This window comes from Burkholderia sp. 28_3 (genome assembly GCF_003253915.1).
Lineage (GTDB): Bacteria > Pseudomonadota > Gammaproteobacteria > Burkholderiales > Burkholderiaceae > Burkholderia > Burkholderia cenocepacia.
In genome coordinates, this window is record NZ_QKZF01000030.1 from 1 (window position 1) to 55,836 (window position 55,836).

Consider the following 55,836-nt stretch of genomic DNA (forward strand, 5'->3'; position numbering starts at 1 on the left):
CTGAATTGAGCGCCGATTCGCTTCGTCATCCAGAAAATTTGAAGCCATCTCGCCTGCAACTTCGGAAGTTGGTCCATTGATCAGCGTTTCCCTAAGCATTGGCTTGGGGCACGCGGCGAACGAGGAGCTGAAGTTTGTCTTCGATGAGAAGCTTGTGTCCACGCCAACGTTCGCCATGATCTTGGCGCATCACCTGCCTTGGTTGCGCCAGCCGGAAACTGGTATTGACGTAAGGAAGATGTTGCACGGGGAAAGCAGTCTGGTCGTTCATCACCCGCTACCCAAAGCGGGGCACGTGACAGTCCACGGGCGTATCGCCGGTGTCGTCGATCGCGGTCCCGGAAAGAGCGTGTCGATCTATTTCGAGCAACGGGTGATCGAATCCGCCACGGCGAGCCATCTGGCGACGGTAGGGGGGTGCTTTGTATTCCCGGGAGCAGGGGTCGCCGTTGGCGCTACGGGCGCTCGCCCGGGCACCACGCCGACAAAGGTTCCAGACGGGTGCGCGGATATTGAGTTTGTCGATCATATTCCAAAGAACGCGGCCCAGTTGTATCGACTCAACGGAGATCGCAACACGTTACACGTGGACCCCGAGGTAGCCCGCCGGGCAGGGTTTGACCGACCGATCCTGCACGGTCTTTGCACGTTCGGCTATGCAGGAGCGGCAGCTATTCGGACATTGTGTGACCACGATGCCGGACGTGTTGAAAAGTTGCATGTTCGCTACTCGACCCCGATCTACCCAGGTGAGCAGTTGCGCACCGAGTTTTTTCGCATCGACACGAATGAATACGCCTTCCGCTGCATTGCCGTCGAGCGGAACGTAACGGTGCTAGAGGCCGGCCATCTTGTCTTACGGAACGAGAAATGAGCGAAACCACCAGTCGGCTGTTGCCACGGCCAACACCTGAAACAGCGCACTTCTGGGAAGGGGCTCGTCGCAAGCAGTTGCTGCTGCAGCGCTGCACAGAATGTGAGCATGTGTACTTTCCACCCCGCGCTTTTTGTCCGTCATGTAGTTCGCATAACGTATTGCCTCACGCGTCGAGCGGTTCCGCAATACTGTTGAGTTACGTTATCAGCGCGAGGCCTGCGCCTGGCATCGAAGCTCCATACTCGGTCGCCATCGTCAAGCTCGAGGAGGGGCCCACGATGATGACAAACATCGTCAATTGTCCGCAGACACCCGAGAGTCTGATTCTGGACATGCCATTACGGGTTCTGTTCGTCGCGCAGAACGACGAAATCACCTTACCGTTCTTCGAGCCTGTGGACGTCGTATGAAGCAAGGAATTGCAATCGTTGGCGCGTCGGAGACGGCGCGCTTGGGTCAGATACCCGAACAGTCGCAGATCGGCTTGAGCGCCGATGCTGCCCTGCGGGCATTGGCAGATGCCGGCTTGGCGGCGCGTGATGTGGATGGCATTGCCACCGCCGGTGAATCACCGACGATGCTGGCGCATTATCTCGGCGTGAAACCTGCGTGGCTCGACGGTACCGCCGTTGGAGGGTGCTCGTTCATGCTGCACGTGCGGCATGCGACGGCCGCGATCGCCGCGGGCCTCTGCAAGACTGTGCTGATTGTACATGCCGAGAGCGGAAAGTCACGTATTGCGAACACCCCGCTGCCATGGCCACCTCAGGCCGGATCGCTGCCTGGGCAGTTCGAGGCGCCCTATGGCGCTATTTCGTCTCCCACGATGTTCACAGTTCCGGTCTTACGATATCTCAAACAGCATGGACTGACACCCGATGCACTGGGCGAGGTAGTTGTCGCTCAGCGCAAATGGGCGGCGCTGAATCCGCGTTCGCTGTACAAGGAGCAGATGAGCGTCGCAGACGTGCTTTCCGCAAAGGTCATCGCATATCCATTCACGCTGCCGATGTGTTGTCCCCTCACAGATGGCGGCGGCGCTTTGGTGTTGGTCGCAGCCGAGCGCGCCGTGGAATTCCCTCACAAGCCCGTCTATATTTGCGGGTCCGGCGAGAGCGCTGAATCGCCGATGATCAGTCAGATGAACGATCTGACGAGTTCGCGCGCTTTCCGTGACTCCGGAAACGCTGCGTTCGAGAGCGCCGGTATTGCGCGTAGCGACGTTGATCATGTGATGATTTACGACGCCTTCGCCCATCTGCCGTTGTATGGGCTCGAGGATCTGGGTTTCTGCAAACCTGGTGAGGCGGCCGGTTTTATTGCGGAAGGAAACACTTCCCCCGGAGGGCGTCTTCCAGTGAACACCAATGGTGGAGGACTTTGCTATACGCACTCCGGCATGTATGGCATGTTCGCCCTGCAGGAGAGTGTCAGACAGGTGCGGGGCACGGCGCCGGCGCAGCAAGGCGACGTGAACTTCTCCGTGTGCCACGGAGTGGGTGGAATGTTTGCAACGGCCGGGACCATTGTCCTCGGTAGCCAACTTACGCGAGGTTAATTGTGTACATCGGAACGCGAGCGCAGGAAACGCCGAACAAGCCGGCAATCATCAATGCGAATACTGGCGTCGCTGTCACCTACGGCCAGCTTGACTTGGAGTCCATGCGAGTTGCGCGGTTGCTGCACGCACGCGGGCTTCGTCGAGGCGATCGCATTGCTATTTATATGGAGAACCATCTCTCCTATATGGCTGTAATTTGGGCAGCATTGCGGTCCGGCCTTTGTGCCGTGCCGGTGAATCGCTACTTCAATGCACAGGAAGTAGCGTACGTGGTCAACGACTGCTCTGCCAAGGCCATCTTCACTACGCTGGCGCAAGCGGAAGTCGTCAGCTCATTGAGCGACTCGATCCCGAACTGTCAGATTCGGTTGATTGCCGACGGAGGACTCCGTGGATGGGAGGGCTATGAAGCGACCATCGAGCGATACGATGCATCGCGCTTGGACGTGGAGGCCATGGGTACGATTATGTCGTACACGTCGGGCACTACGGGGAGGCCAAAGGGGGTTTTGCGGCCTTTGCCCGATATGGACGCTACAGAAGCATGGGCTGGCTGGTCCGAGACAGGCGGTCTCTATAACTTCGACGCCGAGACAGTCTATCTGTCGCCGGCGCCCCTATACCACGGCGCGCCCATGCGCTTTTGTCGCGCGGTGCATATGGCAGGGGGAACGGTCGTGATGATGGAGAAGTTCGACGCTGAGACTGCCCTGCAGTTGATCGCCCGCTACCGGGTGACGCACTCGCAGTGGGTGCCGACAATGTTCGCGCGCATGCTGAAGCTCGATGCCTCAGTTCGAAATCTCTATGATCTTTCGTCGCATCATGTAGCTGTTCATGCGGCTGCACCTTGCCCCATCGATGTAAAGCGCCAGATGATTGCGTGGTGGGGACCCATCGTGCACGAATACTACGGAGGCACGGACAGTGCTGGAATCACCGCCATCAGCTGCGAAGAATGGCTTCAGCACCCAGGTTCCGTGGGCCGTGCGGATCCGGCGCGAGTGAAAGTCTGTCTGGAGGACGGCACTGAAGCGGCAATTGGGCAGGCAGGCACGGTGTACTTGGTTGGCAAGTCCGGTTCGTTGCCGGAGTACCTCAACGATCCCGAAAAGACGCGTGCCGCGCGCCATCCGGAGCACGATGATTGGGTGACGGGCGGGGATGTCGGTATCGTCCGTGAGGATGGCTACCTATATCTGACTGACCGAAAGGCGTTCACTATCATCTCAGGGGGCGTGAATATATACCCGCAAGTGATCGAAGATGCCTTGATCGAGCATCCACTCGTGGGAGATGCTGCCGTGTTCGGCGTTCCGAATGAAGAGATGGGCGAGGAAGTGAAGGCCGTGATCGAGCTTGCGGACGGTATTATGCCGTCCGCCGCCGTGGCCGATGAATTGATTGCCTATTGCAAAAGCCGCGTGGCGAGGTACATGGTCCCTCGTTCGGTGGAATTCGTGGAAAAGCTCCCTCGGTCGGCAGCAGGAAAGCTCATGAAAAAGGAGCTGCGGGATCGCTACTGGGTGGGCCGTAGTTTGGTTGCGTGATTAGTTCGGGGCGGGCAACGCCCGCTTGTCAATGTGAGAGAAATAACGGAACAAATATTAAGAAGTGCTAAATAAAAATTAGATAGATATTGAGAAATTAAAATTTCCGAGACTCAAGTGGAGAAAATCGTGGCTACCTGGAACAATGTTCGGCGCGCGCTTGCGCTGGCGACAATCGCATTTTCACCCTTCGCAGGAGCTACGGAAGGTGGAGGCTCAATTTACCCTGCAGGTGTAGAAACTTTCGCGTGTTGTGCTGCTCCTCCTCCTGGCATCTATGGTGTTGTCTATGGCGAACACTATTATGCGAACTCGTTCCGCGGTAATGACGGCAATGAAGTCCCCATTCCCGGGTTCAGTGCACGGGTGTCTGCTATTGTCCCTCGGGTCGTCTGGGTAACTAATCAACAGCTGTTTGGGGCATCGTTGGTGTTCCACGGGTTACTTCCTCTCGTGAACATGGACGTCAAAGCAGCGGGTGCTAGCCAAAGAAAGACTGGCGTCGGTGACGCGACTATTGGAACGGCGCTCGGATGGCACTTGGGTCCCCATCTTCATACACTTCTCGGACTCGATGTATTTGTTCCAACTGGCTCCTTTAGGAAAAACGATCTTGCTAACATCGGGCGCAACTACTGGGCAGTACAACCCGTTTTGGGCGTCTCTTATGTCGACCCGAACGGGTTCAATGGCGACCTCAAGGTCATGTATACGTTCAACTCGATCAATCGAGATACCGATTACACGTCGGGTCACGAATTGATTGTCGACTATGCTGCGGGCTACGGGATCGGCAAAGGATGGGTTCTCGGTGTCGGGGGGTACTTCTATCGGCAGACTACGGACGACAAGCAAGACGGAAACGATGTTCCGAACAACAGAGGGAGGGCTTTAGCCGTGGGGCCGATGGTCAAGTACGACAGCGGCAAGGGGTGGTTTGCAACGGTAAAGTACGAATTTGAAACAGCCGTTAGAAATCGGCCAAGCGGCAGCGCGCTCTGGCTTCGGGCGGTCTTTCCGTTGTAGCATTTGCCGAATTGGGGGGGCGTGGTGTACCCCAAGCGAGTTGCTGAATCCGATGCGCTCGCGACGGCTCGGACGGCGGCCGGCTGCGCACGCTCGAACGCTGGCTCGAAATCGCGTTCGTCGCTGTCGAGCGCCGTTACGAGCGCGGCCTCGGGTGAGCGCTCGCGCATCGCAAGCCGATGCTCGCGGTTACCGTCGCGCTGGCGGCCGCGCTGTTCGTCACCACGCCGAAGGGCTTCTTCCCGCAAAAGGATTCGGGGCTAATCATGGGCGTCGCGCAGGCCGCGCCCGACATCTGGCCGCAGGCGATGGCGCAGAAGATGCAGCAGCTCGACCGCATCGTCGACGTCGATCCAGCCGTCGACAATACCTATTACTGGATCGGCCCGAATCCGACCCTGAGCCAGGGCGCGTGATGATCAACCTGAAGCCGTTCGGCGTGGGCACGGCGAGCGCGGCGCAGGTGCTCGCGCGGTTGCAGCCGAAGCTGGCGAAGGTGACGGGCATCGCCTTGTCGATGCAGGTCAGGCAGGACATCCAGGTCGGCGGATGGATCAGCGCCGCGCAATACCAACACACGGTGTAGGACGCGGACGTGCAGGACCTGAACCGGTGGGCGCAGCGCCTGACGAAGCGCTTTGCCACGCTGCCGCAACTGACCAACGTGACGTCCGACCAACAGGCATCGGCGACGAGCGCGACGATCGTGCTTGACCGCAACACCGCGTCGCGCTTCGGCATCACCACGCAGGCGATCGACGACACGTTGTACGACGCGTTCGGCCAGCGCCAGATCGCGGCGCTCTTCACGTCGCTGAACCAGTACCACATTGTGGAGGAGCTCGATCCGGCCTTTCAGTTGAAGACCGACGCGCTCGCGAACCTGTACGCGCGTTCTGCGCTGACGAACGAACTCGTGCCGATGAACGTGCTAGTGAGCATCGAGAAACCACGTGTCGCCGATCTCGGTCAGCCACCAGGGGCTGTTCCCGGCCGTGACGATCTCGTTCAACCTCGCGCCGAGGCAATTGCTCGGCAACGCGGTTGCGGCCATTCGTGCGGCGGAGGCGGTCGCAGCCGCAGGCAAGCCCGACACGCTCACGGGCACGTTCCATGCGTTCCAGGCATCGCTCGCGAGCGAGCCGTACCTAATTTTCGCCGCGCTGTTCGGCGCGTTGCCGCTCGCGATCGGACATGGTACGGGCGCCAAGTTGCGCGTGCCGCTGGGCATTGCGATCGCTGGCGGCCTGATCCTGTCGCAACCGCTGACGCTGTTTACGACGCCTGTCGTCTACCTGTATTTGGACCGGCTGGCGCGGCTCTTCGAATGCGGTGCAGGGGACGACGATGCGTTGCTCGAGTCAGTGGCCGAGACGAGCAGTCGGCGTGATGGCAACGTGTCACCGCGGGTCCGATTGATCCTCGGATTTTTTCCGCGACGCTGCATGGTTCATTTTCGCGCAGGAGCGTGGGCGATGGGCCAATGTACAGCACTGCTTCGAGGACATCGGGGGACAGACCCGCGCGCGTAGCGCTCTCCCTCTCGAATTGCGTGCTGCCACAGCGGTGATCGAAAATTGGCGTCGCCACTCCCTTGGCGTTCCTGCATCTCTGACGTTGGCGAAGACGCCCCGGTGGGTGGGTTCATGGGCATTGCGCCACATGCGGGCCTGGAGGTTCTTCGACTCGGGCGTGCTGCAGGAGAGGCGGCTCCGGTTGAGCTAGTGCTGAAGGTGCAATGCGAGCACCCGCATCGCGACGGTTGCAGGAGCGGATGCAATCGATGCTGTTGGGCGTCTCCCGGAGCGCTCGCCTTCCTCGATGGTCCGATCGTTGAGATTGCCCGATGCTCAGGAGCCTCGCTCCCGAAGCATCCAACGCGTTAGTTCTCGAATCTGATCGGTCGTGACGCGCTCGTGCAGGATTAGCGTGCGTAGATAAACGGCGCCGAGCAGGCAATGAAGCAGGGGCATCGGATCCGCTCCCTGCGGCCACTCGCCCACTTTTGTGGCGCGGTCGAAAACCTGCTGAACCGCCGAAAAGCGGTTCGTCCACAACCTGCGCAGTTCGCCCGCCACGGCCGCATCGTTGTACGTGGCCAGCACGAACTGAATGGCAGACCTGCCCACGCCCGTTCGCAAGTAGCGCGCGGTTGCCGACAGCAGCGCGACGAGATCCGCGTGAAGCGAGCCCCGATCCGGTATCGCAATGTGTTCGGCGAAAAGCTCGAAGACGGCTTCCATCATCAGCCCTTCCTTGCTCTTCCACCGGCGATAGATCGAACTCTCATGCACGCCCGCGAGTGAAGCGATGGCGCCGATGTTGAGCCCCTCGAAACCCGACGCCTGCAATTGGGCAATCGTTGCGGAGATCACCGCGTCACGGACGCGTGCGCTACGGCCGCCCAAGCGACGACGGGGCGACGGCGATTCTTGTTCGGCTGACTTTGGCATGAGCGGATTTTACACATCGTTGCATCGACTGCCCGCGTCGTCACAGCAGCCCGACCATGAGCACGACCCTGGGCGATGGCCGACAGGCATGCGGTAAACACTAACGCAAGTTTACTTGCGTTAGTGGAGCGAGTCGGGAAACATGGCAACTCGTTCACCAGTGCTACGGAGGCTCAAGTGAAAGCAGTGACGTTTTTCAAGTCAGGTACGGAGGTGGCCGGCGAGGACATCCTCAGAATGGAGGTCAAAAGGGCGCGCTACATGATGGCCTTGCTCATGGAGAAACTGGGGGCAGACGGCATGGTCAGCCTGTTCGCGCAGGAGATCGCGGAGCACGAATCGAACGAGAAGGATTGGTCGCTGCGTGCGAACGGCCGGTTCAGTTCGTCAGTTGCCGAAGCGCACGTGGCAGTGGGCACCAGCGCGGAGTTCGTGGCCTGGTTCTGGGACGGATATGGCGGGCCGAACAGCCCGGCAATGCTTCGTGCTCACCCTGAGCATCTCGGTGCGCTACCGCTCCCGGATGGGCGTGTCGGCATTCTGGAAGTACCCGGCCATACGAAGTCGCCGGCCCTCCTGAAGCTCCGCCATCTGGATGACTGGAGCGGTATCCCGATCGAACTGGCACCCGATATGCCGCATCGAATGATGGGGCGCGTCGAGACGCCCGATGGTGTGACCGTCGGCTACTTGCTGCACCAGTTCAGGGACACGCTTCCGGGGTTCGATGCGCGGCTGGAGATCTTCTGGCCATCGACCGCGCCGGAAGTACTCATTCACGGCCACTCGGACCACCTGATGGTCGAGTGGTGCAACTGGTTCGAGCTGTACGTCCTCTCGCGGACGCAAGCAAGTGACTTGATGCCGTTGGCGCTTTCCGTGAATACGTGACCGCGCGATCGGTTCGCGTACTTCGAGCGGGCCAGTGCGGCGCGGGCCGCTTGGGTGGAGCGGCAAAGCAGCAGCGGAAACACGCTACCGCTTTGCCGCGTCATCGATACCGTGGGCCGATTGCGGCGGATGTGCGATCAACTTTGCGATCCGGTCCCTCGACAACATCGCGAGGGACATCAATCCCTGGCCGGCGGCGGTTCAAGAAAAACCAACGCTCCGGCGTGCGTGCCCGTCAGCACACCGAGGACCGGAGCCGAAGCGGCCCTCTGTCCGGCTTCGTTTGATCGCCATATGTTGGGCGCCGCACGGAGGTGGATTCTTATTCAATTATTTTGCAGTCCTGCATGACTGGAGGAGACATTAAAACGTGAGCAAGATGCAGAAAATCCGTCCGATGCTGCTGATCCCTGTCTCGATCGCGGTATCGGGCTTATCGTCGAACGCGCATGCGCAAAGTAACGTCACGCTGTATGGTGTGGTGGATGCTGGCGTGATGTATACGAGCCGTACCTTCGACGCCGGAACGGGTGCGAGCGGCCCGCATCAGGTATCGGCAACGGATGGCGGAATCTCGGGTTCTCACTTCGGTATCACCGGTGCCGAGGATTTGGGCGCTGGGACGAAGGCGATCTTTACGCTCGAAAGCGGTTTTACGACGAACAACGGGGCGCTGGGCAACTCGAACGGGAATCTCTTCGGGCGGCAAGCCTTCGTCGGGCTCTCCGGACACTTCGGTACCGTCAAGGCCGGCCTACAGTACTCGCCGTTCGGACTTGCGATCGTCGATACGGACGCGCGGCATGCGTCGTTCTTCGGGAGTCAGGCCGGAATCTACATGGGCAATTTTTTTGCGACCGGCATTTTCGTCGCCAATGCCGTGTCCTATACGAGCCCGACGATCGCCGGCTTGCAGGCGAGTGCATTGCTTGCGCTGGGCGGCGATCCAAAGGGATTTCAGGCGGGGCGCCAGTATGCGGCTCGCGTGAGATACGAATGGAAAGACCTGGTCGTGAACGCTGCGCTCTTCAGTGGAAATCCCGGCGGTTCAGCCAGCGTTTCCACGCCATTCCCGTCGACGATCGAATTCAGCGGGCGAACGGTCGGTGCGAGCTACAGGTGGGGAGGTGCAACACTCAAGGGATCGTACACAAGCTACAAGATCGCCGGCTCCTTCAACGAGAAAGTGTATGCCGCGGGCGGCGAATATCTGATCACGCCGGCACTGTCCGCCGACGTAGGCGTTTGGTACATGCGGGACAGTAACGATTCGGCGAACCATTCTTTACTGGCGTCTGCCGGGCTGGACTACTTTCTGTCGAAACGAACGACCTTGTATGGCTCCGCGGCATGCGTGAACAACCACGGGTTGATGCATACGGGATTCACGGTGAATGGCGCGCTGTATGAGCCAACCGGCAGCAGTGTGGGCATCGTCGTTGGTGTTCGTCACTTCTTCTAGCGCACCCGAAAGACACATGCGCTGAAATCGCCGCCAGCCGATGACGCTGGCGGCGATTTCGCGCATGCGTGCTGGCGTTGCGGTGCTGTGTTCAAGCACGGCGAGCGAACACGGCGAGTCCACTGGCGGAGCGTTTCAAGGCGCGAGCACCACGAACGTGGTCCTCGCATTGAATCAATGACCGGTTGCGAAACGACGCGCGGTTAATGATCACCTTCCGCGGCCGGCACCGGCAACACGGTTCCATGGTTGGTGCCGAAACCGATTCGTGCAAAGCCATCGCGTTCGCACCAGCCCCGGAAAATGACGGTATCGCCATCGTCGAGGAATGCGCGGCTTTCACCATTGCCGATATCCACGGGTTGAGTGCCGCCTACGGTCAGTTCGATCAACGCACCGGCTTCGCCCGATGACGGGCCCGAGATGGTGCCGCTTCCCAGCAGGTCACCCGGCTGGAGGTTACAGCCCCCCATCGTGTGGTGCGCGATCATCTGCCCTAACGTCCAGTATTGATGCCGGAAACTGGTGCGTGTCAACGTACGTGGCTGGCGTCCTTGCGCGAGCTGACGCGCGCTCAGGACCGACGCCTCGAGCTGGATGTCGAACGCACCGGCCGCGCGGTTGTCGTCCGAGGACAGGTAGTCGAGCGGCTGCGGGCGTTCGGCGGCACGTGACCACGTGGTGCGATACGGCAGCAATGCTTCGAGGGTGACCAGCCAGGGCGATATCGTCGTCGCGAAATTCTTCGCGAGGAATGGCCCGAGCGGCTGCATTTCCCACGACTGGATGTCGCGCGCGGACCAATCGTTCAGCAGGCAGAGCCCGAAAATATGCCGTTGAGCGTCACGCAGCGGGATGGAATTGCCGCGCGGATTGCCGACCCCGATCACCGCGCCCAGTTCCAGCTCGTAGTCGAGCCACCGACAGGCGTCGTGAACGGGAGGGGCGGACGGGTCCGGGCGGTATTGCCCCATCGGTCGGTAGACCTGCTGACCGCTGACGTCGATCGACGACACGCGGCCGTGATAAGCAATGGGTAACCAGTCGAAATTCGGGCTGATCGCCATGCCGAGCGGGCGGCTGCAGTTCACCGCATGATCGAGCGAGGTGTAGAAGTCGGTGTAGTCGCCGATACGCACGGGGACGGCATACTCGGCTTCCGCTTGTGATACCAGCGTCTTCCGTACGTTCGGCTCATGCGGACTGCCGGCCCGAAGCAGTTCGAAGAGTGCGTGGCGCAGTGCCTGCCACGCAGGCGGCCCCATATCGAGCAGTGCATTCAGTGTGGTTGCCGTGGCCGCTCGCACGGCCTCGAGTGCCAGGCCGTCCATGCAGCCCGCCTGCTGTAACGCAGCGAGGTCGACGATCTGGTCGCCGATCGCGATCCCGCCGCGCCAGGTTTCGCCGACGCCCCTGCGGCGAAACACGCTGAGTGGCAAATTCTGCAACGGAAAGTCGGTCCCCGCCACGTTGGCCGTTTCCAGCCAACTGCGTTGAGTGACGTCGTGTGTGTGATTCAGTTCCATCGAGGCTCCTTGCCTATGCGGTTCGATGCGGGTCGCAAGCTGTTGCATTGAGGGCGTCGTCGAAGATCGCGACTGCGCGAGTCCAGCCGGCGGAGCCGCCCCGGATTTTGTGCGGGAAGCACGAGATGAAGAAGCCGTGAGGTGGCAGCACCTCGAGATTGTGGAGTTTCTCCAGGTGGCAATAGCCGATCTTGCGGCCGGCCTTGTGTCCTTCCCAGATCAGCGATGCATCACGCGTTTCGGCATATTTTTTCGCGGTATGGACGAACGGCGCGTCCCAGCTCCACGCGTCGGTGCCCGTCAGGCGAACCCCTCGCTCGAGCAGGTACATGGTCGCGTCGAAGCCCATGCCGCAACCCGAGGAAACATAGTCGGGTTGTCCGTAGCGCTTGCCTGCACGCGTGTTGACGACGACGATTTCAAGCGGCTTGAGTTCGTGCCCGATGCGCACAAGCTCGGCTTCGACGTCGGTAGCGGTCACGACGTAGCCATCGTCGAAACCGGTGAAATCGAGCTTCACGCCGGGCTGGAAACACCAGTCGAGCGGGACTTCGTCGATGGTTGTCGAACGCTCCCGCTCGCCCTTCGAATCGTTCATCGTGCTGTGGAAGTGATAGGGCGCATCCAGATGCGTCCCGTTGTGTGTGCTCAACTGGATGTGTTCAATGGCCCAGCCTTCGTTGTCCGGCAGGTCGGTTTCCTGCAGTCCGGGAAAGAAGGCCGTCACGGCTTTGGCCGTATTCCGGTGCGTCAGATACTGGATCGTGGGGCCGTAACCCGGTGGATCGGAAATGACGTCGTTTTCCAGATAGATCGAAAGATCGACGAAGCGTCGTGTCATGTGCGGTTGCTCCTGGTTTGGGGGACTTACCACCGACGCCGCATGGCAGCGTTCACGTTATGTGGACTGTACGATCGTACAGTCAGTATCGTGTTGGTGTAAACTGACGTCGCGTAATGAACGGATTGGCATTCGCGGCAATCGAGCCACAGGACAGCGGAGACACCATGCAGGCGAAGGAAGTCACGGGAAAGGCGACCGGTGTACGGGGGGGGAAGGGAGCGCAACAGACGGTCGAGACGAGCAAGCGCGAGCGGGTGCTCGACGTGGCGGAGCGGCTGTTTGCCGAAGGCGGTTTCGATGGCGTTTCGATGCGGGATATTGCGTCGGCGGCAGACGTTGGCCTGCCGTTGATCGTGTATCACTTTGAGACCAAGATGGGCCTGTACCGCGCGCTGTTCGAGCGCCGCAAGACGGTGCTCGACACCCGGTTGGCTTTGCTTCGTGAACCGGTCGCCGCGGGGGAAGACCCCCTCGAGCATATCGTGCGCGCATTCGTGCTCCCGGTGATGCAGATCCAGAATACCGAGTCCGGACTTGCGTATGCCAAACTTGTTGCGCGCGAAGCTTCCGATCCGCGCGAGGCCGAGCGCGGCATCGTTGCTGAATATTTCGATCCTTTCGCGGCGGAATTCATCAGCGCAATCAGGAAGACGCTGCCGGGCCATAGCGCCAACTATGCGCACTGGGCCTACTTGTTCGCAGTGGGCGCGTTGGTGATGAGTGCGTTTGACAGCCGCATCGAGCGTATCTCGGGCGGCAAGGTCAAGGCCGGCGCCCTGAAGCGCAAGGCCGAGCATCTGGTGACTTTCATTTCCGCCGGCATTCGCGCTGGCGCGACCGCTGACGCGCGTGCGTCAGCGGATTAGGCGGCACCTCGTCGTCGAACGCCACTTGCAGTCCAGATTGCTTCCCGGTCCTCAACGCTTCGATGACGCGGCTGGAGTCATTTAGGATTCGGCTGTTGGCGTTCGGCGTTTCCGTGAACCGTGACAGCAGTACCGCTAACGCGCGATTTGTCGGCAGCGCCGCCAGAATTCACCGCGTAAACTACGAGACCATGGCGAGCCTAGGCTACGCTGCGGCAAGCGACAGTAGGGCGAGGTCGAAGGGGTTCTTGCGTGGTGCGGTTCATTGAGCGAAATGCTCGCGAAATCAGAGAGATATTTAACCGGAATTCTTGACATGCAAATAAATCGATCTGATATGGCTGATCTGATCTATTTCCTGGCTATTGCTCGACAAAGGAGCTTTAGTCGTGCGGCGATAGAGCTCGGAGTAAGCGCCTCGACACTGAGTCATGCCCTGAAGGGGCTCGAAGCTAGACTGGGCGTCCGTCTACTAAACCGTACGACGAAGAGCGTCACGCTGACCGCTGCGGGAGATGCGTTGGCGGCGTCGATCGGCATGCCTTTCGAGGCGATCGACACGGCTCTGGAGACCCTGAATCGCTTCCGGGATGCGCCTACAGGCCGCATTCGGGTCAATGCGGCCGTCGAGGCTTCGACGTTGCTGTTGGCACCGGTGCTGCCGACATTTGTCGAGCGCTATCCTGACGTGGAACTGGATATCGTCGCGAGCAACCGTTTGGTCGACGTGACGGAGGGGGGCTTTGACGCGGGTATTCGCTACGGCGGAACGGTTCCGGAGGACATGATCGCGCAGCGCCTTTCGGCCAATATACGTTGGGTCGTTGCAGGGGCACCCGATTATCTTGGCCGCTTCGGTATCCCAAATCACCCCAATGATCTGCTCGAGCATCGTTGCATTAGCAATCGCCTTGGCGACGATCGAATTTACCGATGGGAATTCAAACGCGGCGATGAGAAGCTCGAAGTGGCGGTACCGTCGTCGTTGACGGTCGATCATGCTGAAACCGGACTCGTCGCAGTACTCGGCGGAGCTGGGCTGATGTATTTTCCCGAACCGTTCGTCGCGACGTATGTCAGGGAGGGGCGGCTGCGTCTCGTGCTGAACGACTGGGCGCCTTCGGAACCGGGTTTCTACATTTACTATTCGAGCAGACGTCAGATGCCGACTGGCCTGCGCTTATTGATCGATCTTGTCCGCGAACTTCAACCGCTTGGATTGTAACCGGTGCCGGTGACGAACACATGATTCTTGGCTCTGAGTCGCTGACGCTTGTCCATACCGGCGCGACGGGGCCCATGCCGATATCGAAAACAAGTATCGTGATCTGGTGGGGAGTACGTTTGGCGACGAGATTGCCGAGTCGTTGTCGGACCTGACCATACCTGATCATGAAGCTCGAAGAGGCAGAAAGCATGCGGCAGATAGGGAGCCTGTTCACGCGCATGTGATCTGGCGGCGCCGCAACGACCATTTCACTCCATCCGTACGTGCTACGTCACCGGAAGTCTTTTCGGCATGGACGGTCGCTTCATAGCGGGCGCGTTCACGGAAGCCGCCGCGGCCGTTCTGCGGTCGACCCCGATGGCATATGAGCATCTCGTACCGAGAAGGGACCGCGCGTTCGTCAGGTCTGAGCGGGCTGGGGAGTATCAGCTTCGGCGCAGGCCTCGTCCAGCCAGATCAGGGCCTGGGCCGCTTCGAATGCAACCAGCGACACCCCCATTCCGCACAGCAGCAAACCTTCGAGCTGCACTTTGGTCACGCCGCGCGACAACGCGCGCAATGCATGAACCTTGAAAGGGATCTCGCGGCCCAATACCGCCAATTGCATCGCGAGCATGATTTCGCAGGTTGCTTCGTCGACATTCTCAGGCGGAAACAGTTGGCCGCGCATCTTTCTGTAGTGCGACATGGCGTCGGGATTGGCTTCAACAAGGCGTTGAGACGACGGTTTGCGATCGAATGTGTTCATGGCGGGTTTTAGTTGGATGTCACATATCTCGACACTCGACGGCTTCGCGAATCCGCGACCGGCACGCCAAGCGCTGGAGGGACGTTCGGCGACGCAGATTCCATGCCACGCACGTTTGTGGTGATGTGGTCCGCTCCGGCTGCGTGCAAAGCTATGCACGGTCGAAATCGTTTCGCAGCGAGCGCGCGTCTGAACCATGTGCACGGCAAGATCGCACGACCGGATCGGTATCACATTTCGCCGCAGACGGATACCCTTGAGCCAGCAGTTGGCGGATTCGCAATGCACAAGTAGCGTTTCCGCGCCCCTTCCACTGATCGTCAATCCGCGAAGCCAACGATGCCCGCCGCCGCATGAACTGGCGTGTATTTCGCGCTGTTCGCCATCGCACCCATACCGACGGCGAAACTCCATTTCGCCGCCGCATGTCAGGTGTTCCGAACCATCTGCACGGTAGAACGCGTTTTATTCGATAAAAAAGCTCGCGTGATGCCGTTGTCGACGTCGCGGCTCAACGAGATTTTCAGCGAGCATCGGCGGCGGTGTCTGCCCCGACGACATGTCCATGCGTTTCGTCGACATGCTGACCATGCCAACGACACGCATGCGAGTCGAGGTGTGCGCTTGCTAGCCGCACGGGGCGGTTATCTGGCAAACGTGTTTGGGAAGACGATCAGCGCCCGTATGGCACGGGACTTGCCGTGCGAATGCTGCTGCTACCAATTTCCTGACAAAAAACATGAACGCATTCGACCCATTGCCCACTCTCTGCGAGAAAACCCCTTTGAAACTACTTGACGGGGTGCGCGTGCTGGACCTCACTTCGTCCGTTGCAGGACCGTACGCCACGCTGCTGCTCGCGGATTTCGGGGCGACGGTCGTCAAGATCGAGCCGCCTGGCAAAGGTGACGACGTGCGCGCTTGGGGACCCCCGTTTCTTGATGGCGAGTCGCTCTGGTATCTCAGCGTGAACCGCAACAAGCACAGCCTCACGCTGGATTACAGCAAACCCCAGGGACTCGAGTTGCTCAAACGGATGGTTGCAAGCGCCGATGTCGTGGTTGTCAACAGGACCTCGCCAATTCAACGCAAGCTGGGTATCGACTACGCGAGTCTCCGACAGGTCAACTCGCGGCTTATCCATGCTTCGGTGTCGGGTTTCGGTCTCGATGGCGAACGCAGCGACATGCCGTGCTACGACCTGATCGCCGAAGGCTATAGCGGTGTGATGGATCTGACCGGCGAGGCGGATGAAGGCCCACAAAAAATCGGTACGCCCGCTGCGGACCTGCTGGCCGGCAGCGATGCGGCACTCGCGGTGCTCGCAGCGCTCGTCGATCGCAATCGTACCGGACACGGACATTGTATTGACATCTCGATGATCGAGAGCATGACCCGCTTCATGACGCCGCGAATCGTGCCTTATCTCGGCTCCGGGGAGGTGCCGCGCCGTTCGGGGGGGCGAGACAGCGTCATCGCCGTCTACCAGGTTTTTCAGGCTGCCGACGCGCCGCTCACGATCGGTCTGGGCAATGATGGGATCTGGACGCGATTCTGGCGCGCGGTAGGTGAGCCCGAATTCGGACAGGCTGCCAGCTACACGAGCAACAGCGACCGGCGTCGTTTGCGTGACGAGATCGTCGAAAAGATCCAGTCCATCATCGGCACGAAGCGTCGCGATCACTGGCTCGACATCTTCCGAGATGCCCGTATCCCGGCTGGTCCGATCAATCGGATCGACGAAGTGGCAGCAGATCCCGAACTGCGTCGCCGCGGATTCTTCTATGCGGTTCCCCGCGGTGACGCGCAGATTCCGCAGGTGGGACTGGGCATCCATGTCGACGGGAACTCACATACGTTTCGCAAGCCGCCACCTCGGCTCGGCGAGGACAGCCAGGACGTGCTGCGTGCGTGGCTCGACATTGAAGCTGACACACTTCGACAACTGAAAGAGGATGGCATCGTGTAATCCCTATCGGCAGTCCGTGTCATTGACACGGTGGCGCGCGATTTGCGTGACTGCGATCGAGCCTCGGAACCATTCATATACATCCGATGGAGGAGACATGACATCGACATCTTCATTTCACCGCTCATGCGTCGCGGATACAGCCCGCGCATGCGAACAGTATCCCGGGCGACACGGAGAAGTTCGCCGAATCCGTCACGAGGCAGACAGGGGGGCGGCATGGCGCACGCACGTGGCTTGAACAAGGACGTTTGGGGCGGCTTGCTGATGACGTGTCTCGGGCTATGGGTTGCCGTCCATTCCATTTCCTACAGCGTCGGTACATTGACGCGCATGGGGCCCGGTTATTTTCCGCTGGTGCTCGGTGTGGTTCTCGCGCTGACCGGTATTGCGATCGGTATCAAGGGGATGAAGGGCGGTCCCGATGAACGACGCAGGGGACGCCGGCTGGAGTGGAAAGCATGGGTGCTCATTTGCGCAGGCCTCGTCGCGTTCGTTGTATTCGCCAAATATCTGGGGCTGGTTGCGGCGACTTTCTCGACTGTTTTCATTTCAGCGCTCGGTGACCGGAACAATTCGTGGCGTTCTGCGACCGTGCTTGCACTTGCGATGGTTGTCGTCGGCGTCGTCGTATTCGGATGGGCGCTCAATGTACAACTTCCGCTATTCACGTGGGGTGGCGCATGATCTGGCAAACGCTTCATGATCTCTGGTACGGCTTTTCGGTCGCGATGCTGCCGCAAAACCTGATGTGGTCGTTCTTCGGAGTGCTGGTCGGAAATCTGATCGGCGTGCTCCCCGGCATGGGCGCGCTATCGACGATCGCGATGCTGTTGCCGTTGACCTACACGATGCATGCCGTGCCGGCATTGCTGATGCTGGCCGGCATCTTTTACGGATCCCAGTACGGCGGCGCAATCGGCGCGATTCTGCTGAATCTGCCGTCTCATCCTCCGCACGCGGTGACGTGCATCGACGGCTATCCGCTGACGCAGCAGGGAAAGGGCGGCACTGCGCTCGGCATAACGATGATCTCGTCATTTTTCGCCGCCTCGGTCGGCATCGTCGTGATGATCGTCGCGTCTCCGCTGCTGGTGAAAGTCGCGTTCGAATTCGGGCCGGCCGAGATATTCTCGATCATGCTGCTCGGGTTGATCGCCGGATCGACGATGGCTCGCGGCTCCGCGCTCAAGGGGATCGCGATGACGACGCTCGGCCTCTTGTTCGGCATCGTCGGAACGGATGTCAACACCGGGGTCGAACGATTCACGTTCGGTCTGGTCGACCTGTCCAACCATCTCGAACTCGTTGCACTGGCAATGGGGCTGTTCGGCGTGGCGGATTTTCTCCGTAACGTCAACCGCGTGCATTTCGTCGGCACGAACGCGAAAGTACGTCTGCGCGACATGCGGCCATCGCGGGCGGAACTGAAGCGTTCGTTCATGCCGATGGTGCGCGGCACGCTCGTGGGCACACTGTTCGGTGCGATCCCGGGTACCGGCCCGACAATTACGACGTTCATCGCGTACGCGCTCGAACGCAAGGTGTCAAAAACGCCGGGCCGGTTCGGCCATGGCGCGATCGAGGGCGTGGCGAGCCCCGAAGCGTCGACGCATTCGAAGACCCAGGTCGATTTCATTCCGACGATGAGCCTCGGTATCCCGGGAGATGCGGTGATGGCACTGCTGCTAGGTGCGTTGTTGATCCAGGGATATCAGCCGGGACCGCAATTGATCACGGAGCATGCCGATCTGTTCTGGGGTTTGATCGCGAGTTTCTGGATCGGCAACGTTCTGTTGCTGATTCTGAACGTGCCGATGATTGGCATCTGGGTGAAGGTGCTTCAGGTGCCGTATCGGTACATGTATCCGGCGGCGCTGTTCTTTATCGCCGTGGGCGTCTACAGCACGAACAACAGCCTGTTCGAAGTGGGCGAGGTTTTGGTATTCGGCCTGATAGGCGCCGTGCTGCTGGCACTGGAGTTTCCCGTCTCGACCATTCTGCTTGGATACGTGCTGGGCCCGATGGTGGAAGAGAATTTTCGGCGATCGCTACTGCTGTCCCGCGGTGACGCGCTCGTGTTTTTCGAACGTCCGATCAGCGCGGGGTTCATGGGCATCTGCGTCGTGTTGCTGGTGGCGCAATTGTTCTTCGCGTGGCGCGCGACCAGAAGCCGGAGACAAGCCAAATCATCGGACGATCTTCGCTCGATCGAGGGCGCTGGGGCTGAGTAGGTGGGAACGGTCATGCCGCCGCTGCATCGTGGCTGCATGCCGGCAGTCATACCGGTCGGCCTGCAGTTGTCGCGGCGGGCAACACACTGTCTTTTGTGCGGACACTCGCTGCGCTGCAAGTGTCGATATAGGGAGATTCCGGTGTTGGCGCGATGTTTGCTTATTCATGGTGGACGGGCGAAATGTCGCCTTCCGAATGTAGTCAGGAGAATGGCATGCCGATTCAAACCAGTGTCGAAGGTCCGATTGCGTATATCACGCTGAACCGGCCGGAGGCACTCAACGCACTGAGTTTCGAAGTCCTGCAGGAATTTTCCGATGCGCTCGATCGAGTGTCCGCGTCGGATGCGCGCGCGCTGGTGATCACCGGCCACGGCGACAAGGCATTTTGCGCGGGCGCGGACATTCGCGAATTGATGGGCCGGGATCTTGTCGCGGAGCGGGACGGCGCATTGTTCGGCCAGGCGACGTTCGCGAAGCTCGACCGTTTGCGCATTCCGTCGATCGCCGTCATTCATGGCTATGCGTTCGGCGGTGGTCTGGAGCTTGCAATGGCGTGTACGTTCCGCATTGCCACGGCAAAGGCGAAGGTCGGCTTGCCGGAAATCAAACTCGGCCTGATTCCCGGTTACGGCGGCACGCAACGCCTCCCTCGCCTCGTGGGCCACGCGCGGGCGCTCGACATCGTCATGTCCGGGAGAACCGTCGGTGCAGAGGAGGCGGAGCGTATCGGTCTCGTGAACTGCATCGTCGAGGACGGCGATCCGCGGGCGCTCGGGGCCGAGTATGCGCAGCGCTATATCGGCTTCAGCACGTGTGCGTCGCTGTTGGCGCGCGAAGCCGTGTGCCGTGCCGCTGACGTCGATCTCGGCGAAGGGCTGCGTATCGAAGCGGATTTGTCGACGCTCGCATACCGCACGCAAGACGCGGCCGAAGGCATGCGCGCCTTCATCGAAAAGCGCTCACCGGTATTCAAGGACGCTTGACGCGGATATGAACGAGGGCGCGCCCACGGCTGGTGGACTGCCGTCGCCGATATCGGTGCGTCGATGGTTATCAATCGAATCGGAACATGGAATGAACATACTGGAGAGAATCGATTCTCACATTCGCCTGAGCGACGACGAGCGCATGATCGTGGACAGCGTGCGCGCGCTCGCTCGAGATCGGATTGCGCCTCACGCGGCCGAGTACGACCGTACCGGGACGTTTCCGCAGCAGAACATCGACGCGATCAATGAACTGGGCCTGAATGCCATGTTCATCCCGGAAGCGTACGGCGGTGCGCAGTTGTCGTTCACATGCTATGCGCTCTGCGTGCGCGAGATCGCGAAGGCGTGTGCAGCGACCGGCATTATCTGGGCAACGAATTTCCACGCGATCAAGCCGCTGATCGAGTATGGCAGCGAAGCGCAAAAGCAGCGCTTTCTGCCGGCAGTTGCGGGCGGCGCGCTCGCATCGTTGGCGATTACCGAGCCGGGTGCCGGCTCCGACGCGACCGGCATGCGGACGACGTTCCGCGAGGATGGCGGCGAGATCGTGATCAATGGCGGCAAGACGTTCATTACAAACGGGGATGTTGCGGACCTGTATCTGCTGTTCGGCAAGTGGGACGGCATCGACGATCCGAAGCGCGCGATCTCGGTGCTGATTCTCGAGAAGGGGACGCCTGGCCTCAGCGTGATCGGCCTGGAAGACAAGATGGGCACGCGCGCGTCGGGGACGGCGACGCTGTCGTTCGACAACTGCCGTGTACCCCGGGCGAATCTGATTGGAGAACCCGGAGACGGATTGCGAATTCTGCTGGGTTCGTTGAACCGATCCCGGCCCAGCGTGGCTGCGCACGCGCTCGGTATTGCGCGCGGTGCATTCGAGGATGCCGCCGCGTATATCAACGAGCGCAAGCAATCCGGCCGCAAAGTGATCGAGTTCCAGGGCGTTCAATTCATGCTGGCGGACCTCGCGTCGGAACTCGCGCTGTGTGAATCGTGGCTTTGGCAGGTTGCCGGGATGATCGACGCCGGCGAAACGGATTTCGGGATCGAAGCATCGATGCTGAAGATGCGTGCATCGGATGCAGCGATGCGTATCACGACGGATGCAGTCCAACTGCTCGGCGGCTACGGATATTGCTCGGATTATCGCGTCGAACGGCTGATGCGCGACGCGAAGATCACGCAGATCTGGGAGGGAACCAATCAGGTTCACCGTCAGCTGATCGGCCGCAGCTTCATTCTCAAATAGGAGACGCGCATGGCGCAAATCAAGACAGTCGGAATCGCGGGTGGCGGAACGATGGGCACGGGTATCGCGATCGTCGCGGCCCGGGCGGGCTTCGTGACGCGCGTGTATGACGCGCGGCAGGAGGCGCTGGAGCGCGCACGCGGCCAGACCGAAGGCTTTCTAAGGAAGTCGGCGGAGCGCGGCAAGCTTCCCGCCGACGCGGTGCCGGAGATCATGTCTCGCTGGCACGGGACGACGAAACTCGACGACCTCGCCGATTGCGACGTCGTGATCGAGGCCGTGTTCGAGGATCTGGCCGTCAAGCATCAGCTATTCAGTGCGCTGGACAAGGTGTGCCCGGCACATACGCTGTTCGCATCGAATACATCGACGATCTCGATCACCGAGATCGCGGGCGGATCGGGCCGGCCCGATCGCTTCGTGGGCATGCATTTCTGCTTGCCGGCCCAACTGATGAAACTGATCGAAATGTCGCCCGGGCTGAACACGAGTGACGAGTCGTTCGAGCGCGCATGGGCGTTTGCGGAAGCGCTGGGTCAGCGTCCGGTCCGGACTCAGGACACGCCCGGCTTCATCCTCAACTACTTCCTGATACCGTTCAACAACGACGCGATCCGGCTCGTCGAGCAGGGCGTGGCGGAGCCGGCCGACATCGACAAGGCAATCAAGACCGCGCTCGGCTATCCGATGGGCCCGCTCGAGTTGCTCGACCTGGTCGGCCTGGATACGCAGCGCCTGCTTTGCGAAGCGATGTACGGGCTCACGCACGAAGCGCGCGCCGCATGTCCGCCGCTCGTCAGACGGATGATCGCGGCGGGCCGCCTCGGCAAGAAGACGGGGCAAGGCTTCCACACGTACAACGACACGAAGATGTTCGGAGCATGACGATGAGCTATCGCATTATCCAGAACGGCGAGAGCCGTTCATTTCAGGGCGGCCACGCATTCGTCGAAGCGGCGCGCGATGACGCGGCGGCGCGCGTTTACATCGACTCGAGGGCCGGGACGGCATTCGTGCGCGACATAGGGGGCGGCTGGAACCCCGCAGATGCGCCTTTCGTTCTGGTGGAGCTGGGTCACGAGTGCCTCGCGGTTCATACCGGTGATTCTGCGTCGGCCGATCAGCGCGGCAACGCAGCACCGAACGTGTTCGGCTTCGCGCGCTTTCGACTGGGCGATGCCGAGCCGAGCCGGCTGATCGAGCTCGTCAAGCCGGCTCAAACCGACGAATCGGCGCTCGCGCAGGCGAAGCAGGTGTTCGAGGACGCCGGCTTCGTCGTCGCTGTTTGCGGCGACTTTCCGGGCCGAATCGTCGATCGGCTCGTGCGGCCGTATTACAACGCTGCGCTGCGCCGTCTCGACGAGAAGCTGGCCACCGCGTCCGATCTCGACACGACGCTGCGTCTCGGGCTCGGGTATCCGGAGGGGCCGATCGCGCTGCTCGAGCGTACCGGTCTGAGTCATCACTATCGTGTGACGCAGGCGCTTTATGAAGCACTGGGCGACAGTGCATATGCGCCCGCACGGCGGGCCCAGGTCGCATATCGGCGAATGGAAGGCGGCGAGCGATGAATCAGCCTCTGCAGGGTGTCAAGGTCGTCGATTTGAGCACGCTGTTGCCCGGCCCGCTATGCACGTTGCTGCTGGCCGAAGCGGGGGCGGACGTCGTCAAGGTCGAAAGGCCCGCCGGCGGCGACGAAATGCGTTCGTACGTGCCGAAGGCGGGGACCGACAGCGTCAACTTCGGTATGCTGAACCGCGGCAAGCGGTCGGTGGCGCTCGATCTGAAGAGCCCCGCCGGTCGAGACGCGGTCCTCGCACTGATCGACGATGCGGATGTGCTGGTCGAGCAGTTTCGACCGGGCGTCATGGCGCGTCTCGGTCTCGGTTACCAGGAAGTGGCGGAGCGAAATCCGCGCGTCGTCTACTGCTCGATCACCGGCTACGGCCAAAGCGGACCGAAGGCAGGCGTCGCTGCTCATGACCTCAACTATCTCGCGGAAACCGGGATGCTTGCGCTGTCCTGTGGTCCGGACGGTGCGCCTGTGTTGCCGCCGGCATTGATTGCCGACATCGGCGGCGGTGCGTACCCCGCGGTCATCAATATCCTGCTGGCGCTGAAGCAGCGTGACGCGACCGGAAAGGGCTGCCGGCTGGACATCTCGATGGCCGACAACCTGTTCACGTTCATGTATTGGGCGCTGGGCAACGGCACGACGGGCAACGGTTGGCCCACGCCGGGTGGCGAGCTGGTGACGGGCGGCACCGCACGGTATCAGATTTACAGAACGCTCGACGGCCAGTATCTTGCCGCCGCACCGCTGGAAGAGAAATTCTGGAAAAACTTCACCGAAGTGATTGGCGCGTCGGAACTGGCGACGAAGAATGGTGACGAACCTGGCGTCACACAGCGGGTGGCGGAGCTGATCGCCGGCCAGACTGCCGAGACATGGCTCGAACGTTTCGCGGGGACCGACACATGTACCGTGCGTGTTGTCCCACTCGAGCAGGCGGTCACGGATCCGCATTTCACCGGCCGACGACTGTTCGATCGCAAAGTCCGGATGCCGGGCGGGCAGGTCATCGACGCGCTGCCTGTGCCGATTGCCGACGCGTTTCGCGGCGACGCTTCAATCGGTGACGCCCCGGCGCTCGACGCGGGCGGCGGCGGTGTCGGACGCGACGGCTAAGCAACGACGGCGATGTCCCGTTTCACTTTCGGGGGCCACGAGCCCCCTTTTTTGTCAAAGGCCGCGCGATCCGGGGGGGCGCTCCAAATCTTCGTGTTCGGTCACCCCTCCTTGGCAGGGCTGCTGCGAACGGTCATCACACCTGCTTCAGGCGTCAACCGTGCGAAGACCAGTGCCGACGACGCGGTGATGATGCCGATGCACGCAAACGTCGCGTGAAAGGCCGTCAGCGTCTGGGAATGCGTGTGGCGGCCAAACGTCTCCATGAACTGGTCGAGCAACGTACCGGCAATCGTCACGCCGAGACTCATCGATAGCATCTGCGCGAGAGAGAAGAGACTGTTGCCGCTGCTCGCGCCTGCCGTTCCGAGGTCCCTCAGCGTGATCGCATTCATCGCGGTGAACTGCAACGCATTGACGGCGCCGAACAACGCAAACTGCGTGACCTGGAGCCACGGCGGCTGCGGCGGCGATATCAACGCGAAGCTCGAGATCGTCAAACCGATTGCGAGCGTATTGACCAGTAGAACCGTGCGATAGCCGCAAGCCGTGATCAAACGAACGGCCAGAGGCCTCACCGCCATTCCGGCGGCCGCAACGGGTAGCATCATCATGCCGGCGTGAAAAGGAGAGTAGCCGAGGCTTACCTGGAGCAGCAACGGCAGCAGATACGGCATGGCTCCACCGCCAAGTCTCGTGAGCAGATTGCCCAGCAAACCGATCCTGAACGTGCGGATGTCAAACAATTTCAGCGAAAACAGAGGGTCCGGGACGCGGGTCGCATGGACGCAGTACATGACGATGCCGGCGAATGTCAGCGCGACGAGGCCGATCACTGCGCGACGGGTCAGCCCGAATTCCGCAATTCCGTCGAGCGCAAGCGTGATCGACAGCATCGGGATCGCGAGCATCAGATAACCGAGGAAGTCGAATCGAGCGGACCCAGGCAACGGTTCTCCGGGCATGTAGATCGCCGTCGCCGCGCACCCGAGCGCGCCGATCGGCACGTTGATCAGAAATACCCAGTGCCATGATGCGGATTCGGTGAGCCAGCCTCCGAGCATCGGACCAATCAGCGGTCCGACCAGGCCAGGAATCGCAACGAACGTGAGGGCCGGCAGGTAGCGCTCGGGCGGAAACGATCGAATAACGGCGAGCCGACCGATCGGCAACAGCATCGCCCCACCTATACCCTGCACGACACGGAACAGGACCAGTTGCCCAAGCGCTTGCGCATTCGCGCATAACAGCGATCCGAGCGTGAAGACGACGATGGCGGAAAGAAATACCCGGCGCGTGCCGAGTCGATCAGCCAGAAATCCGGAAACCGGAATCATCAGCGCCATCGTGAGCGAGTAGGCGACGACCACCGATTGCATATGGAGTGGCGCTTCGCCGAGGCTGCGCGCCATCCCCGGTAGTGCCGTATTGACGATCGTGGTATCGAGCGTCTGCATGAAGAACCCGGCCGCGACCAGCCAGAGCGTGATTGTCAGCCTGCGGTCATGCGTGCCGCTTGTCGTGCGGTTGCGTTGTGGCAGATGCGGAGTGCAGCCCATGATGGTTACGGTGCTGATGAAGGGGACGTGAGGGACGGTCGGCGCGGTCTCCGGCGGGACCACGGTATGCATCAGTCGGCGGTGGACCGCGTCGTCGATCGGAAGTGCTGAGGCCACCGCTGCTTTACGACATCGCGATGATCCGCATACGCATAGCAACTGTTCAGGATGGTCGGTTTGCCGTTCGCGTCGACGAACTGGCTCGGCGCGCCGGTCACCCCGCGAACCCCCTGCATCATGGTCGTCGCGAGCGGAATCAGTACTTCCCTCAGATGCGTGCAGCTCGCCGGTCCCCGCAGGTTGTCTTTGACGACGGACGACCACCCCTTGCCGATACGCTGCCCGACGAGCACGTTCAAAGTCGTTTCGGCTTCCTTGCACAACGCGAACGGCGTCGCGTCCGATGCTGCCTCTATGCGATGAATCACGTATTGATCGTCGACGGTGACGCGGACCCGGAGGTCATGCAGCGGCGCGCCAGCCGGCAGCGGATCCGCTCGGCCCGAATGCTGGAAATCGAACGGTTTGGTATCGACGAGATGTGCTTCGACATCGTAGAGACCATCATCGCGCGCATACGTGCGCATATCGATCACGCGGTGATGGAGTTCGCGACGGCCGCTCGGCTCGGATAAAGGCACGGAGAATTCTCCCGGAAGTGAACGATAACGGCCCGCATGGCTGGACCGGGCTTGTCACCCGCAGCTTCAGCAATCGTCGTGCCACAAGCGCTTCTTCACTTCGGACGGCGCGGCGCGCAGCTATCCATTTGCGGGTGGCGTGCCGCGTGTCGGCGACGGCGACACAGTGTTGCCCGTCGCGACATGGTGTGCCGCCGGCCGCGCCGGACCCGCGTGCCCTTTGACGATATCGGGAAGGCACGATGATTGCTTGATTGCCAGCGATACTCATTCACACAAAGGAGATCGGCAATGTCGACCAGGCGAGGGTTGTACTGGGAGGATTTCGAAATAGGCAAGGTCATTCAAACACCGGCTCGCACGATCACGTCGACCGACATCGTGAATTTCGCCTGCCTGACCGGCGATTTCAACGAAGTCCACACGAATTGGGAGTACTGCAAGACGACGCCGTTCGGCGAGCCGATCGCGCATGGTCCGTTGATCTACGGGATCATGGGGGGGCTGCAATATGCGAGCGGCGTCAATGACGGCACGTTGCTCGCGCTGCTTCAGGTCGACCAGTGGCGCATGCTTGCGCCCGTCAAGCATGGCGACACGCTGCATGCGGAAATGACGGTTGTCGAGCGCAAGGAATCCAGCAAACCGGACCGAGGGACCGTCAAGATGAATCGTCGCTTCGTGCGACACGACGGGACGGTCGTACAGCAGATGGAAGTGACGTTGCTTTATCGCCGGCGACCGACCGGAGACAGTGAATCTGCATCGAGCGCGACCTGACGCACTCCTGGAGCACCCGGCTCGGGAGCACTCGGCAACACGGGGTGGCAGCGCACGCCACTGAACAGTGGCAGACCATACGAAGGAAGGTGAGATGTCGGACCTCAGGTCGAACGTGGATCGCACAATGGCTCGTCGAGCATATCCTCGCATCGGGCTGTATATCGACGGTGACTGGATTTATGATCGTGCCGCTTGTCACGCAGTCGAAAATCCCGGCGATGAAAGTGTGCTGGGTCCGGTCCCGCGCGCGACGCGGGAGGATCTCGAACGTGCATCGGGCGCAGCGTACCGCGCGTTCAGGACCTGGCGGGATACGGCACCCGACGAGCGCGCGGCGTTGTTGCTTCGCGTCGCCGGTTTGCTACGTGAACGCGTCGATGCGATCGCGTCGATCATTACGCTGGAGCAGGGCAAACCCGTCGCAGACGCCCGAGCGGAAGTCGAGCGCGCCCGCACGTTCCTCGAGTGGGATGCGGCACAACTGCATCGTTCGTATGGAGTCGTCGCGCCTTCCGAGCCGGGCATGCTGCGGATGGTCATCAAGCAGCCCATTGGTCCGGTGGCGGCATTCACGCCGTGGAACGTGCCGATCAGCTCTCCGTCACGGAAGATCAGCGGGGCGTTGGCGGCGGGCTGCTCCATTGTTATCAAGGCGGCCGAAGAAACGCCAGGCGCCGCATGCGCATTCGTTCAATGCTTCGTCGATGCGGGTTTGCCGTCCGGCGTACTCAACCTCGTGTTCGGCGATCCGGCGGAAATTTCGGCGGACCTGATCGCGTCGCCGGCGATCCGGATGATTACGCTGACCGGTTCAGTGCAGGTCGGCATGCATCTTTCCCAGCTTGCCGGCGCCGCGATGAAGCCGGTGCTGATGGAGCTGGGCGGGCATGCGCCGGTTCTCGTCTGCGACGGCGTCGACGTCGCCAGGATCGCGCGTCTCGCGGTGGCGGCGAAGATGCGCATGGCCGGCCAGATCTGTGCATCGCCGTCACGCTTCATCGTGCATGAGCGCGTGTACGCCGACTTCGTGGACGCATTCGCACATGCGGCCAATGAAATTCGCGTCGGCGATGGATTCGAGCCGGATGTGCAGATGGGACCGGTGATCAATGCGCGCCGGCTGGCAGCGATGGAATCGCTTGTGGCCGACGCCCGGGCCGCGGGGGCGCGCGTAGCGGCCGGCGGACATCGCATTGGCGAACGCGGCTACTTTTACGCGCCGACAGTACTCGCTGACGCGCCTGTGCACACAAAGGCGATGCGTGCCGAACCATTTGGTCCACTCGGGACATGCGTTTCCGTGAAGAACATGTGTGACGGTCTGGCCATCGCGAACAGCCTGTCGGTCGGCTTGGCTGCATACGCGTTCACGAACTCGATCGATGATGCCGAGCGCTTTACACGTGAGCTGGAGTGCGGCGTGTTGTCGATCAACCATTTCGGCGTTCCGGGCGCAGACATGCCGTTCGGGGGCGTCAAGGACAGCGGCGTCGGGCGCGAAGGTGGCGCGGAATCGCTCGACGCGTACATGGTAAGCAAGGCGGTATTGCAGAAGATAGCGCGCGTTTGACTGCGCCGGTTGAGGACGAAACAAGAGGGAGACTGACTATGGAAGCAACCCCACTACCCATTCCGGTTGCGAATGCCGATTCGCAGCCATACTGGGACGCAGCGCGAGAGCGACGCCTGCTGATTCGAAAATGCAAAGCTTGTGGCACGACTCACTTCATGCCTCGGTATCTGTGCCCGAGTTGTTGGTCCGACCAGATCGAATGGGTTGAGAGCAGTGGGGCTGGTCACGTGCATAGCTTCACGATCATTTGGCGTGCGCCGCTTGCCTCGTTCGGTGCGCACGCGCCGTATGTCGTGGCACTGATCGATCTCGACGAGGGCCCCCGAATGCTGACCAATATCGTCGGCGATGAGGCGTTATCCGTACGAATCGGCGATCGGGTCGGCGTCACGTTCGAGGATCGTGGCGGTGGCGCGATGCTTCCGCAATTCCATCGTGTCAACGCTTGAGATCGACGATATGAAGAAAGCTGAATCGCTGAAGAACAAAGTAGCCATCGTCGGTGTGGGTGAATCCGAAATCGGGCGGGTGCCCAGTATGACGGGCTTGGGTCTGAACGCTCAGGCCGCAAAGCGCGCGTTGGATGACGCGGGTCTCAAGGTGTCGGACATTGACGGCGTACTGACTGCCTATTCCTTTACCGAGCCATACTTCATGCTGGGTTCGGTGCTTTGCGAATATCTGGGAGTCAAGCCTCGATTCAATGCGTCGCTCGTGACGGGCGGGGCCAGTCCTGCCGTGATGCTCAAGCATGCGGCCGAAGCGATCGCCTCAGGGCAGGCTGAAACCATCCTGATCTGCGCCGGGGAGAATCGCGCAACAGGTCTCACGCGCGACGCGGCAGTCGCATCGTTGATGGCGGTGGGGCATCCGTATTTCGAGCAACCGTACGGCGCGTCCATTCCCGGCTTCTACGCGATGATCGCGCAGCGGTACATGCATGAGTTGGGCACCACCCGCGAGCAATTGGCACACGTTGCGGTCAACACCCGCGAGCATGCGCTGCTGCATCCGAACGCACATATGAAGACGCCGTTGACGATCGAGCAGGTTCTGACAGCCAAGCCGATTGCGGACCCGCTTGGCATGCTCGATTGCTGTCTGATATCGGATGCCGGCGGAGCGTTCATCGTCACGTCGGCGGAGCGCGCGGCCGATTTGAAAGCCACGCCAATCTATCTGCAAGGGATCGGTGAATATCACACTCACGAGCACCTGATGTGCGCGCCGAGTCTGACCGAGTTCGGTGCCACGGAATCGGGGCGCCTCGCATACGAAATGGCGGCCCTGGGTCCCGGTGATATCGATGTGGCTCAATTGTACGACTGCTTCACGATCGTCCCGATCATCGAAATGGAAGAACTCGGCCTGTGCAAGCGTGGTGAGGGCGGTGCCTTCTTTGCCGACGGACATGCGCGCATCGGTGGCAAGCTGCCGATCAACACTCACGGTGGCATGCTCTCCCACGCCCACGCAGGCGCGGCGGGCGGTCTTTTCGGGATCGTCGAGGCGGTGCGCCAATTGAGGGGAGGTCTCGGGCCGCGCCAGGTGGAGGGTGCGGAAGTCGCGCTGGTGCATAACGAAGGGGGGATACTGTCGTCCCATTGCACCGTCATCCTCGCGAACGCGATGGGCTGACGCGCTCCACGGCTCGCGCACCATCCGGTCGATACCGTAACCGTGTGCCCGAGAGCGAGCATGGCGATACCCTCGGGCACACGGTCAGTCGCCGTTATAGCGGTTGCGTTGCGGTCAGGTCGAGCGCCTGCTGCTGGGCGTTCGGGTCGTGGGACGATCCGGCAGCGGTCAGTGTGTAACGTCCCGGGTTGACCTGCCATGCATGCGCGTCGGCATTCCACGTCGCGAACCGTCGAGCGGGAATGGTGACGCTGATCTGCCGAGATTGGCCAGGCTGCAGCATCACCTTGTTCCATCCGACGAGGCGTTGTGGCGGTTCGTTGAGGCCGGCCGGCAGCGACGCATAGATTTGCGCGACTTCAGCGCCTACGCGCGCACCGGTGTTCGTGATGGTCAGCGTGACGGTCACGTTGTCCGAACCGTCGCGCTGAGCAGTCATCCCGGAGTAGGCGAACGTCGTGTACGACAATCCGAACCCGAATGGGAACAACGGCTGGATATTTTTTGCGTCGTACCAGTGGTAGCCAACGAGAAGGCCTTCGCCATAATTGACGTTCAGGTTGCTCGGATCGATCGACGGCTGCGGGAGATCCGAATCTTGCTGCGCAAACGTGATCGGCAGCTTGCCTGACGGATTTGCATCGCCAAACAGCACGTCGGCAATAGCCTGGCCACCTTCCACGCCCGGGTACCAGGTCTCGAGTACGCCATGTACGCTCGCCAGCCATGGCATCAGGACGGGACTGCCGTTTTCGAGCACGACTATGACGCGCTTCGCTTTCGACGCGACTGCAGTGATCAGCGCGTTCTGATCGTAGTGCTGATTGAATGGATCGGCATTCGCATCGGGCAGTGCGAGAGTCGGGAGGTCGCGTCCCTCCGTTTCGAACTGCGTCGCGAAAACGATTGCCACGTCGGCCTGCGCAGCCGCGTTGGCGGCAGCGGTCGCGTCCGCGCCATCGAGATAGGTCATGGTGGCATTTGGTGCTTTTGCCTTGATTGCGGCGAGCGGTGACGATTCGTACCAGATCGCGCAATCGGGTGGGAAGAAGCTGGTCGATTGACAGCTGGTTATCGCATTGCCGTTCACTGCGGGCACCGCGCCCGAGCCGCCACCCGAAATGACCCCAATGTTCGCGTGTCCTCCGATCACGACGATCGAGGAAAGTGCGGATCCGAGGAGTGGAAGGACTGGTTGATTGCCACCGGGCGGCGTGCCGTTTTTCAGCAACACGAATGACTGACGCGCAATCGACAGCGCATCGGCATTGCCGGCCGCTTGATCGATCGTACCGCCGGGGCTGGGTGGATTGTCCATCACGCCAGTCGCGATAAGCGTTCGAACCTTGCGCAAGACCATATCGTTCAGCCGCGACATCGGAACGGTGCCCGCCGCGATCGCGGCCTTCAGCTTCGTGCTGAAGTACGAAATGATCGTGAACCCTGGGACCTTGTTCCAATCGGCGCCCGCATCACCGGGTTGCTCTTCGTCGAGGCCGGCCATTGCCGCTGCGACCGTGCTGTGCGTGCCGGTCCAATCGGACTGCACCATACCCTGGAAGCCCCACTCATTCTTCAGGACGGTGGTCAACAAGTACGGGTTCTCGCACGCATAGATTCCATTGACGAGGTTGTACGAGCACATCACGTTGCCCGGTTTGCCTTCCTTGACGCCGATCTCGAACGCCAGCAGTTCGGTTTCGCGCATTGTGCGCTCGTCAACGACGGAATTGCTCGTCATCCGATTCGTTTCCTGGCCGTTCATTGCGAAGTGCTTGATCGTCGCGATCACGTTCTTTGACTGCGTGCCGGAAGTGCGCGCGGCGCTCATCGTTCCCGCGAGCACCGGGTCTTCCCCCATGTACTCGAATGTTCGGCCATTACGCGGTTCGCGCGCGAGGTTGACGCCACCGCCCAGACCTTCGGCGTAACCGAGCGCACGAAGCTCGGTCGCGATGCGCGCGCCGTACGCGGTCGCGAGCTGAGGATCCCAGGTTGCCGCGAGTGCGATGGGGGCGGGCAACGCCGTCGCGCCGGAATTGGCCACGTTCACTCCGCCCGCAGAGTCGGCGCTCGCGATCGGAGGAATACCGAGCCTGGGGATTCCCGGTATATAGCCCGCGCCTTTCGCCCATGACGGGAACGGGCCGCCGAGACCGGCGCCAGGCATCCCGTTTCCATGTACAAGCTGGATCTTCTCCTCCGTAGTCATTTGAGCGACGTATGCAGCGGCTCGGGAATCGACATTCGTATTGCCGGTCGACGAGTCGGAGGTGGTGTCGGAGCCGCACGACGCAAGCGCGACGACGAGCGGCGACACACTGGCGACGGCCAGATACCGTATCGAGTTCTTCAAGGAAATGTCTCCCAATGGATTTTTTTAAATCGATATTTATGTTGCGGTTGTAACGTTTGCGACGTTATATAGGGGTGACGATGTAGTCAAGAAAAAAATGGAATGTAGTTTTTATTTCAAAAACATTTATTTGTTATTCGATGATGAAGGCTTGTGGATGGAATTTATTTGTGTCGTCGATGAGTACACGAAAAATTGAGATTGATTTCGGTAAGGACATTTTTGGGAGTTTGGTGCCATAGAGAGAGAAAGCGCTGCTTGCGGGGGATTCGGACGTCGGAACGCTTCGGAGGAGGGTCGCTGGCAGTCGTGCAAAGCTGAACGGGTAGCGGCAGTCGGCCAGTCTCGAATGGAAAATAATCTTCCGTTGACGGAAGCGACGACAAGCGGGAATATTCGAAAAATCACACGCGGCCGCCTCGTCTCGAGGCGGCCGCGTGTAATCCGGCGCGTAATTAGAATCGATGCCGCAGCGATACGCGGATCAGGAACTGGTGATTGTTTGAAGAATCGCCAAGGTTGTCGATGTCGGCAACGGCGGGCGTGCCCACCGACGAGGTCCCGGACGCGCGCTGCCAGCCCACCGTTCCGTAAATATCGGTTCGTTTGGAAAACAGGTAGTCCGCCAGAATGGCGACTTGATTGTAGTGTTGGCCACCCACTGTCGTGCCGGTCGCCGTATGCACGGCTCGGCCGTTCAGATAGTCGTAGGCGATGCCGGCGAAAAAGGTCGGCGCGAATTGATACTGCGCGCCCACGTCGAAGTTGTTGAAACGCGCGGAGCCGCTCGCAAACCCGGCGCCCAATTGCCCGTATTGAACGTTCGAGTAGGATGCCGCGAGCGTCAATGCGCCGATTCTGTAGTTGGCGGCGACCAGGGCCGTTTGATACGCTTGCGCGCTCTTGTACCCCTTGTTGAGGGAAAGAGCCAGTGGGGAGGCGCCGCTCACGTTATCGGTGAAGAATCCGGATCCGGCGGTCGCAGCGGTCGGATTCTTGAAGTATTCGAAACCGGCGCCGATCTGCAGCGGGCCATATTGATAGGACGTTCCCAATGAATACCCGCTGTTGGCGGTGAGATTCCCCGCAACGCCGCCCACACTATATTCACCGCCGAACTTCAGGCCGTTGAAATTCGGACTCATGTAGCGAATGGCATTGTTGACGCGCACCGTATTCGCGCCGTTGTCGATATCCCCCGGGTGCACCGCGGCAGGGCCGCCGATTAAGCTGGCTGCGGTCAGCGGCAGAGGATAGTAGTAGATCATGTCGTACTGGCGGCCGAGGGTGATGGTACCGAGACGGTCGCTGCTCAGACCGACGAAAGCCTGACGGCCAAACGCGGTGCCCCCTTGGCCGAACGCGCCGTTGTTCAGGTTGACGCCGGATTCGATCGTGAAGATCGCTTTCATCCCGCCGCCAAGGTCCTCGCTGCCGATCATCCCCCACCGGCTGCCAAAGATGCCGCTCAGTGAATCAAGAAAGACTCTCCGACCACCTTCGTTGTTGTTCTGGAACATGATGCCTTCGTCGATGACCCCGTAGAGGGTGATGTTGCTTTGAGCATGTGCTGCTGCTGCGAATGCGCCGGCGAGGGAAGCGCAAAGAATTTTCCGTGTGAAAGTCTTGTTCATGATTAGGTATACGAAGTATTGTATGAATATTGGCACCGCTGAGCCGATATTTATCCGACATGGCCGTCGCGCCTACTCGGCCGCAGGGGCTCGAAAGTCCGCTGAATGCGGACGATATATCGGTAGGCGCAGGCTGAATGCGGGTGTGCAGCGCGATGTCTGAATGGCGAGAAATTGAATTGACGTGCTTCTGCGAACATCTCCTTCGGGTCGAGGACAACGCGTGGCAGGTCACGCACGCCTTGTCGGTTACGGTGCGTTCGGATGAGAATGATCGAGTGCGGGCAGCGGATGCTCGCCAGGCGTCGATGCGGGTCGACGTGCGATTACGAAGGAGGGCTGATCGTCACGGAAGTCTCCAATTGATGCGTTCTTTTATTTGCTGGCGTCACCGAACGATTCGGTCATACGTGGCAGCTGTTATCGATAACGCAACGTCCGTGCCAGTGAGACAGCGCTGTGTCAGGCTGATGTCATGTGTCGCGCGCCAGCCGTGACGGCGCGCGGCGCGCTATTGCGTTGTGCGTCCGTGTCATCGTGTTCGAGCGTGTTTTTGATTTCGACAGTGATGTACTTGGGGACAACAGATCACGATCCTGGGTGTCTCGCATGGCGAGAAGGGTCGTGCGTCAGCGGGACACGTGTACCGCTCGGCAAGGCCGCGCCACCGCGACCTTGCGCGACTGCTGAACCGTCAGTGTGCGATTCCTTGCCCGCCGTCAACGTAAATCGTTTCCCCGGTCAGGAACGTCGTTCCATGCGCAAACAGCGTCGCCACAAGCGTGCCGATTTCCTCAGCACTACCGGGACGACCCCGCGGAATCCGCTTTTCGAGATACGCAGACAGGGAACCTGACGCGATCATGTCGGCGTTCAGGTCAGTGTGAATGTAACCGGGCGCGATGTTGATGACGCGAATTCCCTTGCTGGCCCACTCGACGGCCAGACAGCGGGTGATGGCTCCGACGGCTGCCTTGCTCGCACAGTACGCGAGGTTGCGTTTGACGCCGAGCTTGTCGAAGAAGGAGCCGATATTGACGATCAGCGCATTACCTGCCGATACGAGATGGGGGTAGGCGGCCTGACATGCAGCGATGACAGACGTCGCGTTCATGTCCATCACCTGATGCCACTCATCGAGAGAAAGCTCCGCTGACGGGGCGTCGATGTGCAATCCCGCGTTATTGACGAGGCCGACGATACGCCATCCTTCTTGGGCGAGCGCTCCCAGTACTGTCTTGAGGTCGTCCGGACGCATGACGTCCGCGGTGCGCGGCAGCCAGCGCGCGGACACGTCGGGACTGACGTCGGAAAATGGCGGCAGCGCGCCCGAACGTGACAGACACGCCACATGGAGGCCCTGCTGGGCCAGCGCTAGCGCGATGCCGGCGCCAATGCCACGGCTCGCGCCGGTTACGACTATGCAATCACGGGTCATGAAGACTACTCCAGGGAAACGATTGCGGTGTTGGAGAGCGAGTCGACAGTCGTACGCGGCCATCGACGCGCGGTTCGACTTTCAGCCCTCGCAACACATGCAGAATTGCGGATCGGAAATATGTCAGGCGGCGCGAAACCGTACAGGAGCGGGCGCGATACGGCCGTCTCGTACCCACTGGACCAACTCGCGCTTCAGGATCTTGCCGCTGGCGGTCAGCGGAAACGCTGGCAGCACGACGAAGTACTCGGGCATGTCGAACTTCGATAGCCCTTCTCGGGCCAGATGCGCAAGCAACTCTTCGGCGGCGGGTGGCGCGCCGTCGCCGATAATCGCAAGGCACACCTTTTCCCCGAGGCGCTCGTCTGGTACACCGAATGCCGCCGCTTTCTTGACGGCAGGATGACGATGAGCGAACTCCTCGATGTGCGACGGATGAATGTTGTGGCCGCCGCGTATGATCAGATCCTTTTTGCGCCCGACGATTTCGAGGTTGCCGTCGCCATCGAAGCGCCCCAGGTCGCCGCTCATGAACCAGCCGCTGCTGTTGAAGGACGATTCGGTGGCAGACTGATTGTCGAAGTAGCCAAGCATCAGCACGCCGCCGCGGCCGCCGATTTCGCCGACTTCGCCGGGAACGGCCTCCAGATCGGGGTTGTCGGGTTGCCAGAGGCGCACCTCGTATCCGTTACATGCCTTTCCGCATGTCGCGGTAATGACGTCCATCAAATCGGTGGGGCTGGTGTATTGATGCGAGCCGTTTTCCGTCATCCCGTACACGTTCTGCGGCGTTGCGCCAAGCGCGAGGAGCTTGCGGGCGGTTTCGCTCGGAATCAAGCTTCCGGCCATGTAGAAAACCTTGACGGAGCCGAGCTGGGTGACGCCGCGTCGCTCGATTTCCTGCAGCAGGTCGATTGCGTGCGTGGGGACACCCATCACGTAGGTGGCCTCGGTGGATACGATCCAATCGAGCGGCGCGATGGCGGCGGTGGGATCGTAAATGACCAGCTCGCAGCCTGCGACGAGCGCTTGTTCGAAGGCCACTGTGCCGACATGATGACTCAGAGGACTCAAAGTGAGCAGTACGGTGTCGCTGGTTTGTTTCCAGTCGGATACCAATGCGCGCCCGTTTGCGAGCAGCGTGTTGTCGCTGTGCATCACGCCTTTCGGCGCGCCGGTCGTGCCGCTCGTGAATGCCAGGTAGACGACTTGATCGGGATTCTGGCTCGGCGGCGGAAGAGGAATTTGCGACATGTGTCCCGGAATCGGGAACGGGTGGGTTCCGGGCGGCGTGTCGGGATCGGCTGCACGCAATGAAGGCAGCGCATAGACGCGCTTGACGTGACTCAAAGCGCTGGCGGCCGAGAATACATCGGCCCGATCGGCATCCGCGCCCCAGCCGGGCTGGGCAAACAACGCCCGGCATTCGATGCGGCCGAGCATCGACAGAATCTCGGCAACCGTATAGTTCTGATGCAACGACGGGTTGCAGACGTATCCATTGCGCGAGCACGCCAGTTGAATGACCGTCATTTCGACGCGGTTTGGGAGCCATACGGACACGCGATCGCCGCTGCACAGTCCGCTGTCATGGAGATCGGCGGCGACGGCGTCCGCCCATGCGACGAGCGCGCTCCAGGTCAGGCGCCTGGTGCTGTCTCTCACGGCGAAAGCGGTGCCTCGCTCGGTTGCATGGCGTCTCGCGAGCGAGTAAAGCGTGTCGGTTTGCCAGATTCCGGTCAGATAGTGTTTTCGGGCCGTTGCCGGATCATGCAAGGTAAGGAGATGCGACATGGTCGGGAGCTCCAGGAGTCGTGCGCGTTAATGGCCGAATCGCGTTGCATCCGGCGCCCTGCGGTCGGCGAATGCATCGGCCAGTTCCGCGTGCTCGCCGGAGTCGAGGTATGCGCGCAGCAGCAGATCGTGCGCCATGCGTGACAGGCCGGACACACCGCCGTGGCGCGCGTTGAATGCGGCCTTGATCGATGCGAGTGCGAATGCGCCGCGGTCGGCGATTTCGAGCGCCAACTTGCGCGTCGCCTCCTGGAGTTCCGCGTCGGGAACCACGTGATTGACGAGGCCCCAGTCGAGCGCTTCTCGTGCAGTCAACTTGGGGTTGCGATACCACATCTCTTTCGCGCGCTTTTTGCCGACGAGATCTTCGAGATACCAGGTGCCGTAGCCGCCATCGAAACTGCCGACCATCGGTCCGACTTGTCGGAACACCGCGCTTTCCTTCGCGATGGTGATATCGCACACGACCTGCAGCACGTTGCCGCCACCTACGGCGTAGCCGTTGACCGATGCGATCACCGGTTTTTGCAGCCGGTCGATGCTCTCGTACATTTCCAGGGTTGGCAGGACGCCTGCATACAGCAGCGAGTCCTCCATGCCCTCCTTGCGGCCTCCCGTACAAAAGAACTTGTCGCCGGCTCCGGTAATCACGACGACGCGCGTGCGCGTCTCGCGACGGATTTCGTTGATGCAATCGCGAATCTCGTGGCACATGCGCGGCGTGAACATGTTGCCGTCTTGCGGGCGATTGAGCGTGATGGTGCCGATCGGGCCGTCTTCCTGATAAATGATTTCTTCGAATTGCATGGACTGTCCTTTCAGAGCGATGCGCAGTGCGCGAAGTTGACGAATTCCGGACGATCGCGATGGACCGCGACAGCGCAATTGGGGCCTTGTGCTCAAACCGATGGCAGCTGGCGCGAGCGCCGCGAATGTCGTCACGGCGTCTGATCTGCAAGCTTCGTGCCAAACGGGGGTGTGGCGGGCGATCTCGATTGCGTCCGGAAAACGCGGTACCCGGATCTGGTCGAACCGCCGGCAAGTGTCCGCGGCGACGACAGTGGTTGGCCGTGCTCAGGTGATTTCCGTGCAGACACCACCGGTCACATTGCAGTGCACAGTGCCGACCGCCGATGTACTGGCATACCGGGATGAGACTGCGCGATGCTGGCGTCGCGCTGCGACCCCGGATAAAAAAGATGCCCGCCTAGAGGGCGGGCGATATTCGCGGTAACGCCGTCGACGGCAAGCGTGAGGCCAAGCGGCCGCCTCATGGTCGCGTCGGGAGCGAGTACTTGCCGCGGCTTATTGGTCCGATGCGGCTCGGCTGAAGTCCGCAGGGCGGCCGTCCAGGGCGGCGCCGAGTCCTTCCTGAAACTCGGGACTGGACATGGCCAGAATCTGCCCGAATCCTTCGAACGCGAGCATGTCCTGAAGGCTTGTTTCGAAACTGCGCGCCATCAGGTTCTTGGCAAGCCCCATGACCTCGGCGGGACCATTCGCGAGACGCGTGGCTTCCGCGAGTCCGGCTTCATCGACCTTCTCGTCGGGCACCACCTGTGCAACGAGCCCCAGCTCGAGCGCGTCCTGCGCGGACAGCGTCGCGCCGCTGTACAGCAGCCGCTTCGCAGCCGCCATACCGATGAGCCGCGGAAGGTGGTACATCGTTCCAATGTCGGGGACCACGCCGATACGGAAGAATCCGGGGATGAACTTCGCCCCCTCGCCGGCGATCAGCAGGTCGCCTGTCAGCGCGAGGCCGAATCCTCCTCCCACTGCCTGGCCTCGTACGCCCACGACGACCGGCTTGTCGAGCGTGATGAGCGGGGTCAGCCATGTGCTGAGACCGCGAAAGCGCCGATGGACGGCCCAGGGTGCGGACGCATTTTTCAACATGTTCAGATTTCCCCCGGAGCAGAACGTCGGACCTTCGCCCGTGAGATAAACCGCGCGCACCGCGCGACTGTTCTGCGCGCGTTCGATCGCATCGCCGAGCTGTTCCCGCAGTTCCGTCGTCAACGCATTGCGGTCGGCAGGGCTACAGAGCCGGATGACGAGTACGGAACCTTCGACCGAGGTGTTCACCAACTGTTGGGTCATGCGATGTCTCCTGGACGCTGCTTTGACGAGTGATTGCGGATGCATGCAATCGCCATGCCAATCCGCCTGGTTCGCGTGGTGGGCACTCAGCGCCCGGGGAATGCGTTTTTGCAGAACACGGATGTGCCCGGGCGGCAGACACGCGATACACGTACGAACGTCGACGTATCGAGCAACGAGCGCCGGCATGGAGGTCGCGCAATCGAGCTCTTACGCGCTCGTCGCGCATCGGACACGCCAGAGAACACGGCCCGATTCAACTCCGCGTTCAGTCCATCGTCAGTACGACGCGCCCCGTCGCGCGACGCGTGGCGATCAGCCGGAGGGCTTCGGAAAAGTGGCTCAGCGCAATCGTTTGCATGATATTGGCGCTCAGCGTCCCCTTGGCCCACATGGATGCCATGACCGTGTGCGCTTGTGCGACCTTCCATGGCTGCCGATCGCGATAGTCTGTCCATTGCAATCCGCTGACCGTAGCGTTCTTTACGAGCAGGTGGCCGGCCTTGACTTCGGGAATTCGTCCGGCGGCGAAACCGACAGTGACGATTCGGCCATCCCATGCAAGCGCACGCAGCGACGCATCGAAGATTTCGCCACCGAGCATATCGATCACGATGTCCGCGCCTCGGCTCTCAGTCGCAGTGTGGACCTGGGTGCGAAGGCTGTTGCGCAGATCGGGTGCACTCAGGTCGATGATGCTGCAAGGTACGTCGCTCAGCAGGGTTCTCGCACGCTCCGGTGAATTCACGCCTGCGAGGACTGTCGCGCCCATCGCTCGTGCAATCTGCACGGCGGCATACCCGACTGCGCCTGTGGCGCCATTGACGAGGACGGTGTCGCCGGGCCAGCGGCCGCGTTCCATCAGTGCGAACCATGCCGTTTGCGCCGGAAGGCCGAGGACGGCCGCCTCCGTGAACGCCATACCGTCGGGCAGCGGCAGGCATTGATCTTCGTGCGCGAGCGCCTGCGTTGCGAAAGCGCCCCATTCCACATGGATCAGCACGTGATCTCCAGGTTTGACCCGCGTGACGCCCGCTCCGACGATGCGTACGACACCCGCCGCTTCCTTCCCCGCGGTGAACGGCAATGGCGTGCGCGTTTGATATTGACCGGAAATCACGAGCAGATCCGGATAATTGATCGCAGCGCTCTTGACGTCGATGACGACCTCGTGATGCCCCGGTTCGAGATCGGGAAGCTCCTCAAGCGTATGAGTTTCAGCCAGGCCGAGCGTCTTGATCCGAACCGCGCGCATTGATGTTCCTCCGCTTTTTTTCGATATGGCCGAGTGCTTCCAGCTATGCCGGGTGAGTTCGCTGGGCCGCGTGTATCGCTTGCAATGCGCGTGCCATCTTCGCCGCAGGCTGGATCGGCCACCAGCCCGCGCGGCATGTCTCTGGATCGCGCGCGGCATTTCACTCGTGTCCGCGTCGCGGACACTTTGCAATGCGCCCGTCCGCCTGATGTACATGATCGAGAACGTGTGTGTGCGGTCGCCGCCGGCAGCGCGGGCTCCGACGGCCGATAGCGGTTGCAAAACGACTCATGGTGATCGATGGCATGCATGTTGCTGAGATGACGTGTCGAAAAGCACGCGAGGTGGGCTGACGAGGATACCGTTCGGCGCGCCCCAACCGAAGCCTCGACCGAAAGACCCGTGAAGGAGGAGGCGAGTGGATCAGGCGACATCAGAGGAAATCGATGCGATACACGACGTGCTGAAGCATTTAGAACAAGCGGAGTAGTGAGGATGACGATATGGTGGATCAACTGAAATTCGAAATCGATCGTGGCATTGCGACGATTACGCTCAATCGTCCGGACAAGCTGAACGCCTTTACCGAGGCGATGCAGGACGTATGGCTCGAGGCGCTTGAGGAGTGCCGTGCGAATCCGGAGATTCGCGTCGTCGTGATGACTGGTACCGGGCGCGCATTCACGACGGGTGGTGACATCGAGACCTTTTCCGAGTCGGCAGCGCAGACGCCGGCGAATATCAAGGCGCGAGTAGCCGATGGCGTACAGCGTCTGCCACGCAAGATCACCGAGCTCGACAAGCCGGTAATCGCAGCGTTGAACGGTCTGGCGACAGGCGGTGGTCTGGATATCGCCCTCGCATGCGACATCCGTTTCGCAGCGCAGAGTGCGCGCTTTGCCGAGACCTACGTGCGCATGGGACTGATTCCCGGCGTCGGCGGGGCGTATCTGCTGCCGCGCATCGTCGGGATGTCGAAGGCGCTCGAGATGTTCTGGACAGCGGACTGGGTGGAGGCGTGCGATGCGGAACGAATCGGTCTGGTGAACAGGGTATTTCCCGACGCGGAGTTGATGGACGAGACGTATGCGTTCGCACGCCGGATCGCGGACGGGCCGCCGCTTGCCGTGCAGTTGATCAAGCGAGTGATGCGGTTTGGTCTGGACAAAGACCTTCAGACGGCTCACGAACTGGTGGCTGCGAATCTGCCGATCGTACGCGCGAGCGAGGACCATCAGGAAGCGGTGAATGCGTTCAAGGAGAAGCGCACACCTAAATTCATTGGGCGCTGACAGCGCTGTCGACTCGAGAAGAAACGGAATATGGACAGACAGGCATTCGAGAAGTTTATTGAACCGCGCAGCGTCGCGATCGTCGGCGCATCACCGCAGCCGGGTAGTCCGCGCAATTCGCTGGTGCGTGTGCTGTTGAAGCATGGATTTGACGGCACCGTGTATCCGGTGAGCCCGAACCACGCCGAGGTAGAAGGGCTGAAGGCGTATCCGTCGGTGGCGGAATTGCCGGAAGTGCCGGACGTTGCGCTGGTGATCACGCCGGCTCACACAGTGCCGGGCGTCATTGCGGAGTGCGGTGAGAAGGGGATACGCAGCGCGATTGTCTTCAGTTCCGGATTCGAAGAGACGGAAGCCGGAAAGGAACATGCGCAGCGCCTGGCCGAAGCGGCGCGGGAGCACGGTGTGGCGGTAATCGGCGCCAACTGTCAGGGCGTGTGGTCGGTTCGTCGGCGCGTCATGATGACGTTCGGATCGGCAGCAATGAGTCTTCCGGCGCTCAAGCACGCGCCGATCGCGGTCGTCAGCCAGAGTGGCGCGCTTGCCGGGGCAATCGGCAATTTCCTGCAGAGCAACGGGATCGGATGCTCGTACATCGTCAGCGTCGGCAATGAGACATGCGCCGATGCGCTCGACGTACTCGAACACATCGTCGAGCAGGACGATGTGCGCGTGGTCGCGCTCTACATCGAAGGACTCGATGAAGCGAGCCGGATCGTGAGGATCGCCGAGCGTGCGCGAGAACGCGGTGTGCAAATCGTCGCATTGAAGGCTGGCCGATCGACGATCGGCCAGCAGGCGACGGCGTCGCACACCGGGAAAATTGCTTCGGCGCACGCGGTCTATGCGGATGTGCTGGAGCAGGCAGGGGTGATCACGGTCGACAGCCTGATCGATGCAATGTCGGCGGTCGAGGTGCTGGCGTATCTGCCGTCACCGCGCTTGAGCGGCGATAGGCAGGGGGGGCTGGCCGTGTTGAGTTCGTCGGGCGGGGCAGGCGCGCTGCTCGCCGACCACAGCAGTGAATATGGGATCTCGATGGCGGAATTCGGCCTGCAAACCGCAGCAGAACTGGAGCGGGTTCTGCCGGCGTTCGCACGGACAGCCAATCCGGTGGATTTAACGGGGCAGATTCAGAGCGTGCCGACGCTGTTCCGTGACACGTGTTTCGCTATCGAGGCGGAGCCGAGGGCGGAGGCACTGATCGTGCAGTTTGCCAGTAGCGGTCGTCGGTACCTCGAGCCGAACGCCGAAGTGTTCAAGAAAGTGGCGCAGTCCATGCCGGTGGTGCTGAGTTTCATCGGGGAGTTGCCGGATCACGAGGCGCGCCGGTCGTTCAGGGAGGCGGGCGTGCTGCTGGTCGCGGATCCGTCCCATGCGATGAAAGCGCTGTCGTTGCTGTACAAGCGTACTCGGATGCTGTCATTGCCAAGATCAGAGATTCGGACGCCATTGGCGAGCCGGGCGGCGCCGCAGGATTGGACGCAGACGATGCGGTTTTGCGCTGAGAGCGGGATGACGCCCGCGAAGTGGGCGGTGCTTGGGCCGGAGGACCGCGCGTCGGACGCATGTGCCGGAATGGCCTACCCGCTGGTCGTGAAAGTACTGCCATCGGAATGCGAGCACAAGACCGAGCTTGGCCTGGTGAAGTTGCGCGTTCAAACCGCGGAGGAGGTCGATGCGTGTGCGCGCGAGTTTCGCGAGCGGGTAGGCAGACCTGATATGGGTGTGCTGGTTCAGGAAATGATCAGTGATGGCGTAGAGATCGTCGTGTCGTGCATGAGGCAGACGGACTTCGGACCGATCATCTCGATCGGCTCCGGTGGCGTCGCGGTGGAACTGTACCGCGACATGTCGCACCTGGCGCTGCCGGTGACTGCCGATCAGGTTCGTCAGGCGCTTCGGAAGCTGAAGCTATGGACGCTTCTGGAAGGTTTCCGTGGAAAGCCTGCGGCGGACCTGGACGCGCTGGTGGCGGCTGCAGTGCGGTTTGGCGACATGTTCCTCGCGAGCCCGGCGATCCAGGAGTTCGAGATCAACCCGGTGATCGTGAAGTCTCGTGGCCGGGGACTGGGTGCCGTCGATGCGCTGGTGACGGTGCAGTGAAAGAATGCCGGACGCGCTGGGGACAGCGCGTTCGGCTGCTTCGGTTCTTGATGTTCGGGTTAAAGAATGAAAATCCTGGTGCCAGTGAAAAGAGTGGTCGATTACAACGTGAAGGTCCGCGTGAAGCCGGGCAACACGGGTGTCGACATTACGAATGTGAAGATGTCGATGAACCCGTTCGACGAAATCGCGGTGGAAGAAGCCGTGCGCCTGAAGGAAGCGGGCGTGGCGACTGAAGTGATCGCCGTGTCGGTGGGCGTTGCGCAAGCGCAGGAAACGCTGCGTACGGCGCTGGCGATCGGCGCGGATCGCGCGATCCTCGTCGAGTCGAACGACAGTGTCGAGCCGCTGGGCGTCGCGAAGATCCTGAAGGCGCTGGTCGACAAGGAACAGCCGCAACTGGTGATCCTCGGCAAGCAGGCGATCGACGACGATTCGAACCAGACGGGCCAGATGCTGGCTGCGCTGGCTGGCCTGCCGCAAGCGACGTTTGCATCGAAGGTGACGGTCGCCGACGGTAAGGCAACGGTTGCACGCGAAGTCGACGGCGGCGCGGAAACGCTGTCGCTGACGCTGCCGGCCGTGGTCACGACCGACCTGCGCCTGAACGAGCCGCGCTACGTGACGCTGCCGAACATCATGAAGGCGAAGAAGAAGCCGCTCGAAACCGTGAAGCCGGAAGACCTGGGCGTCGACGTTACGCCGCGTCTGAAGACGCTGAAGGTGGTCGAGCCGCCGAAGCGCGCAGCCGGCGTGAAGGTGCCGGACGTGAAGACGCTGGTCGAGAAGCTGAAGACCGAAGCCAAGGTGATGTAAGAGGGAGCGGAAAGAAATGACGGTTCTGGTGATGGCAGAGCACGAGACGATTCTGGTGATTGCAGAACACGACAATGCGTCGCTCAAGGCCGCGACGTTGAACACGGTGGCAGCGGCGGCGAAGATTGGCGGTGACATTCACGTGCTGGTGGCAGGCCACAACGCACAGGGCGCAGCCGATGCGGCAGCGAAGATTGCAGGCGTGTCGAAGGTGCTGCTGGCCGACGCACCGCAACTGGCCGCAGGCCTGGCGGAAAACGTCGAAGCGACGGCGCTGAACATCGCGAAGGACTACTCGCACATCCTCGCGCCGGCAACGGCCTACGGCAAGAACATCGCGCCGCGTATCGCCGCGAAGCTGGACGTCGCGCAGATCTCGGACATCACGGCAGTGGACTCGGCCGATACGTTCGAGCGTCCGATCTACGCAGGCAATGCGATCGCGACGGTGCAGTCGGGCGACCCGATCAAGGTCATCACGGTGCGTGCGACGGGCTTCGATCCGGTCGCAGCGGCAGGCGGCAGCGCGTCGGTCGAGAAGATCGAAGCCGCGGCCGATACAGGCAAGTCGCAATTCGTGAGCCGTGAAGTGACGAAGCTGGACCGTCCGGAACTCACCAGCGCGAAGATCATCGTGTCGGGCGGCCGCGGTCTGGGTAGCGGCGAGAACTACACGAAGGTGCTGGAGCCGCTGGCGGACAAGCTGTCGGCAGCGCTGGGCGCATCGCGCGCGGCAGTCGATGCGGGCTACGTACCGAACGACTATCAGGTTGGCCAGACCGGCAAGATCGTCGCCGCGCAGCTGTACATCGCGGTCGGCATCTCGGGTGCGATCCAGCATCTGGCCGGCATGAAGGATTCGAAGGTGATCGTCGCGATCAACAAGGATCCGGAAGCGCCGATCTTCAGCGTGGCCGATTACGGCCTCGTCGGCGATTTGTTCACGGTCGTGCCGGAACTCGTCGGCGAACTGGGCTGACGCGCGCGATATCGTGACGACGATTTTAGGTGACGCAACGCGGCCTTGCTTCATGAACAGGCGGCGACGCCACCGGGGATCGTTCAGGCCGACGCCCCGATCACGAGCCCACGCAATGCCGCGAGATGCGGTCGCGTGACTCACCGGGCGGAGGAGCTGAGATGACTGCACCGAAACGTTCTCTGCGAGCGGCAATCGGGAAATGGTTGGGCAGCGGTGTTGCCGGGTGTTTTCGTCTCTCGCGTATCGGTCGATCGGATGAAAGCCGGTGGCGTTGTGTGCGAATCGACGTCGATTGCCCGTCCGGAACCTTATCGCTCGTGTTCTTTCGTCACGACGACGGGGCGTGGCACGTTTTTCCCCCCGGCAGAAGGCGGGCGGCGATCGGCGGATCGCGCTATGCCGGCCAGTTTCTCTTCGACGTACACGAACCGAGAAAAAATCTTGCACGTGTTTAGCGCGTCGGCGGTGCGCGCACGACTGCCGGTGACTGACGTTTGTCGATTGAATGAAGCGCAAATTGAATGGGAGATCGAGATTGGGACAATCTCTGAATAGCGTCGGCGTGGTAGGCGCGGGCGCGATGGGGCGCGGTATCGCACAAGTTTGCGCGATGGCCGGTTGCGACGTGACATTGTTCGATGTGAATGACGGCGCAGTGACACGGGCCATTTCAGCGATACGCAACGATCTGATGCGGTCGGTTGAAAATGGGCGGATCGAGCAGTGCGACGCGGACGCTGCGCTGCACCGGATCACCGCGGCGACCAGTCTGACAGAAATGGCCGGGTGCGATCTGGTCGTGGAAGCGATCGTCGAGAACCTCGAGTTCAAGCAGCGGCTGTTGCGGGATCTGGAGTCGATCGTGTCGCCGTCGTGCATTCTGGTGACCAACACGTCGTCGTTGAGCGTGACGTCGATCGCATCCGGTTGTGTACAGCCATCTCGCGTGGCCGGGTGGCACTTCTTCAATCCCGTCACGCGGATGAGACTGGTCGAGATCGTGCAGGCGCCCCGAACGGCAACGGAAGCGATCGATGCGCTGGCCGAGCTGTCGCGGCGCATCGGACATCGGCCGATCGTTGTGCCGGATTCGCCGGGTTTCGTGGTCAACCATGCGGGCCGTGCCTTTGTCACCGAAGGGTTGAAGCTGCTCGCGGAAAAAAACGCTGAGCACTCGGTGCTGGATGCGATCCTGCGCCAGTGCGCAGGGTTCCGCATGGGTCCGTTCGAGCTGCTGGATCTGACTGGGCTCGACGTGTCTGTTCCCGTGATGGAATCGATTCATGCGCAGTACTACGGCGACGATCGCTACCGACCGGTGATGCTCGCACGCACGCGCCTCCACGCCGGCCTGTTGGGTCGCAAGGCGGGACAAGGTTTTTACAGCTACGACGGCAAGCCGGCGGCGGCACATGCGCCGGCGCAGCAGGCGGTACCGGTGGTCGACTTCGCGGTGTGGTGGCCGACGGAGGGGGCGGCGGCGTTGCCCGAAACGGTTGTGCCGTTGCTGTCGCAGGTGACGCGTGCGGCCGACTTGCATGCCGCCGATGTGGTCCTGATCGCGCCACTGGACACGGACCTTTCAACTGCGATTGCGAATTTCCGGCTCGATCCGAGCAAGGTCGTCGGGATCGATCCCGTGTTCTGCGGGACTTCGGGCGTGACGTTGATGACCTGCCCGGGAACAGTGAAGTCGACGGTAGATCGCGCGCAGGCGATATTCGCAGCGCAATCGATTCCCGCGTTTGTCATTTCGGATTCCCCTGGATTCGTTGCGCCCCGAGTGGTGGCGTGCATTGTCAATCTCGCTTGCGAAATGGCCCAGCAGGGCATCGCGTCACCGGAGGATATCGATGTATCGGTGCGTCTCGGCCTCGGTTATCCGACGGGGCCATTCGAGTGGGGCGATGCGCTCGGCGCGCATCGGGTGCTCGACATCCTCAGGGGACTTTACGAGACCTTCGGGGATCAGCGATACCGACCGTCGCCGTGGCTCGTTCGGCGTGCACGTCTCGGTCTGCCGTTGACGTCACCGGAGCGGGCCGCTGCCTGACGAACATCGATCGACGGACGACGGACTGCTCCGGCCGTTCCGCGTACTGTGCGTCGCGCAGCCGGAAATTAAACGGGAGGAGACTGATGATGAAACTGCGATTTGCGCTTACATGGACGCTCGCCGTCGCCGTGGCGATGCCGGGCGCCTTTGCGGCTTCGTCGGGAGAGCCGCTGAAGGTCGGCGTGATTGTCGATATGTCCGGCGTCTACTCGGGCATCGGCGGAACGGGCGGGGTGGCGGCGGTCAAGATGGCCGTGCGCGATTTCGGTGGCAAGGTGCTCGGCAGACCGATCGAAGTGCTGTCTGCAGACTACCAGAACAAGGTCGATATTACGGCGACGCGCGCGCGGCAATGGTACGACAGGGATAACGTGTCGATGGTGATCGAATCGACCGATTCGGCCTCGGCACTCGCGCTGCAGAAGCTAGGCATGGAAAAGCGCAAGGTGACGATCTTTGCTGGCTCGGCAACGACGGATCTGACCGGCAAGCAGTGTTCCCCGTACGGCGTGCACTATGTGTACGACACCTATGCGCTCGCGAACGGGACGGCCCGGGCGGTGGTATCGGAAGGTGGGAAACGCTGGTTCTTCATCACGGCCGACTACGCATTCGGTCATTCGTTGCAGTCGCAGGCCACGCAGGTTGTCACGTCGATGGGCGGACAGGTCGTGGGAAGTATCGACCATCCTCTGGCGACATCGGACTTCGCGTCCTTCCTGATGCAGGCCCAGTCGTCGAAGGCCCAGGTCATCGGGCTCGCGAACGCGGGGCGCGACACGCAAAATGCGATTCGTCAGGCTGCCGAGTTCGGCATGATGACCGGCAAGCAGATCGTTGCACCGCTGCTGATCTTCGATGGCGATCTGAAGGGCATCGGCCTGAAGACGGCTCAGGGTGTTCAGTTCACCACCGCGTTCTACTGGGACTACAACGATCGGACGCGCGCGTTCGCGAAGGCATTCAACGCCGAGACCGGCAAGATGCCTACGATGGTCCAGGCGGGCATGTACTCCGCCGTAACTCACTATCTCCAGGCCGTTCAGGCAGCGGGAACGGTGGACAGCAATGCGGTCATAGCGAAAATGAAGGCGATGCCGATCAATGATTTCTTTGCCCGGGACGGCCGTATTCTGGCAAACGGCCTGATGGTGCACGACATGTATCTGGCCGAGGCGAAGAAACCGTCGGAATCGAAGGGCGAGTGGGACCTGCTGAAGATTCGATCGGTGATCCCGAAGGAAACGGCGTTCCAGACGCTCCAGCAGAGTGGGTGCCAATTTACCGCACACTGAGCGAGCGTACGTTGCAGGCGCGTGCGCGGTATGCCGTTCAGGAAGCAGCACTGCACATCATGTCGGACTCGACTCGGCACATGTCCGTCGAAACGACATCTGATGTAGAGACCGCAGACAACGATGCATCGCTGTCGCGTGAACGTGATCATGTCGTGGCGCGAAGAGCGGGCGTCGCACGTCGGTGAAAGCCCGTTGCGCATGTCCATGCCGACCGCATTGGAGCCCGAAAGCCGAATCCGGGCGTGACTGGCATGTTCATTGCATTAAGAGTGTGATTTCAACTTCTCGATGCGACGCCACGTCATGAGTACACAAGCCTTTATCTGCGATGCAATCCGTACGCCGTTCGGCCGCTATGGCGGCTCGCTTTCTTCCGTGCGCGCCGACGATTTGGCCGCGATTCCGATCAGGGCGCTGATGGCGCGCAATCCTGGCGTCGACTGGGAGGCGGTCGGCGACGTGCTGCTCGGCTGCGCGAATCAGGCCGGTGAGGACAACCGCAACGTCGCGCGCATGGCGAGCTTGCTCGCCGGCCTGCCGCTCGGCGTACCGGGCGCCACGATCAATCGACTGTGCGGCTCGGGCCTCGATGCGGTGGGCAGCGCAGCGCGCGCGATCAAGTCCGGCGAAACAGCGTTGATGGTTGCGGGCGGCGTGGAAAGCATGAGTCGCGCGCCCTTTGTCATGCCGAAGGCGGAGTCGGCTTTCAGCCGTGCGAACGCGGTCTACGACACGACGATCGGCTGGCGATTCGTCAACAAGCTGATGAAGGAGCAGTACGGCGCCGATGCGATGCCGGAAACGGCGGAGAACGTTGCGGTCGACTACAAGATCGGGCGTGACGCTCAGGATCGGATGGCGCTGGCTTCGCAGACGAAGGCGCTGGCCGCGCAAAAGCGCGGGTTCTTCGATAGCGAGATCACGCCTGTCTACATCCCGCAGAAAAAAGGCGAGCCGCTGGTCGTGAAGCAGGACGAGCATCCTCGCGAGACGTCGTTCGAAGCCCTTGCGAAGCTCAAGGGTGTCGTGCGGCCTGACGGCAGCGTGACGGCCGGAAACGCGAGCGGCGTCAACGACGGAGCCTGTGCGTTGCTGCTGTCCGACGAGCGCGCGATCGCCCAACACAGTCTCACGCCCCGTGCTCGGGTGGTCGCGATGGCAACCGCGGGTGTGCCGCCGCGCGTGATGGGTATCGGTCCGGCGCCGGCGACGGAGAAGGTTCTGGCACTGGCCGGATTGCGGCTCGACGAGATCGACGTGATCGAACTCAACGAGGCGTTCGCCGCACAGGGGCTGGCCGTGTTGCGCCTGCTGGGCCTGAAGGACGATGATCCCCGGGTCAACCCCAACGGCGGGGCGATTGCACTCGGTCATCCGCTCGGCGCGTCGGGCGCGCGTCTCGTGACGACGGCAATCAATCAGTTGCACGCCACGAGCGGTCGCTACGCATTGTGCACGATGTGCATCGGAGTGGGCCAGGGCATCGCATTGATCCTGGAGCGCGTCTGAGTGCGATCGGATACGCGTAACGAATTCGGCTGAAACCGGCGAGTTCATTTCGCGCGCCGGCCGCGTGGCGTTCATGTAACACACGTGCCGCTCATCGTTGGTTCATCGCCGGCGCGACATCGAGCGTTGGTCCGCGTATCCGCTGCGCGGCAACGAACGATCATTTTTCTCAAGGAGCAGAAGTCATGCTGATAGGTGTGCCCGTCGAAACAACGCCGGGCGAAGCCCGCGTCGCCGTTACCCCGGAGACGGCCAGGAAACTGCAGGATCAGGGACACACGGTGCGCGTGGCTTCCGGTGCGGGGCAGGGGGCCAGCTATACCGACGACGTTTATCGGGCCGCCGGCGCCGAGATCGTGGATCAAGCGGCTGCGCTCGGCTGCGAGGTCGTGCTGAAAGTCAGGTCGCCTCTCGACAGCGAACTCGCCGCTTTCCGCGTGGGGGCCGTGCTGGTCGGGATGCTCAATCCGTTCGATGCAACTGGTCTCCAACGGCTCGCCAAAGCTGGCATCACGGCGTTCGCGCTCGAGGCCGCGCCGCGAACGACGCGCGCGCAAAGCCTGGATGTGCTGTCGAGCCAGGCGAATATCGCAGGCTACAAGGCTGTCATGATCGCCGCCGATCGATATCGGCGCATCTTCCCGATGTTGATGACGGCGGCGGGGACCGTGAAGGCGGCGCGCGTCGTGATTCTCGGTGTCGGGGTTGCCGGGTTGCAGGCCATCGCGACGGCAAAACGCCTGGGCGCTGTCATCGAAGCGAGCGACGTGCGTCCGAGCGTCAAGGAGCAGGTGGAGTCTCTGGGGGCGAAGTTCATCGACGTGCCCTACGAAACGGCGGAAGAAAAAGAGGCCGCGGAGGGTGTCGGCGGATACGCGAGGCCGATGCCGGCCTCGTGGCTGCAGCGTCAGCAGGTTGAAGTGGCCAGGCGTGTCGCGGCCGCCGATATCGTCATCACCACGGCGCTGATTCCCGGGCGGCCCGCGCCGGTGCTGGTGACCGAGGCGATGGTGGAATCGATGAAGCCGGGTTCCGTCATCGTGGATCTCGCGGCGGCCCAGGGTGGCAATTGCCCGCTGACCGAGCCGGGCAGCACTGCGATTCGGCACGGGGTGACGATCGTCGGCGAAACGAACCTGCCTGCGCTGGTTGCCACCGACGCCAGCAACCTGTATGCGCGCAACGTACTCGATTTCCTGAAACTGATTCTGCCGAAGGGCGGCGGCGTGACGATCGATCTCGAGGATGACATCGTTGCCGCCTGCCTGGTTGCCCGGGACGGAATGGTCATGCGCGATCAACCTGCTCCCGTCCGGTCAACGGCGGAAGCTTCGACCACGAACTGAGAATCGCCATGGAAGCTGTCAGCCACATCATCACCAACCTGATCATCTTTGCCCTGGCCATCTATGTCGGCTATCACGTCGTCTGGAATGTGACGCCCGCACTGCATACGCCCTTGATGGCCGTGACCAACGCGATCTCGGCGATCGTCATCGTCGGCGCGATGCTCGCGGCGGGACTGACATCGAGCGGTCTCGGCAGAACCGCTGGCGTGCTCGCGGTTGCGCTCGCCGCGGTCAACGTGTTCGGGGGCTTCCTCGTCACGCGACGGATGCTGGAAATGTTCAGGAAGAAAGAAAGAAAGACGACTGAAAAGGCGGGGGCGTAACGATCATGAGCATGAACCTCGTTACCTTGTTGTATTTGCTGGCCAGCATCTGTTTCATTCAGGCGCTGAAGGGGCTGTCTCACCCGACGACGGCCATTCGCGGAAACGCATTCGGCATGACGGGCATGGCAATCGCAGTACTGACCACCGCGGCTCTGATCGTGAAGCTCGCCGCCACGCCGACCGGGATCGGGCTCGTGCTGCTCGGTCTGCTCCTGGGGGGAACCGTCGGCGCCGTGATGGCGTATCGCGTGGAAATGACCAAGATGCCGGAGCTGGTGGCGTTCATGCACAGCATGATCGGCTTGGCAGCCGTCTTCATCGCGGTGGCCGCGGTGACGGAGCCTTGGGCGTTCGGCATTACGCCTGCACCGTTGGCTGCGGGCGCGGGCCTGGACGGTCTCGCGCACCCGTCGATCCCGACCGGCAACCGGCTCGAGCTTTTCCTCGGAGCGGCGATTGGCGCGATCACGTTCAGCGGATCAGTGATCGCGTTCGGCAAGCTCAGCGGTAAGTACACGCTGCGCGTATTTCAGGGCGCGCCGGTCCAGTTCAAGGGGCAGCATTTTCTGAACCTCGTGCTGGGACTGACCACGATCGGGCTCGGCCTGACGTTCATGGCGACCGAAAGCTGGTCCGTGTTTCTGTTGATGCTGGCATTCGCGTTCGTGATGGGCGTGTTGATCATCATCCCGATCGGCGGCGCAGACATGCCGGTGGTGGTGTCGATGCTGAACAGCTACTCCGGCTGGGCGGCTGCGGGCATCGGCTTTTCGCTCGGCAATCCGATGCTGATCATTGCCGGCTCGTTGGTGGGCAGCTCCGGTGCGATTCTGTCCTACATCATGTGCAAGGCGATGAACCGATCGTTCTTCAACGTGATTCTGGGCGGGTTCGGCGGCGAGGCCAATGCCGCTGCCGGCGGGGCCAAGGAACAGCGTCCGGTCAAGAGCGGCAGCGCGGACGACGCCGCGTACATGCTGTCGAACGCGGAATCCGTGATCATCGTTCCGGGATATGGCCTGGCGGTCGCGCGTGCGCAACACGCGATCAACGAGCTGTCTCAGAAACTCACGGAAAAGGGTGTGACGGTGAAGTATGCAATTCATCCGGTCGCGGGGCGCATGCCCGGTCACATGAACGTGCTGCTCGCGGAAGCCGAGGTGCCGTATGACCAGGTGTTCGAGATGGAGGAGATCAACGGCGAATTCTCGCAGGCCGATGTCGCGATCGTGCTCGGTGCCAACGACGTGGTGAACCCGGTCGCGCTGGAAAAGGGCAGTCCGATCTACGGTATGCCGATCCTCGACGCATACAAGGCGCGGACGGTCATCGTCAATAAACGTTCGATGGCTGCCGGATATGCGGGGCTCGACAACGAGTTGTTCTATATGGACAAGACGATGATGGTTTTCGGCGATGCGAAGAAGGTTGTCGAGGACATGGTGAAGGCCATCGACTAAACGGGCCGACTGACACGGACTCGCTCCGGTCCGCATCCGTGTCCGAGTGATCAGGAGGGGAAAATGTTTGGTTCGACGCTGGTACAAAGGCATGTCGGCAACACGTCGCTGACGGCCGAATTTCACGAAGGCTCGGGACGACTTCGCATATCGTCGAACGGCGTGCTGTCGCACGAATTCTTTCCGCCCCAGTCATGGATGATCGTGGCCACGAGCGCCGGTGTAAGCAATTGGGGCACGCGCCCGAGCAAGACAGACCTTCTGCATGTCCTCGAGCAGTTCGACGGATGACGCGAGACGGCGGTCTGCGATTCCGGGTTACGCGTTGCATGGGGCGCCGTCTCGCCATCGCGCAGTTCGTCCGTTTATTCAGAGAGATCGATGACAAATTCAGCTGTCGTGCATAGTGACGCAGCGCAACAGCGCGAATCCATGGAATACGACGTCGTGATCGTCGGCGGCGGCCCCGCCGGGCTGTCGGCGGCGATCCGGCTCAAGCAGCTGGCCGCCGAGAAAGGCACCGAGATCGGCGTGTGCGTGCTCGAGAAGGGTTCCGAGATCGGCGCGCACATCCTGTCGGGCGCGGTGATGGACCCGCGCGCGATCAACGAACTGTTCCCCGACTGGAAGGAACAAGGCGCGCCGCTCACCGTCGAGGTGACGGAAGACCGCTTCCTGTTCCTGTCCGAGAAGAGCGCGGTCACCACGCCGAACTGGGCGCTGCCCGCGAACTTCAAGAACCACGGCAACTACGTGATTTCGCTGGGCAACGTCACGCGCTGGCTCGGCGCGCAGGCCGAAGCGCTCGGCGTCGAGATCTTCCCGGGCTTCCCGGCCGCGGAGATTCTCTATAACGACGACGGCTCGGTGAAGGGCGTCGCGACCGGCAACATGGGCGTGGGCAAGGACGGCGAGCCGACCGAGAACTTCCAGCTCGGCATGGAGCTGCACGCGAAGTACACGCTGTTCGCCGAAGGCTGCCGTGGCCACCTCGGCCGCCAGCTGATCTCCAAGTTCAAGCTCGACGCGAACGCCGATCCGCAGGCCTACGGGATCGGCATCAAGGAACTGTGGGAAATCGACCCGGCCAAGCACAAGCCGGGCCTCGTGATCCACACGGCCGGCTGGCCGCTGAAGTCCGACACGTACGGCGGCTCGTTCCTGTATCACATGGACAACAACCAGGTGGTGGTCGGCTTCGTGGTGGGCCTGGGCTACACGAACCCGTACCTGTCGCCGTTCGAGGAATTCCAGCGCTACAAGACGCATCCGTCGATCCGCGCGTTCCTCGAAGGCGGCAAGCGCGTGTCGTACGGCGCGCGCGCGATCACGGCCGGCGGCCTGCTGTCGCTGCCGAAGACGGTGTTCCCGGGCGGCGCGCTGATCGGTGACGACGCGGGTTTCCTGAACGCATCGCGGATCAAGGGCAGCCACGCGGCGATCAAGACCGGCATGCTGGCCGCCGACGCCGCGTTCGACGCGGTGCAGGCAGGCCGCCAGTCGGACGAGCTCAATGCGTACCCGGACGCGTTCAAGCAATCGTGGCTGTACACGGAGCTGTACCGCGCGCGCAACTTCAAGCAGTGGATGGCGAAGGGCCTGTACCTCGGCACGCTGATGGTCGGGCTCGAGCAGAAGGTGATGGGCGGCAACGTGCCGTGGACGCTGCATCACCAGCATGCGGACCACGAGATGCTGAAGCC

At 61.5% G+C, this 55,836-nt stretch carries 49 protein-coding genes and 1 pseudogene; 37 read left to right on the forward strand and 13 right to left on the reverse strand.

What is annotated here, in order from left to right; translation table 11 throughout:
• Nucleotides 1-76 precede the first annotated feature (76 nt).
• The 9 genes and pseudogenes from DFS13_RS35450 to DFS13_RS40655 all read left to right on the forward strand — a co-directional run bounded on the left by DFS13_RS35450 (nt 77) and on the right by DFS13_RS40655 (nt 6,546).
• Nucleotides 77-874 carry a MaoC/PaaZ C-terminal domain-containing protein gene (locus DFS13_RS35450; RefSeq protein ID WP_111442752.1) on the forward strand — a complete coding sequence of 266 codons (798 nt, stop codon included), beginning with the start codon at nt 77-79 and terminating at the stop codon, nt 872-874.
• Complete coding sequence (locus DFS13_RS35455) at nt 871-1,287, forward strand: Zn-ribbon domain-containing OB-fold protein (protein WP_059623665.1); 417 nt, start codon at nt 871-873, stop codon at nt 1,285-1,287. The genes DFS13_RS35450 and DFS13_RS35455 overlap by 4 nt, the downstream gene beginning before the upstream one ends.
• Nucleotides 1,284-2,435, forward strand: a complete 1,152-nt coding sequence (locus DFS13_RS35460) for a thiolase (RefSeq protein ID WP_059623667.1) — start codon at nt 1,284-1,286, stop codon at nt 2,433-2,435. The genes DFS13_RS35455 and DFS13_RS35460 overlap by 4 nt, the downstream gene beginning before the upstream one ends.
• Nucleotides 2,436-2,437: 2 nt before the next feature.
• The gene (locus tag DFS13_RS35465; RefSeq protein ID WP_111442753.1) at nt 2,438-3,988 is read left to right on the forward strand and encodes an AMP-binding protein; all 1,551 of its coding nucleotides are present in this window, start codon (nt 2,438-2,440) and stop codon (nt 3,986-3,988) included.
• A gap of 129 nt (nt 3,989-4,117) precedes the next feature.
• Nucleotides 4,118-5,014 carry a transporter gene (locus DFS13_RS35470; protein WP_059623759.1) on the forward strand — a complete coding sequence of 299 codons (897 nt, stop codon included), beginning with the start codon at nt 4,118-4,120 and terminating at the stop codon, nt 5,012-5,014.
• Nucleotides 5,015-5,193: 179 nt separating this feature from the next.
• A complete protein-coding gene (locus DFS13_RS35475; RefSeq protein WP_111442754.1) occupies nt 5,194-5,430 on the forward strand; it encodes an efflux RND transporter permease subunit in 237 nt (78 codons plus the stop codon).
• A complete protein-coding gene (locus DFS13_RS40470; RefSeq protein ID WP_166677946.1) occupies nt 5,427-5,600 on the forward strand; it encodes a hypothetical protein in 174 nt (57 codons plus the stop codon). Before DFS13_RS35475 ends, DFS13_RS40470 begins: the two co-directional genes overlap by 4 nt.
• Nucleotides 5,601-5,609: 9 nt before the next feature.
• Nucleotides 5,610-5,903, forward strand: a pseudogene (locus tag DFS13_RS40650) (efflux RND transporter permease subunit); the annotation flags it as partial.
• A gap of 64 nt (nt 5,904-5,967) precedes the next feature.
• Nucleotides 5,968-6,546: an efflux RND transporter permease subunit gene (locus DFS13_RS40655; protein ID WP_166677947.1), complete on the forward strand. Its 579-nt coding sequence runs from the start codon at nt 5,968-5,970 to the stop codon at nt 6,544-6,546.
• 318 nt (nt 6,547-6,864) lie between these two features.
• Here DFS13_RS40655 and DFS13_RS35485 read toward each other — a convergent pair whose 3' ends face one another.
• On the reverse strand, nt 6,865-7,389 hold the full coding sequence (locus DFS13_RS35485) for a TetR/AcrR family transcriptional regulator (RefSeq protein WP_230948490.1): 525 nt from the start codon (nt 7,387-7,389) through the stop codon (nt 6,865-6,867).
• 255 nt (nt 7,390-7,644) lie between these two features.
• Between DFS13_RS35485 and DFS13_RS35490 the strand changes: the two genes are divergently transcribed.
• Together DFS13_RS35490 and DFS13_RS35495 are read left to right on the forward strand one after the other, a co-directional pair.
• Nucleotides 7,645-8,358, forward strand: a complete 714-nt coding sequence (locus DFS13_RS35490) for a hypothetical protein (protein WP_230948492.1) — start codon at nt 7,645-7,647, stop codon at nt 8,356-8,358.
• A gap of 379 nt (nt 8,359-8,737) precedes the next feature.
• Entirely contained in the window at nt 8,738-9,820 is a 1,083-nt protein-coding gene (locus tag DFS13_RS35495; RefSeq protein ID WP_059623761.1) for a porin, read from the forward strand.
• 203 nt (nt 9,821-10,023) lie between these two features.
• Here the strand turns inward: DFS13_RS35495 and fahA are convergent, their stop codons facing one another.
• Both fahA and DFS13_RS35505 read right to left on the reverse strand, forming a co-directional pair.
• Nucleotides 10,024-11,346, reverse strand: coding sequence for a fumarylacetoacetase (fahA, locus tag DFS13_RS35500; RefSeq protein ID WP_111442756.1), 1,323 nt, complete (start codon nt 11,344-11,346; stop codon nt 10,024-10,026).
• Between the two features lie 13 nt (nt 11,347-11,359).
• Nucleotides 11,360-12,187, reverse strand: coding sequence for a cyclase family protein (locus tag DFS13_RS35505; protein WP_111442757.1), 828 nt, complete (start codon nt 12,185-12,187; stop codon nt 11,360-11,362).
• Between the two features lie 167 nt (nt 12,188-12,354).
• Between DFS13_RS35505 and DFS13_RS35510 the strand changes: the two genes are divergently transcribed.
• Entirely contained in the window at nt 12,355-13,056 is a 702-nt protein-coding gene (locus tag DFS13_RS35510; RefSeq protein ID WP_059623764.1) for a TetR/AcrR family transcriptional regulator, read from the forward strand.
• 337 nt (nt 13,057-13,393) lie between these two features.
• A complete protein-coding gene (locus DFS13_RS35515; RefSeq protein WP_230948493.1) occupies nt 13,394-14,281 on the forward strand; it encodes a LysR family transcriptional regulator in 888 nt (295 codons plus the stop codon).
• 403 nt (nt 14,282-14,684) lie between these two features.
• On the opposite strand, the gene DFS13_RS35520 is transcribed toward DFS13_RS35515, so the two are convergent.
• Nucleotides 14,685-15,032 (reverse strand): carboxymuconolactone decarboxylase family protein, encoded by a 348-nt coding sequence (locus DFS13_RS35520; RefSeq protein ID WP_124455155.1) that lies wholly within the window; start codon nt 15,030-15,032, stop codon nt 14,685-14,687.
• Nucleotides 15,033-15,771: 739 nt separating this feature from the next.
• Between DFS13_RS35520 and DFS13_RS35525 the strand changes: the two genes are divergently transcribed.
• From DFS13_RS35525 to DFS13_RS35560, 8 genes are all read left to right on the forward strand, one after another.
• A complete protein-coding gene (locus DFS13_RS35525) occupies nt 15,772-17,001 on the forward strand; it encodes a CaiB/BaiF CoA-transferase family protein (protein WP_059623686.1) in 1,230 nt (409 codons plus the stop codon).
• Between the two features lie 237 nt (nt 17,002-17,238).
• The gene (locus tag DFS13_RS35530) at nt 17,239-17,688 is read left to right on the forward strand and encodes a tripartite tricarboxylate transporter TctB family protein (protein WP_230948495.1); all 450 of its coding nucleotides are present in this window, start codon (nt 17,239-17,241) and stop codon (nt 17,686-17,688) included.
• Nucleotides 17,685-19,235 (forward strand): tripartite tricarboxylate transporter permease, encoded by a 1,551-nt coding sequence (locus tag DFS13_RS35535; RefSeq protein ID WP_111442767.1) that lies wholly within the window; start codon nt 17,685-17,687, stop codon nt 19,233-19,235. Before DFS13_RS35530 ends, DFS13_RS35535 begins: the two co-directional genes overlap by 4 nt.
• Before the next feature lie 215 nt (nt 19,236-19,450).
• Nucleotides 19,451-20,221, forward strand: coding sequence for an enoyl-CoA hydratase/isomerase family protein (locus tag DFS13_RS35540; RefSeq protein WP_111442758.1), 771 nt, complete (start codon nt 19,451-19,453; stop codon nt 20,219-20,221).
• Between the two features lie 91 nt (nt 20,222-20,312).
• Nucleotides 20,313-21,479, forward strand: coding sequence for an acyl-CoA dehydrogenase family protein (locus DFS13_RS35545; RefSeq protein WP_059623694.1), 1,167 nt, complete (start codon nt 20,313-20,315; stop codon nt 21,477-21,479).
• Nucleotides 21,480-21,488: 9 nt separating this feature from the next.
• Nucleotides 21,489-22,364, forward strand: coding sequence for a 3-hydroxyacyl-CoA dehydrogenase family protein (locus DFS13_RS35550; RefSeq protein WP_059623696.1), 876 nt, complete (start codon nt 21,489-21,491; stop codon nt 22,362-22,364).
• Nucleotides 22,361-23,050, forward strand: a complete 690-nt coding sequence (locus DFS13_RS35555; RefSeq protein WP_241308694.1) for a 3-hydroxyacyl-CoA dehydrogenase family protein — start codon at nt 22,361-22,363, stop codon at nt 23,048-23,050. Before DFS13_RS35550 ends, DFS13_RS35555 begins: the two co-directional genes overlap by 4 nt.
• Nucleotides 23,047-24,168, forward strand: a complete 1,122-nt coding sequence (locus tag DFS13_RS35560) for a CaiB/BaiF CoA-transferase family protein (protein ID WP_059623698.1) — start codon at nt 23,047-23,049, stop codon at nt 24,166-24,168. Before DFS13_RS35555 ends, DFS13_RS35560 begins: the two co-directional genes overlap by 4 nt.
• Nucleotides 24,169-24,269: 101 nt before the next feature.
• Here DFS13_RS35560 and mdtD read toward each other — a convergent pair whose 3' ends face one another.
• Entirely contained in the window at nt 24,270-25,727 is a 1,458-nt protein-coding gene (gene mdtD, locus DFS13_RS35565; RefSeq protein WP_111442768.1) for a multidrug transporter subunit MdtD, read from the reverse strand.
• A gap of 71 nt (nt 25,728-25,798) precedes the next feature.
• A complete protein-coding gene (locus tag DFS13_RS35570; RefSeq protein WP_124455153.1) occupies nt 25,799-26,368 on the reverse strand; it encodes a DUF2889 domain-containing protein in 570 nt (189 codons plus the stop codon).
• Nucleotides 26,369-26,659: 291 nt separating this feature from the next.
• Between DFS13_RS35570 and DFS13_RS35575 the strand changes: the two genes are divergently transcribed.
• From DFS13_RS35575 to DFS13_RS35590, 4 genes are all read left to right on the forward strand, one after another.
• Nucleotides 26,660-27,148, forward strand: coding sequence for a MaoC/PaaZ C-terminal domain-containing protein (locus tag DFS13_RS35575; RefSeq protein WP_059623701.1), 489 nt, complete (start codon nt 26,660-26,662; stop codon nt 27,146-27,148).
• A gap of 94 nt (nt 27,149-27,242) precedes the next feature.
• On the forward strand, nt 27,243-28,721 hold the full coding sequence (locus DFS13_RS35580) for an NAD-dependent succinate-semialdehyde dehydrogenase (RefSeq protein WP_059623703.1): 1,479 nt from the start codon (nt 27,243-27,245) through the stop codon (nt 28,719-28,721).
• A gap of 38 nt (nt 28,722-28,759) precedes the next feature.
• On the forward strand, nt 28,760-29,173 hold the full coding sequence (locus DFS13_RS35585) for a Zn-ribbon domain-containing OB-fold protein (RefSeq protein ID WP_111442760.1): 414 nt from the start codon (nt 28,760-28,762) through the stop codon (nt 29,171-29,173).
• 10 nt (nt 29,174-29,183) lie between these two features.
• The gene (locus tag DFS13_RS35590; RefSeq protein WP_059623707.1) at nt 29,184-30,362 is read left to right on the forward strand and encodes a hypothetical protein; all 1,179 of its coding nucleotides are present in this window, start codon (nt 29,184-29,186) and stop codon (nt 30,360-30,362) included.
• 94 nt (nt 30,363-30,456) lie between these two features.
• Here the strand turns inward: DFS13_RS35590 and DFS13_RS35595 are convergent, their stop codons facing one another.
• From DFS13_RS35595 to DFS13_RS35625, 7 genes are all read right to left on the reverse strand, one after another.
• Complete coding sequence (locus DFS13_RS35595; RefSeq protein WP_059623709.1) at nt 30,457-32,718, reverse strand: glycoside hydrolase family 3 protein; 2,262 nt, start codon at nt 32,716-32,718, stop codon at nt 30,457-30,459.
• Nucleotides 32,719-33,173: 455 nt separating this feature from the next.
• Complete coding sequence (locus DFS13_RS35600; RefSeq protein ID WP_059623711.1) at nt 33,174-34,352, reverse strand: porin; 1,179 nt, start codon at nt 34,350-34,352, stop codon at nt 33,174-33,176.
• Nucleotides 34,353-35,046: 694 nt separating this feature from the next.
• Nucleotides 35,047-35,790: an SDR family NAD(P)-dependent oxidoreductase gene (locus DFS13_RS35605; RefSeq protein ID WP_059623713.1), complete on the reverse strand. Its 744-nt coding sequence runs from the start codon at nt 35,788-35,790 to the stop codon at nt 35,047-35,049.
• Nucleotides 35,791-35,913: 123 nt separating this feature from the next.
• The gene (locus DFS13_RS35610) at nt 35,914-37,584 is read right to left on the reverse strand and encodes a class I adenylate-forming enzyme family protein (protein ID WP_059623714.1); all 1,671 of its coding nucleotides are present in this window, start codon (nt 37,582-37,584) and stop codon (nt 35,914-35,916) included.
• 27 nt (nt 37,585-37,611) lie between these two features.
• Entirely contained in the window at nt 37,612-38,391 is a 780-nt protein-coding gene (locus DFS13_RS35615; protein ID WP_059623715.1) for an enoyl-CoA hydratase-related protein, read from the reverse strand.
• Nucleotides 38,392-38,889: 498 nt separating this feature from the next.
• A complete protein-coding gene (locus DFS13_RS35620) occupies nt 38,890-39,684 on the reverse strand; it encodes an enoyl-CoA hydratase/isomerase family protein (RefSeq protein WP_059623717.1) in 795 nt (264 codons plus the stop codon).
• Between the two features lie 268 nt (nt 39,685-39,952).
• Complete coding sequence (locus DFS13_RS35625; RefSeq protein ID WP_111442761.1) at nt 39,953-40,939, reverse strand: NADPH:quinone oxidoreductase family protein; 987 nt, start codon at nt 40,937-40,939, stop codon at nt 39,953-39,955.
• 503 nt (nt 40,940-41,442) lie between these two features.
• Here DFS13_RS35625 and DFS13_RS35630 point away from each other — a divergent pair.
• The 12 genes from DFS13_RS35630 to DFS13_RS35690 all read left to right on the forward strand — a co-directional run.
• Nucleotides 41,443-42,231 carry an enoyl-CoA hydratase/isomerase family protein gene (locus tag DFS13_RS35630; protein WP_059623724.1) on the forward strand — a complete coding sequence of 263 codons (789 nt, stop codon included), beginning with the start codon at nt 41,443-41,445 and terminating at the stop codon, nt 42,229-42,231.
• Nucleotides 42,232-42,261: 30 nt separating this feature from the next.
• The gene (locus tag DFS13_RS35635; protein WP_111442762.1) at nt 42,262-44,337 is read left to right on the forward strand and encodes an acetate--CoA ligase family protein; all 2,076 of its coding nucleotides are present in this window, start codon (nt 42,262-42,264) and stop codon (nt 44,335-44,337) included.
• A gap of 66 nt (nt 44,338-44,403) precedes the next feature.
• Complete coding sequence (locus DFS13_RS35640) at nt 44,404-45,153, forward strand: electron transfer flavoprotein subunit beta/FixA family protein (RefSeq protein ID WP_059623727.1); 750 nt, start codon at nt 44,404-44,406, stop codon at nt 45,151-45,153.
• Nucleotides 45,154-45,184: 31 nt separating this feature from the next.
• Nucleotides 45,185-46,132, forward strand: coding sequence for an electron transfer flavoprotein subunit alpha/FixB family protein (locus DFS13_RS35645; RefSeq protein WP_111442769.1), 948 nt, complete (start codon nt 45,185-45,187; stop codon nt 46,130-46,132).
• A 538-nt stretch (nt 46,133-46,670) separates the two neighbouring features.
• Nucleotides 46,671-48,188, forward strand: a complete 1,518-nt coding sequence (locus tag DFS13_RS35655; protein WP_258399111.1) for a 3-hydroxyacyl-CoA dehydrogenase — start codon at nt 46,671-46,673, stop codon at nt 48,186-48,188.
• Nucleotides 48,189-48,277: 89 nt separating this feature from the next.
• Nucleotides 48,278-49,486 carry an ABC transporter substrate-binding protein gene (locus tag DFS13_RS35660; RefSeq protein ID WP_208328491.1) on the forward strand — a complete coding sequence of 403 codons (1,209 nt, stop codon included), beginning with the start codon at nt 48,278-48,280 and terminating at the stop codon, nt 49,484-49,486.
• Between the two features lie 306 nt (nt 49,487-49,792).
• Nucleotides 49,793-50,998, forward strand: a complete 1,206-nt coding sequence (pcaF, locus tag DFS13_RS35665) for a 3-oxoadipyl-CoA thiolase (RefSeq protein ID WP_059623729.1) — start codon at nt 49,793-49,795, stop codon at nt 50,996-50,998.
• A 185-nt stretch (nt 50,999-51,183) separates the two neighbouring features.
• Nucleotides 51,184-52,344, forward strand: coding sequence for a Re/Si-specific NAD(P)(+) transhydrogenase subunit alpha (locus DFS13_RS35670; protein WP_059623731.1), 1,161 nt, complete (start codon nt 51,184-51,186; stop codon nt 52,342-52,344).
• An 8-nt stretch (nt 52,345-52,352) separates the two neighbouring features.
• Nucleotides 52,353-52,670, forward strand: coding sequence for an NAD(P) transhydrogenase subunit alpha (locus tag DFS13_RS35675; RefSeq protein WP_059623733.1), 318 nt, complete (start codon nt 52,353-52,355; stop codon nt 52,668-52,670).
• Between the two features lie 5 nt (nt 52,671-52,675).
• Complete coding sequence (locus tag DFS13_RS35680; RefSeq protein ID WP_059623735.1) at nt 52,676-54,133, forward strand: NAD(P)(+) transhydrogenase (Re/Si-specific) subunit beta; 1,458 nt, start codon at nt 52,676-52,678, stop codon at nt 54,131-54,133.
• 63 nt (nt 54,134-54,196) lie between these two features.
• On the forward strand, nt 54,197-54,424 hold the full coding sequence (locus tag DFS13_RS35685) for a hypothetical protein (protein WP_111442765.1): 228 nt from the start codon (nt 54,197-54,199) through the stop codon (nt 54,422-54,424).
• Between the two features lie 90 nt (nt 54,425-54,514).
• The coding region (locus tag DFS13_RS35690) for an NAD(P)/FAD-dependent oxidoreductase (protein ID WP_111442770.1) at nt 54,515-55,836 on the forward strand (1,322 nt) is incomplete at its 3' end.

What these genes read in the sequence shown, in the direction of transcription:
- DFS13_RS35520 (WP_124455155.1), bottom strand. Translation starts at nt 15,032, where the DNA reads ATGAACACATTCGATCGCAAACCGTCGTCTCAACGCCTTGTTGAAGCC.
- DFS13_RS35680 (WP_059623735.1), top strand. Translation starts at nt 52,676, where the DNA reads ATGAGCATGAACCTCGTTACCTTGTTGTATTTGCTGGCCAGCATCTGT.
- fahA (WP_111442756.1), bottom strand. Translation starts at nt 11,346, where the DNA reads ATGGAACTGAATCACACACACGACGTCACTCAACGCAGTTGGCTGGAA.
- DFS13_RS35515 (WP_230948493.1), top strand. Translation starts at nt 13,394, where the DNA reads ATGGCTGATCTGATCTATTTCCTGGCTATTGCTCGACAAAGGAGCTTT.
- DFS13_RS35540 (WP_111442758.1), top strand. Translation starts at nt 19,451, where the DNA reads ATGCCGATTCAAACCAGTGTCGAAGGTCCGATTGCGTATATCACGCTG.
- DFS13_RS35630 (WP_059623724.1), top strand. Translation starts at nt 41,443, where the DNA reads ATGGTGGATCAACTGAAATTCGAAATCGATCGTGGCATTGCGACGATT.
- DFS13_RS35590 (WP_059623707.1), top strand. Translation starts at nt 29,184, where the DNA reads ATGAAGAAAGCTGAATCGCTGAAGAACAAAGTAGCCATCGTCGGTGTG.
- DFS13_RS35460 (WP_059623667.1), top strand. Translation starts at nt 1,284, where the DNA reads ATGAAGCAAGGAATTGCAATCGTTGGCGCGTCGGAGACGGCGCGCTTG.
- DFS13_RS35675 (WP_059623733.1), top strand. Translation starts at nt 52,353, where the DNA reads ATGGAAGCTGTCAGCCACATCATCACCAACCTGATCATCTTTGCCCTG.
- DFS13_RS35605 (WP_059623713.1), bottom strand. Translation starts at nt 35,790, where the DNA reads ATGACCCGTGATTGCATAGTCGTAACCGGCGCGAGCCGTGGCATTGGC.
- DFS13_RS35505 (WP_111442757.1), bottom strand. Translation starts at nt 12,187, where the DNA reads ATGACACGACGCTTCGTCGATCTTTCGATCTATCTGGAAAACGACGTC.
- DFS13_RS35475 (WP_111442754.1), top strand. Translation starts at nt 5,194, where the DNA reads ATGCTCGCGGTTACCGTCGCGCTGGCGGCCGCGCTGTTCGTCACCACG.
- DFS13_RS35535 (WP_111442767.1), top strand. Translation starts at nt 17,685, where the DNA reads ATGATCTGGCAAACGCTTCATGATCTCTGGTACGGCTTTTCGGTCGCG.
- mdtD (WP_111442768.1), bottom strand. Translation starts at nt 25,727, where the DNA reads ATGGGCTGCACTCCGCATCTGCCACAACGCAACCGCACGACAAGCGGC.
- DFS13_RS35585 (WP_111442760.1), top strand. Translation starts at nt 28,760, where the DNA reads ATGGAAGCAACCCCACTACCCATTCCGGTTGCGAATGCCGATTCGCAG.
- DFS13_RS35510 (WP_059623764.1), top strand. Translation starts at nt 12,355, where the DNA reads ATGCAGGCGAAGGAAGTCACGGGAAAGGCGACCGGTGTACGGGGGGGG.
- DFS13_RS35615 (WP_059623715.1), bottom strand. Translation starts at nt 38,391, where the DNA reads ATGCAATTCGAAGAAATCATTTATCAGGAAGACGGCCCGATCGGCACC.
- DFS13_RS35625 (WP_111442761.1), bottom strand. Translation starts at nt 40,939, where the DNA reads ATGCGCGCGGTTCGGATCAAGACGCTCGGCCTGGCTGAAACTCATACG.
- pcaF (WP_059623729.1), top strand. Translation starts at nt 49,793, where the DNA reads ATGAGTACACAAGCCTTTATCTGCGATGCAATCCGTACGCCGTTCGGC.
- DFS13_RS35575 (WP_059623701.1), top strand. Translation starts at nt 26,660, where the DNA reads ATGTCGACCAGGCGAGGGTTGTACTGGGAGGATTTCGAAATAGGCAAG.
- DFS13_RS35640 (WP_059623727.1), top strand. Translation starts at nt 44,404, where the DNA reads ATGAAAATCCTGGTGCCAGTGAAAAGAGTGGTCGATTACAACGTGAAG.
- DFS13_RS35685 (WP_111442765.1), top strand. Translation starts at nt 54,197, where the DNA reads ATGTTTGGTTCGACGCTGGTACAAAGGCATGTCGGCAACACGTCGCTG.
- DFS13_RS35495 (WP_059623761.1), top strand. Translation starts at nt 8,738, where the DNA reads ATGCAGAAAATCCGTCCGATGCTGCTGATCCCTGTCTCGATCGCGGTA.
- DFS13_RS35545 (WP_059623694.1), top strand. Translation starts at nt 20,313, where the DNA reads ATGAACATACTGGAGAGAATCGATTCTCACATTCGCCTGAGCGACGAC.
- DFS13_RS35600 (WP_059623711.1), bottom strand. Translation starts at nt 34,352, where the DNA reads ATGAACAAGACTTTCACACGGAAAATTCTTTGCGCTTCCCTCGCCGGC.
- DFS13_RS35620 (WP_059623717.1), bottom strand. Translation starts at nt 39,684, where the DNA reads ATGACCCAACAGTTGGTGAACACCTCGGTCGAAGGTTCCGTACTCGTC.
- DFS13_RS35555 (WP_241308694.1), top strand. Translation starts at nt 22,361, where the DNA reads ATGACGATGAGCTATCGCATTATCCAGAACGGCGAGAGCCGTTCATTT.
- DFS13_RS35560 (WP_059623698.1), top strand. Translation starts at nt 23,047, where the DNA reads ATGAATCAGCCTCTGCAGGGTGTCAAGGTCGTCGATTTGAGCACGCTG.
- DFS13_RS35670 (WP_059623731.1), top strand. Translation starts at nt 51,184, where the DNA reads ATGCTGATAGGTGTGCCCGTCGAAACAACGCCGGGCGAAGCCCGCGTC.
- DFS13_RS35635 (WP_111442762.1), top strand. Translation starts at nt 42,262, where the DNA reads ATGGACAGACAGGCATTCGAGAAGTTTATTGAACCGCGCAGCGTCGCG.
- DFS13_RS35525 (WP_059623686.1), top strand. Translation starts at nt 15,772, where the DNA reads ATGAACGCATTCGACCCATTGCCCACTCTCTGCGAGAAAACCCCTTTG.
- DFS13_RS35660 (WP_208328491.1), top strand. Translation starts at nt 48,278, where the DNA reads ATGAAACTGCGATTTGCGCTTACATGGACGCTCGCCGTCGCCGTGGCG.
- DFS13_RS35455 (WP_059623665.1), top strand. Translation starts at nt 871, where the DNA reads ATGAGCGAAACCACCAGTCGGCTGTTGCCACGGCCAACACCTGAAACA.
- DFS13_RS35610 (WP_059623714.1), bottom strand. Translation starts at nt 37,584, where the DNA reads ATGTCGCATCTCCTTACCTTGCATGATCCGGCAACGGCCCGAAAACAC.
- DFS13_RS35580 (WP_059623703.1), top strand. Translation starts at nt 27,243, where the DNA reads ATGTCGGACCTCAGGTCGAACGTGGATCGCACAATGGCTCGTCGAGCA.
- DFS13_RS35645 (WP_111442769.1), top strand. Translation starts at nt 45,185, where the DNA reads ATGGCAGAGCACGAGACGATTCTGGTGATTGCAGAACACGACAATGCG.
- DFS13_RS35550 (WP_059623696.1), top strand. Translation starts at nt 21,489, where the DNA reads ATGGCGCAAATCAAGACAGTCGGAATCGCGGGTGGCGGAACGATGGGC.